Here is a 56,211-nt window from a genome sequence, read left to right as displayed (position 1 = left end):
ATGGCCGGCATGGCGGTGGCTTTCGTTCACCACCTCCAGCCGGTCGGGGGCGAAAGCTTCGGTCAGGCGTGCGGTGATCTCGTCAGCCACGGACAATTTCAGCGTCTCCCCCTTCAAACCGCCGGTCAAATCCCTAAACTCGCTGTCCCGAGTCGGAAAGGCCCCGCCCATGTCAAAACCCCCCTTCGAGTTCGACCTGCGCGTGTCGTCCGACAAGGCACGCCGCAAGACGGGGCGTCGTGGCATGTCCGGCGCTTTCGAAACCTCGGAGCGGGGCTGCGAGTATCCGGGCTGCAGCCAGAAGGGCATGTACCGCGCGCCGAAATCGCCCGACCACCTCGACGAGTTCTTCTGGTTCTGCAAGGACCATGTGCGCGAGTACAATCTGAAGTGGAATTTCTTCAACGGAACGACCGACGAGGAGTTTCAGAAGTTCCTGGACAAGGACCGCGTCTGGGGCCGCGAGACCAAGCCCTTCGGCAAGAAGGCCGACGAGGGCCGCGCCTGGCAGCGGTTGGGCGTGGACGATCCGATGGCCATCCTGGGTGAGAAGGCCACGCAGAACCCTGGGCGCCCCACCGGCAATGCGACGCGCAAGCTGCCGCCGACCGAGCGCAAGGCGCTGGAAATCCTGGATGCGCGCGACACCTGGACACGGACCGAGATTCGCAAGCAATACAAGAGCCTGGTGAAGGATCTTCACCCTGACATGAACGGCGGCGACCGCAGCGACGAGGAACGCCTGCAAGAAGTCGTCTGGGCCTGGGACCAGATCAAGGACAGCCGGTTCTTCAAGGATTGACGTATGAGTGACCTGAGTGTTCCTATTGCCCTGCTCGACTGGCGAGATCGCCAGCTGGAGGCGATCTCGGAACAGTTGGAAGATGCTCTGCCAGTGCTTGTCGCCCAGCTGGAGGCTTGGGTGGACCAGGCATCTATCCTTGATCTGATCGGCGCGAATCTGGGGCCGAACACAGATCAGAAAGCAATCATCGACATGTGGAAGTCCGAGCAGATCAGGCGCGCCGTGCGGCGGGCCGATGAGGCCATGTCGGCTGCCCTGCGGTCCCTTCCGCCCGATCCGGGTGGTCTGACGGACGCCACGCCGGAGCTTGGGCAACTGCTGCCCGCCGCGGCAGGTGTCGGATTGCTTGCGGCCTCGATTGCTGCCATCCCGACCGTGGTCTCCTTTGCCACCATCACCAGCAGTTCGCTGGCGATCTTCACGATCTCCACAGTCAGCTGGCCCTTGATGGCTGTCGGCGCCGCCGGGGTGGCGACCGCCACTTTCCTAGGATCAACCCTGGTCAAGCGCGCCCATGCTGGCTGGCGCGAGGGGATCAAGAGCCGGCTAAGGTCCTGGGCCTACAAGCAGATGTTGGGCCTTGGCGCATCGCGCGGGGCACGGAGCTTTCTGTCCGACCTTCAGGCCGTGGTGACCTTGGCCGGCAGCAACCGTATGGAGCAACGAGTATGACGACCCTGCTTTACGAGATTCCCGCTAAACTGGTTGAGGGCTATCTGACCGGCCGATATCAGCTTTACGGGGCCGTGCTGAAGGATGCTGCAAGCGGGTTGATCGTCGGTCAGGTCCAGCAGACCGGCCTTCTTGAACCGCTCTTGCGAAATTCGCTGAACCTTGTCTCGGGGGGACCGGCCAGCGTTCTGACCAGTGCCATTACAGGCGGCGTCACCATGTGGCAGAACCACAAGATCGCCGGCCAGCTGTCCCAGATGCAGGCCTCGCTTGCGCTGATGCAGAACTTGTCGGTCGCCGGGCTTTTGGTGTCCGGCCTAGGCTTGGGGGTCTCGGTTGTCGGTTTCGCCGCGATGAATGCCAGACTAAAGGCCATCGGCCGCAGCCTGGATGATCTGTCCGGTCGCGTCGAAGCGGTGACACGCGATCGGCGCGAGGACGAGCTGAAGTCCCTGCTTCAGCGCATCGAGGTGCATCTTGAAACGGTGGACGGGCTGGAAACCCGCAAGCAGGGTTTTGCGGCGGCGGACCGTGCCAGCGACCAACTGCGGGACGATGCCGGGGCGCTTTACGGCGTGCTGGACCGGGAAGTGGCGCGGGCTGCCCCCGAGTCCGCCGAAATTCCCGACGTGGACCGCATTCTTGGGGTCACGGCGACGATCCGCATCGTGCACGAGGCCAGCACTCGCGCGATGTTCCTTATGGACGAGGTCGAAGAGGCCGGGCGGCTGGCCGGGCTGCAGGGGCGGCGGCTGATGGATCACACGTCCGCTTTGTCACCGGATGCGCTGGCACGGATCAAGGTCTTTGGCACAGAACCACCCGAGGCGGCAATCAGGGCACGGCGCGAAGCTCTCCCTCGCGCTCGGATCGTGGCACAGGACTTGCGACAGTCGTCGATGATGATCGCGTCGCAACAGGAGCTGGCTCAAATGCTTGGCCAGCGCGGGGTGTCCGGTCGTCAGTACTTGAGCGAAGTGTCCGCGGCCAAGGACGCGCCGCTCATGTTCCTGCCGGCGGCGAAAGCCGAGGATTGATCGCGGCAAAGCATGCGCGCGCTTGTGCATGCCCACGGCGACCGCAGCGACGAGGAACGCCTGCAAGAAGTCGTCTGGGCCTGGGACCAGATCAAGGACAGCCGGTTCTTCAAGGATTGAGGCACAGGGGCCAGCGAGGGGGGCGACAGCCGGCGCCGAATCGGCTATTATGGGCGCATTGTTGACGATCCGATTATTGCGACCTTTCTGATCCCCTTTTTCATCGAGGCTTTCCATGACCCGCCATTTTTCGCCCGAGCTTGGCGCTCTGGCTGCTTCCCTTGTCATATCGCTCGGTCTTGCCACGCTTGGCGTGGCTCAGGACGCGCTTTCGCCCGCGAAGGGTGCTGTTCAACATGCCATGCCGCCTGGCGGCTATATCGGCACGGCGGCGCTGCGCACTGCGGCGGTCGCGGCGCCGGGCGGTGCCGTCCAGCACGCGATGCCGAAGGGCGGCTATACGGGCACGGCCGCGGCCCGGCCCGCCGCCTGCCCGGACGGGCAGGCGGCCACCTGCCCCCTGCCCGCCCAGGACTGATGGCTCGGGACTGACGTCTCAGGCCGGCGTGAAGACCAGCGCCGCGCCGTTCATGCAGTAGCGCAGGCCGGTGGGTGCCGGACCATCGTCGAAGACATGGCCCAGGTGCCCGCCGCAGCGGCTGCAATGCACTTCGGTCCGGTTGCCGAAGATGCCCGGATCGGGCCGCGTGCCCACGGCATTGGGCAAGGGCTTCCAGAACGAGGGCCAGCCGGTGCCGCTGTCGAATTTGGTGTCCGAGACGAAGAGCGCCTGGCCACAGCCGGCGCAGGCGAAGGTGCCCTCGCGGTGTTCGTCGTTCAGCGTCGAGGTGAAGGCGCGCTCGGTCGCCTCCTGCCGCAGCACGCGGTACTGCATGTCGGTGAGCTTCGCGCGCCATTCGGCATCGCTGAGGGTGAACGCGAAGGTCTCGGCCTTGGCCGATCCGGCCGCGACAGCGCCGAGGCCCGTCAAGGCGCCAAGGCGGGCAATGAGATTGCGTCGGTTCATGGTGAACTCCTTTCCTGCCTGACACTACGGCGAAAAGGGTGCGGCGTTTCACGGCCTGACGGCTTCGTGATCGCCCCCGCCCCCTTGCAGCCCCCCGCGATATGTTCCATCACGGAGACCGGCGGCGCAACGGCCGCCAGGACACCCACGGATATGGCGGACGCGATGCTGGACAAGGTTTTGAAACCCACCGAGGACATTTCGGTCCGCGACGTCTTTGGCATCGACACCGACATGAAGGTCAAGGCCTTCGACGAGCGCACCGACCGCGTGCCCGAGGTGGACCCGACCTACAAGTTCGACCCGGACACCACGCTCGCCATCCTGGCGGGTTTTGCCTACAACCGTCGCGTGATGATCCAGGGCTATCACGGCACGGGCAAGTCCACCCATATCGAACAGGTGGCGGCGCGGCTGAACTGGCCTTGCGTGCGGGTGAACCTTGACAGCCACATCAGCCGGATCGACCTGATCGGCAAGGATGCCATCAAGCTGCGCGACGGCAAGCAGGTGACCGAGTTCCACGAAGGCATCCTGCCCTGGGCGCTGCGCAACGCCGTGGCCATCGTGTTCGACGAATACGATGCCGGCCGGGCCGATGTGATGTTCGTCATCCAGCGCGTGCTGGAACATGACGGCAAGCTCACGCTGCTGGACCAGAACGAGATCATCACGCCCCACCCGTCCTTCCGGCTGTTCGCCACGTCGAACACGGTGGGCCTGGGCGACACGACCGGCCTTTACCACGGCGTGCAGCAGATCAACCAGGCGCAGATGGACCGCTGGTCGCTGGTGGCCACGCTGAACTATCTGTCGCATGATGCCGAAACGGCCATCGTGCTGGCCAAGAACCCCCATTACAACACCGAGAAGGGCCGCAAGCAGATTGCCCAGATGGTCACGGTTGCCGACCTGACCCGCACGGCCTTCGTGAACGGCGACCTCTCCACCGTCATGTCGCCCCGCACGGTGATCAACTGGGCGCAGAACGCCGAAATCTTCCGCAACATCGGCTATGCCTTCCGCCTGACCTTCCTGAACAAGTGCGACGAGCTGGAACGCCAGACCGTGGCCGAATTCTACCAGCGCTGCTTCAACGAGGAACTGCCGGAATCGGCGGCGAGCATGGCGATGAAGTGAGGCTGGCGCCGGCCATTTGGCTGGCGCTTGCCCTGCCCGCCAGTGCTGGCGACTTGGCACTTTACCCTGCTGCGCAATGTGCGGCCTTCTGGCTTGGGCGCGAGGACTATGCCCAGGCGGGCGGATGGCTGGACCCTGACCCGCTTTCCGTGCAGCGCGCCGCCGCCTTTCGTGCCGCGGCCCTGCGGCTTGGGCCCGACCGCGCAGCGGAAATCGACGCAAGGATTGCCGACCAGCGCCCCCGGATGGCGCGGCTACACGAAGCCGCGATAGACTGGGGCGACCCCCAAAGCATCGACCTTCTGGAGGATCTCACCCAGACGTGCGGCGCCTTCGCGGCCGATTCCCCGGAACTGGAAGGCCTGCGCTAGACCGGTTGCGAAATGGGGAAGCCCATAGCACTCTGGCACGGAACAGAGGGAACCCGCCATGCACATCGGCCTGATCGGCGGCATCGGCCCCGCGGCGACCGTGGTCTATTACCAGCGCCTCGTCGCCCGCATGCGCGAACTCGGCGCGCCCTTGAACCTCACCATTGCTCACACCCCCGACATCCAGGTGCTGATCCGCAACAACCTCGCCGACCGGCGCGAGGAGCAGGCGCGGGAATATGCGCCGCTGATCGACCGGCTGAAGGCAGCGGGCTGCGACTGCGCCGCGATCACCTCGCTTGGCGGGCATTTCTGCTTTGCCGAGACGCAGGCCATATCCTCCCTGCCCCTCGTCTCGGCCGTGGAACCGCTGGACGACTACTTCGTGGCCCAAGGCATCCGCCGCATCGGGCTATTGGGAACCCGCGTCGTCATGCGCACCCGGCTCTATGGCCAGTTGGCGCGCACCGAAGCCGTGGCGCTGGACGGAGAGATCGAGACGCTTGGCCAGACCTACCAGGACATTGCCGTGGCTGGCACCTGCACCGCCGACCAGCGCGCCCTGTTCCTGGATGCCGGCGCGCGCATGGTCCGCGACCTTGGCGCCGAGGCCATCGTGCTTGCGGGAACCGACCTTAACCTCGCCTTCGACGGTCAGGCGCCGGGCTATCCGGTGATCGACGCCCTGGATGTGCATGTGGCGGTGCTGGCCGATCTTGCGGCGGGGCGCACCGCCCTGCCCTGAGGATCAGCCGCGCAATCCGGTCTCTTCCAGCAGGCCCTTGCGCTTGGCCTCGTAATAGTAACCGCGCTGGTACCACATCATCGCCCGGTCTTCGCTGCCGTTCGACACGAGCCAGGCGCCGCGCAGGTACTTTCCCGCGTATTTCAGGTTGGTCTCGGGATCCAGAAGGCCCGAGGGCTTGCCGCGATAGCCCATGCCGGCGGCGGTCTGGGCGCTGATCTGCATCAGGCCGTAATACGGCCCGTTGCGCGCGGCCGGGTTGTAGTTGCTTTCCTTCTTCACCACCCGGTGCATCAGGCTGCGCGGAATGTCGTAGTGATCGGCCCAGTGGTTCACCATGCGATGCACTTCGGCAGAGCCGGCAGTGGGTTCCGGCTCGTCGCGCCGGTTACGCCGGCCACCGCAGGCGGCCACCAGAGTCAGGGTCATCAGGCTCAGCGCGCTGCGGCGGGACAGGGTCATGCGGGCTCCGGGTCACGATCTCGCTGACGTGATAGCGATCCGGCATTCAGGCGGAAAGCCCCCCTGCATCTTCGACCTTTGGCGTGGTGGCGCTTCGGCGGGGCTTTGCTAGACTTGGGCCATCATGGGGGAAGACGGATGGCCGCAACCGACATGCCGGGCGTGACCGAAGGGCTGCGCAAGCTGGACCTGGCGCTCATCGTGGACGATCACCCGCTGTTCTGCGATGCGTTGGCGCTGACGCTTCGCGCCGTTGCCGGGGTGGCGCGGGTTGAAACCGCCGGTCGGCTGGAGCCTGCCATCGCAAGGCTGGATCTGACACCGGCCCCGGATGTCGTGGTGCTGGACCTGAACCTGCCCGATGTGACCGGGCTGGACGGTCTGATCCGCCTGAAGGCAGTCGCGGGAGCGGTGCCGGTGGTGGTCGTGTCGTCCCTGGCCGACAACCGGGTGATCGGCGCGGCGCTGAAGGCGGGCGCGGCGGGCTTCATTCCCAAGCATTCCGGGCGCGACGCTTTTCGCGCGGCCTTCGATGCGCTGCGGCGGGGAGAGGTGGCCCTGCCCGATGGCTTTGCCTTTCCGACCGATCCGCTTGCCCCGGCCAGCCGGCAGGAAGAGGCAGTGGCGCGGCTGTCACTTCTGACACGCCAGCAGGCGCGCATCCTGGAACTGATCTGCGAGGGGCTTCTGAACAAGCAGATCGCCTATGACCTGTCGATCGCCGAAACCACGGTGAAGGCCCATGTCACCGCGATCATGCGCAAGTTGGGGGTGCAAAGCCGCACCCAGGCCGTGCTGATGGCGCGCGAGGCCAGCTTCGCGAGCCTCATGCCCGAGGGCGACTGATCGGCTGTCGGCGGCTGCCCTACGACTTTGGTTCCATATGCGGGCGCCATCCCCCGGCCTAGAGTGCGGCCAAGGGAGATGACCATGCAGCTGAGCGACACGCGCGACATCAAGGCGCCGGGCGCAACCGTCTGGGCCGCCATTCTGGACCCAGAGGTGCTGAAGGCCTGCATCCCCGGCTGTGAAAGCCTGACCGGCAGCGTGGCCGAGGGATACGAGGCCGTGGTGACGCAGAAGGTGGGCCCGGTGAAAGCCACCTTCACGGGCGTGGTGAAAATCTCGGATATCGTCGAAGGCCAGTCGCTGACCATCTCGGGCGAGGGCAAGGGCGGGCCGGCCGGCTTTGCCAAGGGGGGCGCCAAGGTCGCCTTCGCGCCCATCGAGGATGGCACCCGCCTGACCTACGAGGTCGATGCCCATGTCGGCGGCAAGCTGGCCCAGCTTGGCAGCCGCATCATCGACGGCTTTGCCAAGAAACTGGCGGACGAGTTCTTCACCCGGTTCCAGGATGCGGTCGAGGGACCCTCCGAGGAACCGGCGGCGGAAGAGGGCGCAGAGGGCGAAGCCCCGGCCCAGAAGAAGGGATGGTTCAAGCGGCTGATCGGCAGCTGAACCGCTCAAGACGACCCAGGACGTTCCAAGGGAGGAAGAGAATGACGAAGGTCACGATGACCGTGAACGGCAAGGCCGTCTCGGGCGAGGTCGAGGGGCGCACGCTGCTCTCGGCCTTCCTGCGTGAGGGCCTGGGCCTGACCGGCACCCATGTCGGCTGCGACACCAGCCAGTGCGGCGCCTGCGTGGTGCATGTCGACGGCAAGGCGGTCAAGTCCTGCGCGGTCTTCGCACTGGATCTGGACGGCGCCTCGGTGAAGACGATCGAGGGCATGAACAATCCCGACGGCTCGCTGTCGGTGATCCAGCAGGCGTTCCAGGATCATCACGGCCTGCAATGCGGCTTCTGCACGCCGGGCATGGTGATGTCCTCAGCCGCCCTGCTGGCCGAGAATCCCAGGCCCACCGAGGCCGAGGTGCGCCACTACCTGGAAGGCAACATCTGCCGTTGCACCGGCTACCACAACATCGTCAGGGCCGTGCTGGCCGCGTCCGGCCAGGACGTGCCTGCCGTGGCCGCGGAATAAGGGGGGGGGGACATGCCTAAGGATCACGGGATTGGCGCCTCTTCCAAGCGCCGCGAAGACATCCGCTTTCTTAGCGGACTAGGCCACTACACCGACGATTCGGCGCTGCAGGGCCAGGCCTATGCGGTCTTCGTCCGCTCGAACGTCGCGCATGGCCGCATCAGGTCGATCGACACCACCGCTGCCGCGGCCATGCCCGGCGTGCTGGCGGTCTTCACCGGCGAGGATTTCAAGGATGTCGGCGGCAACCCCGCCGGCTGGCTGATCAACAGCCGCGACGGCACGCCCATGCGCGAACCCAAGCGCCCGGTGCTGGCCCATGGCAAGGTCCGCCACGTCGGCGACGCCTATGCCGCCGTGGTGGCCGAGACCTATGCCCAGGCCAAGGACGCCGCCGAACAGCTCGCCGCCGACAGCGACATCGAGGAACTGCCCGCCATCGTCGACATGGCGAAGGCCGTGGCCGATGCCACGAACCGCGTGCATGACGAGATCCCCGACAACCTCTGCTTCGATTGGGGCTGGATCGAGGACAACCGCGCCAAGGTGGACGAAGCCATCCGCAACGCCCCCCATGTCACCACGCTGCACCTGGTGAACAACCGCCTTGTGCCGAACGCGATGGAGCCGCGCGCATCCATCGGCGAGTACTTCCCCGGCACCGGCGACTACAAGCTGACGACCACCAGCCAGAACCCGCACCTCACGCGCCTTCTGGTGGCGGCCTTCGTCATGGGCATTCCGGAAAACAAGCTGACCGTCGTCGCCCCCGACGTGGGCGGCGGCTTCGGGTCGAAGATATACCACTACGGCGAAGAGGCCCTGGTGCTGGCCGCGGCGAAGAAACTCGCCCGCCCCGTGCGCTGGACGGCCGAGCGGTCGGAAAGCTTCCTCACCGATGCCCATGGCCGCGACCATGTGACGAAGATCGAGCTTGCCTGCGAAAAGGACGGCACCTTCATCGCCTTCCGCACCGAGACGCTCGCCAATGTGGGCGCCTACCTGTCGAACTTCTCGACGGCCACGCCCACCTTCCTGCACGGCACGCTGATGGCCGGCCCCTACAAGGTGCCAAACGTCTATGTGAACGTGAAAACCGTCTTCACCAACACCGCGCCGGTCGATGCCTATCGCGGCGCGGGCCGGCCGGAGGCCACCTATTCGCTGGAACGGGTGATCGACAAGATGTGCCGCGAGCTTGGGCTCGACCCGTTCGAGGTGCGGCGCAAGAACTTCGTCACCACCGACATGTTCCCCTACACCACCCCTGTCGGGCTGATCTACGACACCGGCAACTACCAGGCCACGCTCGACAAGCTGATCGACCTGGCCGATGTGGCGGGCTTCGAGAAACGCCGCGCGGCATCGGCCGCCAAGGGCAAGCTGCGCGGCATGGGGCTTTCCACCTGGATCGAGGCTTGCGGCATCGCGCCCTCGCGCCTTGTGGGCATCCTGGGCTCGCGCGTCGGCCTCTATGATGCGGCGACAGTGCGGGTGAACGCCACCGGCAACATCTCGGTGATGACCGGGGCGCACAGCCATGGCCAAAGCCACGAGACGGTCTTCGCGCAGATCGTGGCCGACAAGCTGGGCATCCCCGAATCCTCGGTCGAGATCGTGCACGGCGACACCTCGAAGATCCCCTTCGGCATGGGCTCCTACGGCTCGCGCAGCCTTGCGGTCTGCGGCACGGCAATGGCCAAGGCGGTGGACAAGATCATCGCCAAGGGCAAGAAGATCGCCGCCCACATGCTGGAGGCCAGCGAGGGCGACATCACCTTCGAGGATGGCAAGTTCAGCGTGGCCGGCACCGACAAGGCCAAGACCTTCGGCGAGATCGCCTTCTCGGCCTATGTGCCCCACAACTACCCGCTGGAAACGCTGGAACCGGGGCTGGAGGAAACCGCCTTCTACGACCCGGCCAACTTCACCTACCCCGCCGGGGCCTACCTCTGCGAGGTCGAGGTCGATCCCGAGACCGGCAAGGTGGACATCGCGTCCTTCACTTGCGCCGACGATTTCGGCAACGTGATGAACCCGATGGTGGTGGAAGGTCAGGTGCATGGCGGCGTGGGCCAGGGCATCGGCCAGGCGTTGCTGGAAAACACGGTCTACAACGAGGACGGCCAGCTTCTGACCGCCAGCTACATGGACTACGCCATGCCGCGGGCCGATGACGTGCCGTTCTACACCGTGGACCATTCCTGCAACACACCCTGCACCCATAACCCGCTTGGGGTGAAGGGCTGCGGCGAGGCGGGGGCCATCGGCTCGCCGCCGGCGGTGGTCAACGCGGTGATCGACGCGCTGCATCGCGGCGGCCTCACCCATGTGACGCATATCGACATGCCGGTCTCGCCGTCGCGGGTCTGGTCGGCGATCAACGGCTGAGGGGGATAGGATGTACAACTTCGACTTCGTGAAACCCTCCACCATCGCCGAAGCCACGGCGGCGCTTGCCGCCGAGGGCGCACAGGCGATCTCGGGCGGGCAGACCCTGACACCCACACTGAAGCAGCGCCTCGCGCAGCCTGCCGTTCTGGTCAGCCTGACGGGCATCGCCGAGATGAAGGGCGTCTGCCTGGGCGACGGCGGCCTGTCGGTCGGGGCGGCCACGCCCCATGCCGTGGTGGCAGCCGAGGCGGCAAAGCACTATCCGGCACTGGCCGCGCTTGCCGGTGGCATCGGCGACCCGGCAGTGCGCAATCGCGGCACCATTGGCGGGTCCATTGCCAACAACGACCCCTCCGCCTGCTACCCCGCAGCCGTGCTGGGTTCGGGCGCCACGGTCATCACCAACCGGCGGCGCATCGCGGCGGATGATTACTTCACCGGCCTCTTCTCCACCGCGCTGGACGAAGGCGAGATCGTGACCGAGGTTCGCTTCCCAATCCCGCAGAAGGCCGCCTATGTGAAGTTCAACCAGCCCGCCAGCCGCTTTGCCCTGACCGGGGTTTTCGTGGCGAAATACGCCGATGGCGTGCGCGTCGCCGTCACCGGCGCGTCCAATGGCGGTGTCTTCCGTTGGTCCGAGGCCGAAGCGGCGCTGTCGCGCAACTTCTCGCCCGCGGCCCTCGACGGGCTGAGCGTCGATGCGGCGGACATGATCCACGATCTGCACGGCACGCCCGCCTATCGCGCCAACCTGGTGAAGGTGCTGACGAAGCGCGCTGTCGCGGCAGCGGGCTGACACATCGCGCAAGACATCAAGAGGCGCCGCAAGGCGCCTCTTTTCATTGGCTGATTTGCCCTGGCGGGGCCGGCGCCGGAAGACCTCGCCGGGTGCGAATCCTGCCGCGCCGTCCTACTCGGCCGCCAGCTTGCCAAGATAGGCCGACCGCGCCGCGTCGATGCGCGCCGAATTGGCAATGGTCCATTCCGCCAGCGCCATCACCGGTACCAGGAAATCCCGCCCCAGGTCGGTCAGCGCATATTCCACCTGCGGCGGCGTCACCGGCGTCACGGTGCGGCTGACAAAGCCGTTCTCCTCCAGATCGCGCAGGGTCGAGGCCAGCATCTTCTGGCTGATGTCGCCGATCGCCCGCTTCAGTGCGTTGAATCGCATGGGGCCTGGCCCAAGTGTGCGGATCACCAGAAGCGTCCACTTGTCGGAAATCCGCGCCAGCACCTGGCTGATGCGCTGGCAGGCAGTTTCGTCGTGGTGACCTGGTGACGGAAAGGTGCCTTCTTGCACGGTGGCGTTCATGAATTACCTTTTGCGGTAACGAATCGTAACCATGCTACCAGAGGAAACCAAAGCCATGAAACCCCGGATCGCCCTCATCGTCGGCTCCACCCGCCCGACCCGCTTTGCCGACAAGCCTGCCCAGTGGATGCTGAAGCAGGCCCAGGCCCGCGATGACATGACGGTCGAACTTGTCGACCTGCGCGACTACAACCTGCCCTTCTTCGACGAGATGGCGTCCAACGCCTGGATGCCCAGCCAGAACCCCGAGGCCGTGCGCTGGCAGAAGAAGCTGGCCGAATTCGACGGCTACATCTTCGTCGTCGCCGAATACAACAGGTCCATCACAGGCGCGCTGAAGAACGCGCTTGACCAAGCCTATCAGGAATGGATGCGCAAACCCATGGCGGCCATCGCATATGGCTCGATGGGCGGCTCGGTGGCGCTGAACCACCTGCGCGCCATCGCGGTGGAAATGCACATGGTGCCAACCCGAAACGCCGTCCACATCGGCGGCGCCGACATCATGAAAGTGCACCCGATGGGCCAGAACGCCCCCATCGAAGAGATCGAGGCCAACCTCCTGCCATCGGCCAAGGCCACGCTGGACGATCTGGTGTGGTGGGCCAAGGCCACCATGGCCGCAAAGAGAGACGTGCAGGCCAAGGCCGCCTGAACGACCTCATGCCCCGGCGCAGGCCGGGGCCTTGCCGCGGCGAAGTGTTAAGTCCAAGTTAACGCGCCCGACCAAGCCATTGATATTGCTAGGCCCGATAGAGCGTCCGAGCTCGGACGCTCAATACCAGCGGTCGTCCTCGGCCGCCTTCCGCCGGGCCACGAAATCCCGCAGCTCCTCGCGCACCCCCTCGTCCAGCGCCGGGGCCTCATACTCGGCCAGGGCCTTCTTCCAGGCCCGGTTTGCCCGGCTCGCCGCATCCACCGACCCCGCCGCCTCCCATTTCTCGAACGGCTCGTTGTCGGCCAGGGACGAGTCCCAGAACGCCGTCTCGTAATGGGCCATGGTATGGGAGGCGCCGAAGAAATGGTTCCCCGGCCCCACCTCGGCAAAGGCATCGACCGCCAGCTGGTCGTCATCCACCTTCACCCCATCCAGATAGGAATGCAGCGCCCCGCACAGGTCGGCGTCCAGCATGAACTTTTCATAGGACATGGACAGCAGCCCATCCAGGAAGCCTGCCGAATGCAGGATGAAATTGGCCCCGCAATGGATCGCGGCCAGCATCGACATCGTCCCCTCGGTCATCGCCTGGGCATCGGGCAGCTTCGAGGTCGTGAAGTTCCCCGAACAGCGCAGCGGCAGGTTCGCCCGCCGCGCGAGCTGCCCCACCACCATCGACCCGATTGCCGGCTCCGGCGTGCCAAAGGTCGGCGCCCCGGACCTGAGCGACATGGAGGACAGGAAGTTGCCATAGATCACAGGCGCCCCCTTCCGTTCCAGCTGGGTCAGAGCGCAGCCCGCCATGGTCTCGGCATGGGCCTGGGCAATGGCGCCCGCGCTCGTCACCGGCCCCATCGCGCCGCCCAGGATGAAGGGCACGATCACCGCCGCCTGATTGGCCCGCGCATAGGCGCGCAGGCTGCGCGTCATCGTCCCGTCCCAGACCAGCGGCGAGTTCACGTTCACGTTGCCCAGGATCACGCAGTTCTGGTCCACGAACCCGGCCCCGAACAGGATGCGGGCCATCTCGATGCTGTCCTCGCTCCGCTCCTCGGCGGTGACCGAGCCCATGAAGGGCCGATCCGACAGTTCGATATGGGCCAGCACCATGTCGAGGTGCCGCTTGTTGACCGGCACATCGGTCGGCTCGCAGATCGTGCCGCCGGAATGGTGCAGGTTCGGGCTGGACTGGGCGAGGCGGATGAAATTCCGGAAATCCTCGATGGTGCCGAAGCGGCGGCCGCGGTCGAGGTCCATCACGAAGGGGCTGCCATACGCCGGGGCAAAGACCACCGACCTGCCGCCGACCTGGACCGAATTGGCCGGGTTGCGGGCGTGCTGGGTGAAGACGGGTGGCGCCGAGGCCAGGACCTCGCGCAGCATCCCCGGCTCGAACCGCACGCGAAGGCCGTCGACCCGCGCGCCGGCCCGCCGCCAATGGTCCAGCGCCACGGGGTCGTCGCGGAACTCGATACCGGTCTCAGCCAGGATGCGGTCGGCGGCCGTCTCGATGCGGGCGAGGTTCTCCTCGGACAGAACGTCATAGGTCGGGATGTTCCGAAGGATGTAGGGCCGACCGACCCCGCTGCCGCGCCTTGACCGCTCGGCCGTCCGTGCTTGCCGCCCTGCCCGCCGTGACTCGCTCATCCCTGTCTCCCCGTTTTCCACGATGAAACGCGAGCGTCGCCTTCGATAATCGTCCGAAGGCGACGTGGCGTCGGGGATAAAGGTCGCTGGCGGGGATCAGGTCACCACGTCTGGCGCGGTGCGCCCGGTATACCCCGCGATGTCGGCAATCGCATGGGCTGCGCGGATGACTGGTGCCAGTGCCTTTTGCGCGTCGAGGTTCAGGCCGTCCGGCCCCGGCGCATAGCGTTCCAGATAAACCCGTAGCGTCGCGCCCTCGGTCCCGGTGCCGGACAGACGCATCACGATGCGTGAGCCGTCCGCGAAGAGGATGCGGATGCCCTGCTTCTGGCTGACCGAGCCATCGACCGGATCGGTATAGGCGAAGTCGTCGGCGGCCGCGATAGCCATGCCTTCGACCACCTGCCCCGGCAGGCTGGCGAGCTTGCTGCGCAGCGCGGCCACCATGGCATCGGCCTTGTCGGTGGGGATCGCCTCGAAGTCGTGGCGGCTGTAGTAGTTGCGGCCATACTTCGCCCAATGCCCTGCCAGGATCGCCGCGACGGACTCCTTGCGCACGGCGAGGATGTTCAGCCACAAGAGGATGGCCCAGAGACCATCCTTCTCGCGCACATGGTCGGAGCCGGTGCCGAAGCTTTCCTCTCCGCACAGGGTCGCGCGGCCAGCGTCCAAGAGGTTGCCGAAGAACTTCCAGCCGGTCGGCGTCTCGAACTTGGCAATCCCGAGCGCATCGGCCACGCGGTCGGCGGCGGCCGAGGTGGGCATGGACCGCGCGACACCGGCAAGGCCCTTGGCATAGCCGGGGGCGAGATGAGCGTTTGCGGACAGAACGGCCAGAGAATCCGAAGGCGAGACATAGGTTCCTCGTCCGACGATCATGTTCCGGTCGCCGTCGCCATCGGAGGCGGCGCCGAAGTCGGGCGCGTCGGGACCCATCATCTCGGCCATCAATTCATGCGCCCAGGTGGGGTTGGGGTCGGGGTGCATTCCGCCGAAATCCGGCAGGGGCGTGGCGTGAACCACGGTGCCCTTGGGCGCACCGAGCCGGTTTTCAAGGATTTCCACCGCATAGGGGCCGGTGATGGCGCACATGGAATCCATGCTCATCCGGAAGCCGCCCGCGAACATGGCGCGGATCGCGGCGAAGTCGAACAGCGATTCCATCAGGGTGGCATAGTCGGTGACGGGATCCACCACATCCACCACCATGCCCGCCAAAGTGCGGCGGCCGGGGGAAGAGATGTCCACGTCCTGCGATTCAACGATGCGATATTCGGTGAGGGTCTTTGTGCGGGCGAACATCGCCTCGGTCACGGCCTCGGGGGCGGGGCCGCCGTTCGGCATGTTGAACTTGACGCCGAAATCCTCGTTCGGTCCGCCGGGGTTGTGGCTCGCCGACATGATGATGCCGCCATCGGTCTTGTTCAGCCGGATCAGGTGGCTGGCGGCGGGGGTGGACAGAAGCGCCCCCTGCCCCACGATTACACGCGCGGCGCCGTTGGCGGCAGCCATGCGCAGGATGACCTGCGCCGCACGGTCGTTGAAGTAGCGCCCGTCGCCGCCCAGGACGAAGGTCTTGCCCTTGGCGCCCACGGTATCGAAGATCGCCTGGACGAAGTTCTCCAGATAGTGCTTGCCCATGAAGACCGGGGTCTTCTTGCGCAGGCCCGAGGTGCCGGGCTTCTGCCCTTCGATCGGTGTGGTGGCGACGGTCTGGATCGTCATGGCTGTCCTCCCTTTGTCTCGTTCGTGCCCGGAACTGGCCGGTCGGCCGGCACGAAGACCAGCACGGATTGCGCGGGCACCGCGCCGCGGGCCGGCCAGAGCGCATCGGCCGCCTCGGGGCGCGTGGTGTCAAGCACCAGCCGCCAGCCCCGCACGGTATCTGGCAGGGTCAGCGCAGCATCGGAACCAGCGTTGAACACCACGAAGACCGCATCGCCATCGTCCGGCCCCTCAGCGGCCAGGCGCAACTCGACGCCCAGGCAGCGGAAGGCGGGATCATGCCAATCCTCGGGGCGCGGCTGCTGGCCATCGGCGCGGCGCCAGATCACATCGGGCAGGTTGTCCGCCGCGCGGGAACGCGCGTGCAGGAAACGGCGCTGGCGCAGGATCGGCAAGGCGCGGCGCAGGTCGGCAAGGCGCCCGACAAAGGCCGTCAGCCGCGGATCGGCGTGCTGCCAATCGAGCCAGCCGGTTTCGTTGTCCTGCGCATAGGCGTTGTTGTTGCCGCCCTGGCTGTTGCCGATCTCGTCCCCGGCCAGAAGCATGGGGATGCCCTGGCTGAGGAACAGCGTGGCCAGCAGGTTGCGCTTGCGCAGGTCGCGGGCGGCGCGGATGCGGGGGTCGTCGGTCGGGCCTTCCACGCCGAAGTTGTCGGAGTGGTTTTCGGAATGACCATCGCGGTTGTCCTCGCCGTTGGCGAGATTGCGCTTGACGGTGTAGCTGACCAGATCCTGCAGCGTGAAGCCGTCATGCGCGGTGATGAAGTTCACCGAAGTCGTGGCGGGCCTGCCCGCACGGTCGAAATGCTCGGCCGATCCGAGGATGCGCTTGGCGAGGTCGGCGGTAAAGCCGGGGTCGCCGCGCCAATAGCGGCGTATGCCATCCCGGAAACTGTCGTTCCATTCCATGAAGGGCGAAGGGAAGTTGCCCAACTGATAGCCCCCCGGACCGACATCCCAGGGCTCGGCGATCAGCTTCACGCGGGCCAGGACCGGATCCTGACGGATGGCATCGAAGAAGCCGCCATAGGGATCGAAGCCGCCGCTTTCGCGCCCAAGCGCGGTTGCCAGGTCAAAGCGGAAGCCGTCCACATGGCAAACCTCGACCCAGTAGCGCAGCGAGTCCATCACCATGCGCAGCACCATGGGATGCGTCAGGTTCAGCGTGTTGCCGGTGCCGGTGTCGTTGATGTAGTACCGCCCGCCCGGGGCAAGGCGGTAGTAGCTGGTGTTGTCGAGGCCGCGGAAGCTGAGGGTCGGCCCCCATTCGTCGCCCTCGCCCGTGTGGTTGTAGACCACGTCCAGAATGACCTCGATCCCGGCCGAATGGAACCGGCGCACCATCGACTGGAACTCCCAAAGCGCGCCGCGTGACAGGTAGCGGGGTTCGGGGGCGAAGAAGCCGATGGTCTGGTAGCCCCAGTAGTTGCGCAGTCCTCGGGCGATGAGGAACCGGTCGTCCACGAAGGCCTGCACTGGCAGAAGCTCGACCGCGGTCACGCCGATCTTGACGAAATGCTCGATCACCGCGTCGGAGGCGAGCCCCAGGAACGTGCCGCGCAGGCTCTTTTCCACGCGCGGATGTTGGGCGGTCATACCCCTGACATGGGTTTCCGCGATGACGGTATCCGAGGCGCGGATCTGCGGGGGCGTGTCGCCAGCCCAGTTGAACGAGGGATCCACCACCACCGATTTCGGCACGGCGAAAGAACTGTCGCGCGGGTCGTAGGACAGGTCTCCCCTGGGACTTCCGACCTTGTAGCCCATCAGCGCATCGGACCATTTCAGCCGGCCTTCCAGTTGGCGGGCATAAGGATCAATCAGCAACTTGTTGGGATTGAAACGGAAACCGATCTCTGGCGCATAGCGGCCGTGGGCGCGATAGCCATAGAGCGTGCCGGGGGTGAGACCCGAGACATAGACGTGCCAAATGTCGCCGTCCCGTTCAGTCAGGTCGATCCGGCTCATTTCCTTTCGGCCATCGGGGCTGAACAGGCAGAGCTCGATGCGCTCGGCATTGGCGGAAAAGACAGCGAAGTTGACGCCCTGGCCATCGAAGCTTGCGCCGAGCGGCCAGGGACGCCCGGCTGAGAGCGAGTGGCCGCCGCTGCGTTGCGGCGCCTGGGTCTTTGCGATCACGGAGCGAGATCCTCGTACATCGCGGCATAGGCGGCGGCCGAGGCTTCCCAGCCCACCGGCTGCGCCATCGCATTGCGGGTCAACTGCTCCCAGGCCATCGGATCGGCATGAAGTGTGACCAACTGGCGAAGGGCCTGGCCGAGGGACAGGACATCGGTCGGGTGGAACTGGATGCCGGTGGCCACGCCGCGCGCCAGTGCCGCAGGCGAAGCATGGATCACGGTATCGGCGAGTCCTCCCACAAGCGACACGACGGGGATCGTTCCGTAGCGCAGGCCGTACATCTGGGTCAGGCCGCAGGGCTCGAACCGCGAAGGCACCAGCACGGCATCGCCGCCGGCGAACATGCGGTGCGAGAGGCCCTCGTCATAGCCGATGCGCACGGCCACCCGCCCGGTGAAATGGCTTTGCAGCCCGCGCATCGCGGCCTCGAGCCCCGGATCGCCTGAGCCCAGGACAAGAAGCCCGCCGCCTGCCCGAACGAAGTCGGGGATGGCCTGAGACAGAAGGTCTATTCCCTTCTGGTCGGTCAGTCGGCTGACGACGATGGCCAGCGGACCCGGCACATCCAAGCCGAATTCGGCACAAAGCGCGGCCCGAGCGCGGGCCTTTCCGGCCATGTCGTTGGTGCTGTACGGGTCTGCCTCACCTGACGGATCCCAGATGTCGGTGTCCACCCCGTTCAGGATGCCCTGAACATCGGCGGCGCGCGAGGCAATGACGCCCTGCAGGCCCATGCCGAATTCCGGCCGCATGAGTTCCTGCGCATAGGTGGGCGAAACCGTGGTGATCCGGTCTGCAGTCACAAGCCCGGCCTTCAGGCTGGAGAGCGCCCCGTAGTATTCCAGCCCGTCGGGATGGAACTGGTCAGCAGGAAGGCGCAGGTCGGCCAACTGGTGCGCGGCCGCCCAACCCTGGAAGGCGATGTTGTGGATGGTGATGACCGACCGGACATCGCCCTTGCCACCATAGGCGAGGTATGCCGGCGCGAAGCCCGCCTGCCAGTCATGCGCATGAAGGATGTCGGGCTTCCAACCGTCTAGCCCGGCGCGGGCGATACGCACGGCAACCCAGGAGAGCGCGGCAAAGCGCTGCGCATTGTCCCACCAGTCGCCGCCCGGCCCGCTGTAGGGCCCGCCGTCGCGGTCGAAGAGATGCGGCGCATCCAGAAGCAGCATGGTCACGCCGTCGACCTGCCCCATGCGCACGCGCCCCTCGCCTCCCCAGAGGCCGCTTTCATACCAGACCTCTGGCCAGTCGGCGGCAAGCGCGCGGATCGGCCGATAGGCCGGGATCAGCACGCGCATGTCCCAGCCAACACGCTTCAGTGCGCCCGTAAGTGCGCCCACCACATCGGCAAGGCCACCGGTCTTGACCAGCGGCACACATTCCGACGCCACCGAAAGCACCCGTCCCGCCATCACCGGCCCACCCGCATCATGTTCTTTCCCCAATCAACCCGCGAGTTCGGCCACCGGAGTTTCGGACCGATGGACGGGGGCGGTTCACCCCCGACCGTCTTCGACTTCGCTTCCCTTTCAGGACAACGCCTTGGCGCGCGCGTCAAGCATGTCCTGCGTGATCAGCACGATGCCAGAGTCGGTCCGGCGGAACCACTTGGCGTCTTCGTCCGGTTCCTCGCCCACGACGAGACCCTCGGGGATCGCCACGCCGCGGTCAATGACGCAGTTCTTGAGCCGCGCCCGGCGGGCCACGTCGACGTAAGGCAGAGCCACGACATACTCCAGTGCCGAATAACTGTGCGTCCGGCAGCCGGTGAACAGGAGTGAGTTGCGCACTTCGGAGCCCGAGACGATGCAGCCGCCCGAGACCAGAGAAGACACCGCCATGCCGCGGCGCTCATCCTCGTCATGGATGAACTTCGCCGGCGGGACGATCTCGGAATAGGTCCAGATCGGCCAGGAGTTGTCGAAGAGATCCAGTTTGGGAATGAAATCGGTCAGGTCGATGTTCGCTTGCCAGAAAGCATCAATGGTTCCCACGTCACGCCAGTATGGCTCGGTCTCAAGCCCACTGCGCACGCAGCTGTCGGCGAAGCGGTGCGCCATGGCCTTGCCGTTCTTGACGATCTCGGGGATCAGGTCATTGCCGAAATCGTGGCTGGAATTCGGGTCAACCATGTCGCGCAGAAGCAGGTCGCGAAGGAAGGCCCAATCGAAGACATAGATGCCCATCGAAGCCAGGGCATGGGCCGGGTCGCCCGGGATGTGCGGCGGGTTCTTCGGTTTTTCCAGGAAGGCGGTGATGCGGCCCGTCTCGTCCACGCCCATGACGCCAAAGGCGGTGGCTTCCTTCACGGGAACGGTGAGGCAGCCGATCGTCACGTCCGCGCCGCTTTCGACGTGCTGGCGCAGCATGATTTCGTAGTCCATCTTGTAGATGTGGTCGCCCGCCAGAACGACGACGTAGTTGATGCCATAGCTGTCGATGATGTCGATGTTCTGCGCCACTGCATCGGCGGTGCCGCGATACCAGTTGACCTCGTCCATGCGCTGGCTGGCCGGAAGCACGTCGAGGTATTCGTTCCGCTCGGCCCGGAAGAAGTTCCAGCCGCGCTGGACGTGGCGGATCAGGCTGTGCGCCTTGTACTGCGTGGCGATGGCCATGCGGCGGATACCTGAGTTCAGCGCGTTGGACAGCGCGAAGTCGATGATCCGGGTCTTGCCGCCGAAATAGACCGCGGGCTTAGCCCGGGTGTTGGTCAATTCCTTCAGCCGGCTTCCCCTGCCGCCCGCCAGCACGAAGGCCATGGCCTGGCTGGACAAGCGCGTGTTCGGTCTGATTTCCATCCGTTCCTCCCGAATGCGGCGGTTCCGGCCGCCAAAGTGTTCTTGCTCAGGCCTGGCGAAACCAGATTGCCGACAGGGGGGGCAAGGTGACAAGCGCAGATTGCTCCTGGCCGTGCCAGGGGCCCATATCGGCCATGATGGCCCCCAGGTTCCCGCGGTTGTCGCCGCCGTAATGCGCGGCGTCCGTGTTCAGAACCTCTTCCCAGGGCCCGGCCGCAGGGAAGCCCAGGCGATAGCGCCGTTCCACCGGGGTCATGTTCACCACGGCCACCACCATCGGATCCCCGGCCCGACCCTTTCGCACCCAGGCGAAGACGCTTGCCTCGGCATCGTTGGGTTCCAGCCAGAGGAAACCCTCGGGGCGGCAGTCGTTCACATGGAGGGCCGGTGTATCGCGGTACAGCCGGTTCAGGTCGCGCACCAGAACCTGCATCCCGCGATGGTCTTCGTTTTCAAGCAGGTGCCAGTCGAGGCTCTGGTTGTGGTTCCATTCGCGGGCCTGCGCAAACTCCTGCCCCATGAACAGAAGCTTCTTGCCAGGATGCGCCCACATGAAGCCGTAGTAGGCGCGCAGGTTGGCGAACCGTTCCCAGTCACCGCCCGGCATCTTGCCAAGCATTGAGCCCTTGCCGTGGACCACCTCGTCATGGCTGATCGGCAGGATGAAGTTCTCGGACCAGGCGTAATGGATGCCGAAAGTCATCTGGTGGTGGTGGTACTGCCGGTAGACGGGGTCGCGGTGCATGTAGGACAGGGTGTCGTTCATCCAGCCCATGTTCCACTTGAACCCGAAGCCAAGCCCGCCATGGTTCACTGGGCGAGACACGCCCGGGAATGCGGTCGATTCCTCGGCCACGGTCATGATGCCGGGACATTCACCATAGGCGATGACATTGGCCTTCTGCAGAACCTCGATCGCTTCGTAGTTTTCCCGCCCGCCGTCCTTGTTGGGAATCCATTCGCCGGCGCGGCGCGAATAGTCGCGGTACAGCATCGAGGCCACGGCATCCACCCGCAGCCCGTCGATGTGGTACTCCTCAAGCCAGTACAGCGCATTGGACACCAGGTAGTTCTGCACCTCGGTCCGACCGTAGTTGTAGATCAGCGTGTTCCAGTCCTGATGGAATCCTTCCCGTGGGTCCTGGTGTTCGTAAAGCGCGGTGCCGTCGAAGCGGCCCAAGCCATGCGGGTCGGTAGGGAAGTGACCGGGCACCCAGTCCAGCAGGATGCCGATGCCCTTGGCATGGGCGGCGTCGACCAGGGCCTTGAACTCGCGCGGGGTGCCGTGACGCACGGTGGGCGCGAACATGCCAACCGGCTGATAGCCCCAGGATCCGTCGAAGGGATATTCCGACACCGGCAGGCATTCGATGTGGGTAAAGCCCATCTCGGCGACATAGTCGACCAGTTGTTCGGCCAGTTCCAGGTAGCTCAGCATCCTGTCACCCGGTGCGCGCTTCCAGCTGCCCAGATGAACCTCATAGACCGAGATCGGCGCATCGACATTTTGCGCCAGTCCCCTGCGAGTCATCCATTCGCCATCGCGCCAATCTGCCCAAGAGATCGGTCGGACCATGCTGGCGTTGGCCGGCGGATGTTCCGATCCGAAGCCCACGGGATCGGCCTTCAGCGGCAGAAGCTGGCCTCCTGGACCGCGGATTTCGTATTTGTAGGTCTGACCTTCGCCCAGGCCGGGGACGAAGATCTCCCACACCCCTGTCGGGCCGCGCCTGCGCATCGGGTGGCGCCGGCCATCCCAGATGTTGAAGTCGCCCACCACCGAAACACGCTCGGCATTGGGCGCCCAGACGGCGAAATGCACACCCTCGACACCCTCGTGGGTGATCAGGTGAGCGCCAAGCACCTGCCAAAGGCGCTTGTGGGTGCCTTCGCCCAGAAGGTATTCGTCCATTTCGCCCAGAACGGGACCGAAGCGGAACGGATCCTCCCATTCCCAGACCGTCCCAAAGCCTTCGGCCCGCAGGCGGTAATCGGCCTTGCGCGGCAGCGCACCGACGAACACGCCTGGCGCTCCCTCAACCTCGGACATTGGGACGGGTTTGCTCGTCTTGCCGGTCAGAACCTCGACCCGCTCCGCCCCTGGCACGAAGGCCGTCACAGTCCAGGCTCCGCCACGGCGGTGCGGCCCCAGCACGGCGAAAGGATCGCCATGGCGTGCCTCGGCCACGGCCTTGGCGGCCTCCCGGTCGATCAGCGCGTCGGTCATCGCACCCTCCCCGTGCGGGCCGCCGCCCCGACCCTAAAGGGCCGAAGTGACGGACCAGATGTCTTTCATGTAGCTGCGGATTGTCCGGTCGGACGAGAAGAAGCCCGACCGGGCCGTATTCATCGCCGCCATGCGCAGCCACCGGTCGCGGTCGGCGAAGGCGATGTCCACCTGGGCCTGGGCCGCATGATAGGCGTCGAAATCGCTGGCGACGAGGAAATAGTCATGGTGCCAGACCCGATGCACCAGCCCGTGATAGCGGTCTGGCTGGTCGGGAGAGAAGCGACCCTCGGCAATCATCTGCAAGACGTCCTGCAAAGGCTGACTTGCCTCGATCGCCTTGCGCGAATGTTCGGGGTCTTCGCGGCGGCGCATGACCTCTTCGGCGGTCAGGCCAAACAGGAAGAAGTTCTCGGCACCGACCTGTTCCAGAATCTCCACGTTGGCCCCATCCAGCGTGCCAATGGTGGGCGCGCCGTTCATCATGAACTTCATGTTGCCGGTGCCCGAGGCTTCCTTGCCCGCGGTTGAGATCTGTTCCGAAAGGTCGGCGGCCGGAATCAGATGCTCGGCCATGCTCACGTTATAGTTCGCCGGATAGACCACGGTCAGCAAATGCCGCGTCTCGGGATCGGCATTCACCACGCGCGCCACGTCGTTGATGAGATGGATGATCTCCTTGGCGACGAAATAGCCCGGCGCCGACTTGCCGCCGAAGATCTTGACGCGCGGGACCCAGTTGCCCTTGGGCGCGGCCTTGATCTGGTGCCAGTGCGCGATGGTCTCCAGGATGTTCAGCAGCTGGCGCTTGTATTCGTGGATGCGCTTGACTTGGACGTCGAACAGGGCATCGGGGCTGACCGTCAGTCCGCAATGATCCTTGATCCAGTGCGACAGGGCGATCTTGTTCGTGCGCTTGGCGGAGTCGAACAGGGCACGGAAGCCCTTTTCGCTGATATGGGGTTCGAGCGCGGTGAGGCGGTCGAGGTCATCCTCCCAGCCCGGCCCGATGGTTTCGGTGATCAGGCTGGACAGGGGACGATTGCACATCTTCAGCCAGCGCCGGGGCGTGACGCCGTTGGTCTGGTTGATGATGCGGCCGGGGTGCAGCTTGTTCAACTCGGGGAAGAGGTTCTTCTTCACCAGTTCGGAATGCAGCGCCGAGACCCCGTTCACCTTGTGCGCCATGATGAACGCGAGTTCGCCCATCCGCACCTCGTGATGCTTCACGATGCCGATGTAGTGCGGACGGTGATAGTTTTCGTCCTTGTGCCAGGCGTCGATGCGCTCGACGATCTGCATGTGCCGCGGCAGGACGTTGCCGAAGGTGAACGTCGCCCACCGTTCCAGCGCCTCCGGAAGAAGCGTGTGGTTGGTGTAGCCCAGGCATTCCCGCGCAATCGGCGCGGCCTCCTCGAACGGCACGCCGTGATCGTCCATCAGAAGACGGATCAGTTCCGGCCCGGCGATGGCCGGGTGCGTGTCGTTCATCTGGATGGCGACATGGTTCGGCAGCTTGCGCACGTCGGAATGCGCAGCCTTGAAGCGGCGCAGGATGTCTTGCAGCGCAGCGGATGTCAGGAAGAACTCCTGCTTCAGGCGCAGTTCCTTGCCCTGGTAGGTCGTGTCGTCGGGGTAGAGCACGCGGCTGAGCGTGCGGGCCAGCGCCTCGGGCTCGGCCGCCGCCGCGAAGTCGCCTCGGTTGAAGCGTTCCAGGTCGAACAGCGTGGTGGGCTTGGCGCCCCAAAGACGCAGGGTATTGGCCCATTTGCCCTGCCAGCCCACGACAGGCGTGTCATGGGCCGTGGCCAGCACGGTTTCGCCGGGCACCCAGACCTCGCGGCCATCGCGCGTGGCCATCTCGCCCTTGAAGCCGATGGTGTACTGGCTTTCCGGGCGTTCAAACTCCCACGGATGGCGCATCAAGAGCCAGTCCTCGGGCGTTTCCACTTGCTGGCCACCCTCGAACCGCTGACGGAAAAGCCCGTGTTCATAGCGGATGCCATAGCCATAGGCCGGACAGCCAAGCGTCGCCATGCTTTCCATGAAGCAGGCGGCAAGACGTCCGAGCCCGCCGTTGCCAAGCGCGGCATCAGGTTCATCCTCGATGATCGCGCGGAAATCCTGGCCAAACTCGGCCATGACCTCTTCCGCCATCTCGCGCAGGCCAAGGTTCACGCAGGCGTCTTCCAGAAGCCGGCCGATGAGGAACTCCATCGACAGGTAATAGACGCGCTTTCGATCCTCGGCCCAGGTCCGGCGGGTCGAGGCGAACCAAGGCTCGACGATCCGGTCGCGGATCGCGAAACTTAGCGCCATGCGCCAGTCGTAAAGCGAGGCGTTCGGCGTATCCTTGCCGAGCGTGAAGGTGAGGTGCCGCAGCACTTCAGCCTTGAGGAGGTTCGGGGTCACGCTAAGGTCGTTCAAGACTTTGCCCATCATTTCGCCGCATCTGCGAAATACGCTACTCCCGGCCCCGTTGCGGTCAAGCCGCACGGGTCCTTCCTGGGGGCAGAGTCGCAGGACGGTCATTCCTCCCGCTTTCTTGCTAGCGCAAACCCAACAGGAAAGCGACATTATTTTTGTTAATCATTTCCGATTGTTACAATAATCAAAGCGCTTTGAGAGGATGTGGCCGGCGCCAAGGCTTTCCTTGGGACATGCCGCAAATCAGGGCGCGACCTGCACGATATCAGGCAATTGGTTCATTTGGGGCGCATGATCTGGATCAATGCCGACATCTCCGCAGACTGTCACCTTGTAGCAACCGCAAGCCGGGAGGGCGAGGAATGCGACTGACAACCCGTACAAACCTTGCGATGCGCACGCTGATGTTCTGCGCCGCCAATCCGGGCCGGACCGTCCGCAAGCAAGAGATCGCACAAACGTGCAACGCCAGCGAGAACCATCTGGCGCAGGTGATCCACCTTCTGGCCCGGGCCGGCTATCTCAAGACTGTGCGCGGCCGTTCGGGGGGGCTGACGCTTGGTCGCCGGGCCGAGGACATCCGCGTGGGCGAAGTGTTTCGCAGTTTCGAGGCGGTGCTTCCCTTTACGGAATGTCAGGCGGGCCCGGAAAACACCTGCCCGCTGATCGGTTGCTGCAGCCTGAAATGCGTGCTGCAAGAGGCTCTGGAGGCGTTTTACGCCGTGCTGGACCGCACCACGGTCCGTGACCTTGTGACCGGCAACACCGAACTCGTCCACCTGCTCAAGGTGGCGTGAGCCCGCCCTTCACCCGGCGCAGTCGCAGCGCGTTCGACAGAACGAACACGGACGACAGCGCCATCGCACCGGCGGACAGCATCGGTGAGAGTTGCGGCCCGCCGAAGGGCACCAGAACGCCTGCCGCCACCGGGATCAGTGCGACGTTGTAGCCGAAAGCCCAGACCAGGTTCTGGCGGATGTTGCGCATCGTGGCCCGCGCCACCCGGATTGAGTCGACCACGCTGGCAGGGTCGCCGCGCATCAGCACCACCTCGCCCGCCTCGATCGCCACTTCCGTTCCGGTGCCCATGGCGATGCCGACATCGGCGGCGGCCAGCGCGGGGGCGTCGTTGATGCCGTCGCCCACGAAGGCCGTGCCGGGGCCGAAGTCATGCACCGCCTTGGCCTTGCCTTCGGGAAGGACGCCTGCCCGCACTTCGCCGATGCCAAGTACCCCGGCCACGCTGCGCGCCGTGCCCTCGGCATCGCCTGTCACCATGACGACCGACAATCCCATTGCCGAAAGTGCGGATACCGCAGCACGCGACACCGGCTTCACCGGATCGCTCACTGCGATCAACCCGGTCACGCGCCCGTCTCGGCCGGCAAGCAACACGCCCTGGCCTGACGCTGTGCGCCGAGCAATCTCCTCCGCCAAACCCTCAGGCAAGGCGGTAAACATCCGGGCAGAGCCGACCGAGACCTTCTGCCCTGAAACCTCGGCAAAGGCGCCCTGCCCCGGCACCGCGGCGAACCCCTGCGTCGTGGGCACCGTCAGCCCGCGATCCGCTGCGGCCTTGCGAACGGCGGCTGCCAGCGGATGCTCGGACCGCGCCTCTACCGCTGCCGCCTCGGCCAGCACCCGCGCCTCATCCTCACCCGGCTGGACAGCGATCGCCGTCACCACAGGCCGACCCTCGGTCAGCGTGCCCGTCTTGTCGAAGGCCACGCGGCGCACTTCGGCCAGCCTTTGCAGCGCGTCGCCCCGGCGGAACAACACGCCCAGTTCCGCCGCCCGCCCGGTACCTACGAGGATGGAAACCGGCGTGGCCAGCCCCATCGCACAAGGGCAGGCGATGATGAGCACCGCCACCCCCGCCACCAGGGCCGGAGCGATACCCTGCCCCGCGATCAGCCAGACGGTCACGGTCATCGCCGCCACCGCCATGACCACCGGCACGAACCACAGCGTCACCCGGTCCACCAACGCCTGCACCGGCAGCTTGGTCCCCTGCGCCTCTTCCACCATCGCCACAATTCGCGACAGTACGGTCTCGGCCCCGACCGCAGCGATCTCGGCCGTCAGTGCGCCGTTCCCGTTCACCGTTCCACCGGTCAGTCGGTCGCCAGGCTGCTTGGCGACTGGCAGCGGCTCACCCGTCAGCATGGACTCGTCTACCAACGACGCCCCGCCCACGACCACCGCATCCGTCGGCACCCGCGCGCCCGGACGGATCAGAACCTGCGCACCAGGCACCAGCGAGGCGACCGGCACCTCACGTGGCTCGTCGCCCTGGATCATCAGCAGCGCCGTCCTCGGCTGCAACTGCACCAGCCGAGCGATGGCGGCACCGGCCCGTCCGCGCGCCCGCGCCTCCAGGCTGCGGCCGATCAGGATCAGCGTGGCGATCACCGCTGCCGCCTCGAAGTAGACCGCTCGCGAGGCCGGCGGGATCAGGCCGGGCGCCAACGTCACCAGCGTCGACCACAGCCACGCGGCCCCGGCGCCAAGCGCCACCAGGCTGTTCATGTCCGGTCCGCCACGCGCCAGTGCCGGCAGCCCCTTTGCGAAGAAGCGCCGCCCCGGAAAGGCCAGAACAAGTGTGGTCAGCACGAATTCGGCCAGCCAAAGCGGCTGCTGGCCGATGGTACCGTGCAGCCAGTGGTGAAAGGCCGGAACCAGATGCCCGCCCATCTCCACCACAAACACCGGCAGGGTCAGGGCCGAAGCGAGGGCCGCGGCGCGCCAGAGCCGCGCCTCCTCCGCGCCGGGTGCCTCGGGTGCGCCTTCTTCCAGCGGATGCGCGGCATAACCTGCCCTTGTGACCGCCGTGGCCAGGGCTTCCGCATCCGCCGCGCCCTGGAACAGCGTCACCTGCGCTTTGCGCGTCGCCAGATTGGCCGAGGCCGCCAGAACACCGGGCCGAGCCTTCAGCACCCGCTCAACGCGGCCCGTGCAAGCGGCACAGGTCATCCCGTCCACCGCCAGGTCGATGGTCACCGTCCGGGCAGGGTAGCCGGCCCGTGCCAAAGCCCCGGCCAGCACGCTCGGGCTCACGTCGCGATCGTGGCGGACCTCGGCGGTTTCGGTGCCAAGGTTCACCTGCGCATCGCTTACGCCCGCCACCGCCTGCAAGGCCCGCTCCGCCCGCAGAACGCAAGAGGCACAGGACAGGCCTTCAAGTTTCAGCCGCGTGGTCTTCTGGTCGGACGCCACCGGGATGCTTGGGGCCAGGTCAGTCATGGGCGCAGTCTCCTTGCCCGGACATGGCGCCCGCGCTCGCGCCAGGTCAAGTGCCTGCGACCGTCGGTCCGTCTTGAGCCGCTGGCGCAAGCGGGCCTATGCTGAGCGCAGAATCCAAGGGAGTCCCCGATGACCGTGCTTTCTGTACCAGACATGACCTGCGGCCATTGCAAGGCCTCGGTCGAAGCCGCGCTGTCCGGCCTTCCCGGCGTGGCGAAGGTCACGGTCGATCTTGCCGCCCATAGGGTCGAGGTCGGCGGCGCCGCCGCTCCCGAAGCCATGCTCCGCGCGTTGGACGAGGTCGGATTCCCGGCCGAGGTCGTCACGGCTGCGTGACTGTCCGCCGTTGGTGCGGATTTTCGTTGTCTGTCCGGTCACACCGGCGTAATGCGCCGCCGCGCGCGCTTGCACTGTCAAGAATCTGCCATAATTCTGGCAGTGACTGATGGAACAGGCGGAAAAACCCGCGACAAGCCACAGAACGGAGCAGTCAGATGGCAACCTCTTCCGCGCCCCAGCAAGGTGGCGCCTCGACCCCCAGCCAGCAGCAGGGTCAATCCTCTCCAAAACCGACCCAGCCGGGCCACCCGGCCCCGTCGAAGCCCATTCTCGGTGACTGGGCCTCGATCTGACACCTTGTCAGGGTCTTGACGGAACACGGGGTCAGCCGCAAGCTGGCCCTGTTTTCATTTTGTTCGCGCCATGCCAAGCCCCGTCTCCACCATCCCCAACCTCGGACCAGCCACAGAAGCAGCCTTCGCCAAGGCCGGGATCACCTCGGCCGAGCAGCTCCGGGACCTAGGGGCCGATGAGGCCTATCGTCTCTGGCTGATGGCCGGACACCCACCGCATTTCATCGGCTACTATGCGCTGGTCATGGGCCTGCAAGGTCGGCCCTGGAACGATTGTCAGGGTGACGAGAAGAAGGCCCTGCGCGCGCGCTTCGATGCGCTGAAAGCCGGCACCAATGCGAAGGGCCGCTCCGAAATGGAAGCGGCCCTGTCGTTCTTTGGCGTCGTCGAACGCCGCTAGAAGCGGCGCCAGTCCGGAAGGGCGGCTCAGCCGACGAGTTCAAGACCCGAGAAGAAGAAGGCGATCTCGCGCGCGGCCGAAGCCGGGCTGTCCGATCCATGGACCGAGTTCTCGCCCTTCGACAGCGCGAATTCCTTGCGGATGGTGCCTTCGGCGGCAGCGGCCGGATCGGTCGCGCCCATCACTTCGCGGTTCTTGGCAATCGCGCCCTCGCCTTCCAGAACCTGCACGACGACCGGTTCCGAAGCCATGTAGGCCACCAGCTCGCCGTAGAAGCCGCGCTCCTTGTGCTCGGCATAGAACTCGCCCGCCTGGGCCGGGGTCAGATGGATGCGCTTCGAGGCGACGACGCGCAGGCCGGCATCCTCGAACTTGGCAACGATCTTGCCGGTCAGGTTCCGCTTGGTCGCGTCGGGCTTGATGATGGAAAGGGTGCGTTCGATAGCCATTTTCGGCGTCCTTGTGTCTGGGGGGAAGGCCCCTGCCCGCCCCGGAAATGCGCGGCCCTGCTACCATGCGCCCCCCGGCTTGAAAACCCCCGCGCCGATGGCTTGGCACGAGGGGGGCATCGCGCCGCCCGCCATTGACCTTGCCCCCCGCTTGCGGCAAGCCCCGCCCATGCTGCGCATCGACAACATCTCCTATTCCGTGGAAGGCCGGCCTCTGTTCGAGGGCGCCTCGGCCACCATCCCAACCGGTCACAAGGTCGGCCTTGTCGGCCGCAACGGCGCTGGCAAGACCACGCTCTTCAAGCTGATCCGGGGCGAACTGGTGCTGGAGGGCGGCGAGATCCTGATGCCTGTTCGCGCCCGCATCGGCGGCGTGGCGCAGGAGGTGCCGTCCTCGGATGTCTCGCTTCTCAATACCGTACTGGCCGCCGACACCGAACGCGCGAGCCTTATGGCCGAAGCGGAAACCGCAAGCGACCCGCACCGCATCGCCGAAATCCAGCACCGTCTGTCGGACATCGACGCCTGGTCGGCCGAGGGCCGCGCCTCTGCCATCCTGCGCGGTCTTGGCTTCGACACCGAAGCGCAGGCCCGGCCCTGTTCGGATTTCTCGGGCGGCTGGCGGATGCGCGTGGCACTGGCAGGTGTCCTCTTCGCGCAGCCCGACTATCTGCTTCTGGACGAGCCGACCAACTACCTCGACCTCGAGGGCGCGCTCTGGCTGGAAAGCTATCTCCAGAAATACCCGCACACCGTCATCATCATCAGCCATGACCGGGGCCTTCTGAACCGCGCCGTGCAAGGCATCCTGCACCTGGACAACCGCAAGCTGACCTACTGGCAGGGCGGCTATGACCAGTTCGCCCGCCAGTTTGCCGAGCGCCGCGCGCTGCAGGCGGCCGAGGCCAAGAAGGTAGAGGCCCGGCGCGCCCATCTGCAAAGCTTTGTCGACCGCTTCAAGGCAAAGGCCACCAAGGCCGCGCAAGCGCAAAGCCGGGTGAAGATGCTGGAAAAGCTCACGCCCATCATCGCGCCCGAAGAGGCGAAGAAGGTGGTGTTCACCTTCCCCGAGCCCGAAGAACTTTCGCCGCCGATCATCACGCTGGAAAACGGCGCGGTCGGCTATGGTGGCCCGCCTGTTCTGCGACGTCTGTCGCTGCGCATCGACCAGGACGACCGCATCGCGCTTCTGGGCCGAAACGGGGAAGGCAAGTCCACGCTGTCAAAGCTGTTGGCCGGCAAGCTGGAGCCGAGCGAAGGCCGGATCGTGCGATCCTCGAAGCTGAGGATCGGCTATTTCGCCCAGCATCAGGTGGACGAGCTTCACATCGACGAGACGCCGCTGCAGCATGTCATGCGGGTGCGGCCGGAAGAAGGTCAGGCCAAGCTGCGGGCGCGGCTGGCCGGGTTCGGGCTGATGGCGGATCAGGCCGAAACGGTCGTGGGTCGGCTTTCGGGCGGGCAGAAGGCGCGGCTTTCGCTGCTGCTGGCCACCATCGACGCGCCGCACCTGCTGATCCTGGACGAGCCGACCAACCACCTGGATATCGAGAGCCGCGAGGCGCTTGTCGAGGCGCTGACGGAGTACTCGGGCGCGGTGATCCTGGTCAGCCACGACATGCACCTTCTGTCGCTGGTGGCGGACCGGCTCTGGCTGGTGAAGGGCGGCACGGTCACGCCCTATACCGAAGACCTGGAAGCCTACCGCCGGATGCTTCTGTCGTCAGATGACGACCCGAAGGTCGCGGCGAAGCCCGTGGAAAAGCCGCGCAAGGCCAGCCGTGACGAAATCCTTGCGCTGAAGGCCGAGGTCCGCAAATGCGAGGAGCGGCTGGAGAAGCTGAACGACATGCGGGACCGGCTGGCGACCAAGCTGGCGGATCCGGCTCTGTATGAGGATGCCAAGGCGGGCGAGTTGGAGACCTGGAACCGCAAGTATGCCGAGGTCATGGAGGGGTTGGACCGGGCCGAGGCGCTGTGGCTGAGGGCGCAAGAGCGGCTGGAGGCGGCGGCGGGCGGCTGAGCTTGAGCAGCGGCGGGGCCGCCCCCATATCGGGCAGGAACCGGAGGGCCGTGGATGGATGGCGATACCCTGGGCCGCGTGGCCTATCTTGTGCTCTTGCTGATGTTCATCGGGGGCTGGGTCATGGTCGAGTACCGCCGGCGCCTAGGGGCGGCTGTGCGGACGCTGCTGGCCTGGGCGATGATCTTCCTGGCGGTGATGGTCGGCTACGGGCTGTGGCAGGACATGCGGGGGCAGATCGGGGGGTTCCAGCAGGTGACCGGTGCCGGGTCGCTGGAGATCCCGCGGGCTCCCGATGGGCATTATTATCCGGTGGCCGAGGTGGACGGGACGCGGGTGACCTTCATGGTGGATACCGGGGCCACCAATATCGTGCTGACCAAGGAGGATGCCCGCAGGATCGGGATCGACCTGGAGACCCTGGTCTATGACGGGGTGGCCCAGACGGCGAACGGGCCGGTCCGCAGTGCCCGGGTCACGCTGGACAGCCTGGCGGTCGGGCCCTTCGAGGACCGGAACGTGACCGCCTGGGTCAACGAGGGGGAGATGTTCGGCTCGCTTCTGGGGATGGACTACCTGAGGGGCTTCACGGTGACCATCGACAAGGGGACCATGGTGCTGGCCCGGTGAGGCGTCCGAGCTCGGACGCCCCCTCGGACTTAATGATTTCAATGCGTTACGGAAGCGTCTTAACTTGGACTTAACACTTCACGATGCCTGGGGATGGTGGACGCGACCGCGCTGACGAGGTCGCCGAACAACACCGACAGCAGTGCAGCGGGATTGCGGTCGCAGACCTGCGCCTGCACCATGCCTCGTCCGACGCCCGGATAGCGCAGCGCGTCTTGGTGCGCGGCGAAGGGTGATGCGGGGTCGCGTCTTGCGCCGACCCGTCGCCTTGCTGGTCCGGCTGTTCTGCCGCGACAGGTCCTTGAAGGATCCGCCTGTCGGCGGACCTCACCTGTTGGCAGCAAGCGACCGGTTTGCAGGGACTGCGATTCCCGACCGGTGCAGGTGCTCTTGCAAGCCCGAACCCCGGCTTTGACGATCCTTCCGCGAAGGATCGCCGTTTCAGGACTTCCGACACATGACCCTTTCTTCAGCCGATTTCGTTCAGGCGGCGGATCAGCGAGGAGGTGTCGCCCCTGCCGCCGCCCATGCGCTGGACGTCCTTGTAGAACTGGTCCACCAGCGCCGTCACTGGCAGGCTGGCGCCGATTTCGTCGGCGGTGGACAGGCAGATGCCAAGATCCTTGCGCATCCAGTCCACCGCGAAGCCGAAATCGAACTTGCCTTCCAGCATGGTCTTGTGGCGGTTCACCATCTGCCAGCTGCCGGCGGCGCCCTGGCTGATGACCTCGACCACGGCGGCGCCGTCCATGCCGGCCTTTTGGCCGAAATGCAGCGCCTCGGCCAGGCCCTGAACGAGGCCGGCGATGCAGATCTGGTTCATCATCTTGGCGATCTGCCCCGCGCCGCTGTCGCCCAGACGGCGGCAGATGCGGGCATAGGATGCCATCACCGGCTCGGCCAGAGCATAGTCGGCCTCGGTCCCGCCGCACATGATGGACAGGGCACCATTCTCGGCCCCCGCCTGCCCGCCCGAGACCGGCGCATCGACGAAGCCCTTTCCCTGGGCACGCGCGATTTCGGCAAGTTCCCGCGTCACCTGCGCGGAAACCGTGGTGTGGTCGACGAAGACCGCGCCCTGACCCATCCCGGCAAAGGCGCCGTCGGGGCCAAGGCAGACCGCGCGCAGATCGTCGTCATTGCCGACACAGGCCATCACGAAGTCGGCCCCCGCCGCCGCTTCGCGCGGCGTGGCGGCCGATGTGCCGCCGTGCCGCGCCACCCAGGCGGCAGCCTTGGCCGCACTGCGGTTGTAGACCGTGACCTGATGCCCCTTTGCGGCCAGATGGCCCGCCATCGGAAAGCCCATCACGCCCAAGCCCAGAAATGCCACCCGCGCCATCGTGATCGCCTCCTGCAATTGCCACCCCTGTGAACTTGGACTAGGAACCCATGCCAATCGCGAGGTCAAGGATCGCCCATGCTGACGCTTTTCCGCTGGCTGCTGCGGATCTTCACCGGCCTTGCGTTGCTGGCCGTGGCGGCGCTGGCGATCACCTACTATTTCCTGTCGCGGTCGTTGCCCGACTACAGCGAGGATTTCACCGTGGCCGGTATCTCGGCCCCGGTCGAGATCGTGCGGAACAACGACGACGTGCCACATATCTTCGGCACCGCCGATGACGACGTGTATTTTGCCCTGGGCTTTGCCCATGCGCAGGACCGGCTGTGGCAGATGACGGTGATGCGCCGCACCGTGCAGGGGCGTCTGTCCGAGATCTTCGGTTCGGCCACGCTGAAAAGCGATGAACTGATGCGCCGCTTCGACTTCTACTCGCAGGCGACGCAATCGGTGGAGGTTCAGGACGATTACACCAAGGCGGCGCTGGACGCCTATGCGCAGGGCGTGAATGCCTGGATCGAGCAGGTGAACGCCGGGGCGCGCGGGCGGGGCGCGCCCGAGTTCTTTCTTTTCTCGCCCGAGATTGCGGCATGGCAGCCTGCGGATTCGCTCGCCATCCTGAAGCTGATGTCGGTTTCGGTGTCTCATGCCGCAGAGGCCGAAGTACTGCGCGCCGAGATGGCGATGATCCTGTCGCCGGAGCGGCTGGCCGACATCCTGCCCGATGATCCCGACCAGCCGATTGCCGCGCTGCCGGATTATGCGAGCCTTTTTCCGGGGGCGACCCTGCCGGTGCGCCAGGCGGAGGCGGGACCGGCGCACCTGCCTCTTGGGCTGATGCCCGAGGGCGGTTTTGGCGGGGCCTCGAATGCCTGGGCGGCGGCGCCCGCGCGCTCGGCCGCTGGCGGTTCGCTTCTGGCCAATGATCCGCACCTGGATTTCTCGGCCCCCTCGATCTGGTACCTGGCGCGGTTGCACCTGACGACGGGGGATGTGATCGGCGCGACGGTGCCGGGGATACCGGCGGTGATCGTCGGGCGGTCGGATGTTCTGGGCTGGGGTCTGACCACGACCGGCGCGGACGTGCAGGACTTCTTCATCGAGAAGCTGAACCCCGACAATCCCGAGCAATACGAGACGCCCGATGGCTGGAAGGCATTCGAGACGCGGCGGTCGATCATCACGGTGAAGGATGCCGATCCGGTGACCGTGACCCTGCGCTGGACCGACAACGGGGCTGTTCTGCCCGGATCGCATTTCAACCTGGCCGGGGTGACGCCCGCGGGCCATGTGGCGGCCTTGGCATGGACGGCGTTTGACCCGGCCGACCGGTCGATGACGGCGCTGATGGGGGTGATGCGGGCGGGGTCGGTGGCGGCGGCGCTGGAGGCCGCGCGGGATTTCGTGACGCCGGTGCAGAACCTGATGCTGGCCGACAAGCAGGGTATTGCCTTGCAGGTGGTGGGCCGGATGCCGGCGCGCGACCCGGCGAGCCAGAGCAAGGGCCGCCTTCCGCAGCCGGGCTGGATTGCCGCGAACCGCTGGCAGGGGATGCTGCCCTTTGAAGACAACCCGCGCTTTGCCGATCCGGCCACGGGTATCCTGGGCAATACCAACAACAAGCTGATCGACCGGCCCTTCCCGCTGCATGTGACCTATGACTGGATCGACACGCAGCGCATCAAGCGGTGGCTGACGCTGATGAAGGCGCGCGAGGTGCATACACGCGAAAGTTTCATCGAGGCGCAGTTGGACACGGTGTCGCCCACGGCGCGCGCGCTGTTGCCGCTGGTGGGGGCGGATCTGTGGTTCACGGGCGAGCTGGCGCCGGCGGGAACCCCGGAACGGCAGAGCCAGCAGGCGCTCCAGATGCTGGCGGAGTGGAACGGCGAGATGAACGAGCACCTGCCGGAGCCGCTGATCTATCGCGCCTGGATGCGGGCCTTGCAGGAACGCCTGATCCGCGACGAACTGGGGCCCCTGGCCGACCGGTTCACGCAATTGCAGCCGGTCTTCATCGAGCGGGTGTTCCGCAACCAGGGCGGGGCTTCGGTCTGGTGCGACATCATCCAGTCGGCCGCGGTGGAGACCTGCACCGACATCGCGCGGATGGCGCTGAGCGATGCGCTGTTGCAGCTGACCGAGACCTATGGCCCGGCGATCGAAAGCTGGCGATGGGGCGATGCGCACCAGGCGGCGCAGGACCACCCGGTGCTGGGCAAGGTGCCGGTGCTGCGCCATCTGGTGAACATCCGGCAATCGACCAGCGGCGACGGCGACACGTTGCAGGTGGGCCGGCTGGCCGGCGAGGGGCCGAACCCTTACCTGAACGTGCATGGGGCGGGGTATCGCGGGGTCTACGATTTCTCGGATCCGGATTCGTCGGTCTTCATCATCTCGACCGGGCAATCGGGGCATCCGTTGAGCCGGCACTACGACGACCTGGGCGAGTTGTGGCGGCGCGGGGAATATGTGCCGATGTCGCTGGACCCGGAGCTTGCGCGGGCGGCGGCGGTGGGGATCAGCACGCTGAGGCCGGAATGACGGAGCTGGTCACCGAGCGGCTGGTGCTGCGCCGCGCGCGGGAGAGCGACCTTGAGGCGCTGCACGACTGCCTGCGCCGGCCGGAGGCGATGCGCTACTGGTCGACGCCCGAACACGAGACGCTGGAGGAGACGCGGGTCTGGCTGGGCCGGATGCTGGCGCCGCCGCATCCGTCGGACGATTTCGTGGTGACGTTGGAAGGCCGGGTGATCGGCAAGGCCGGGGCCTGGCAGTTGCCCGAGGTGGGCTACCTGATCCACCCGGATCACTGGGGCCAGGGCTATGCGGTCGAAGCGATGCGGGCCGTGGTCGCGCATCTGTTCGCCACGCATGGGATGGAGCGGCTGGTGGCCGAGGTGGATCCGCGCAACGCGGGGTCGCTGGCGGTGCTGGCAAAGCTGGGCTTCATCGAGACGCACCGGGCGGAGCGCACGATGCAGTGGCGCGACGAGTGGTGCGATTCCGTCTATCTGGCGCTGGCGCGGCCGGCCTAGGGGGCGGTGGCGGGGCGCTCGCTTTTCTTCTGCCAGCGGCCGGTTTCGTCGGACCAGTATTCCATCCCGGCGCCCTCGGCGGCCAGGCGGCGCCATTGCGCGCGGGCGCCTTCCACCGCAGCGGCATCGGCGCCTTCGAAGACGATCCAGACCCGTTCCATGGCGGCGATCTCGGCTGCGTCGGTCTGGGCGCCGTCGATGAGGATCACCCCCTGCGCGCCGTTCAGCGCCGGGCCCTCGCCGATGAGCACAGGCTGGCGGGCGGCGTTCGGGGCGGTGTCGCGACCGTGGGGGAGGAAGCCGTCCTCGGGGTTGAGCCAGAGTCGTTCGTCCCACCAGTCCAGTCGCCGGGCATCGGTGCCGCGCAGCATCACGCGCCAGCCGCGCGACAGGGCGCGCGGCAGGAGCGTGGCGCCGATGAGGTCTTCGGCGCCCGACTGTGTCAGGTGGTAGAAGAGCGCCGCGCCCATCAGCCTTCGAAACGGTCGCGGATCAGGCGGTCCAGCGCCAGAACGCCCCAGCCTGTGGCCCCCTTGGGCGCCAGCGCCGTATCGGATTTGGCCAGCGTGACCCCGGCGATGTCGAGGTGGATCCAGGGGGTTTCGTCCTTGACGAAGCGGCGCAGGAACTGGGCGGCGGTGATCGACCCGCCGTCGCGGCCGCAGGAATTGACCATGTCGGCCAGCCGGCTTTTCAGCTTGGCGTCATAGCCTTCGCCCATGGGCATCCGCCAGGCGCCCTCACCCTCAGCAGCGGCGGCCTTCAGGAAATCGCCGCACAGGGCATCGTCGTTCGAGAACACGCCTGCATTTTCGGTTCCAAGCGCCACGATGATCGCGCCGGTCAGTGTGGCGAGGTCGATCATGCCCACCGGGTTGAAGCGGTCCTGCGCATACCAGAGCACATCGGCCAGGACGAGACGGCCTTCGGCATCGGTGTTGATCACCTCGATCGTGTCGCCCTTCATCGAGCGGACGATATCGCCGGGGCGTTGCGCGCGACCGTCGGGCATGTTTTCCACGAGGCCGACGAGACCCACGACATTGGCCTTGGCCTTGCGCAGCGCCAGTGCGCGCATGACGCCAGAGACGACGCCGGCGCCGCCCATATCCATCGTCATTTCTTCCATGCCGAGGGCCGGCTTGATGGAAATGCCGCCGGTGTCGAAGCAGACCCCCTTGCCGACGAGCGCCAGGGGCGCCGCACCCTCGGCGCCGCCGCGCCACTGCATCACCACGACCTTTGAGGGGCTTTCGGACCCCTGCCCCACACCCAGAAGCGCGCGCATCCCGAGCTTTGCCAGATCGGCCTCTTCCAGGATCTCTACCTCGATCCCCAGGTCCTGCATCGCGGCCAGACGTCCGGCAAAATCGTCCGTTGTCAGCACATTGGCCGGTTCGTTGACCAGATCACGGGTGAAGAACACTCCCTCGGCCAGGGCGGCCATCGGGGCGGCGGAGGCGGCCACCGACTCGGGTGCCGCGCAGATCACGGTCACGAGCCCCGGAAGCTTCTGCTCGCCCCCCTTGTAGACCGGAAAATCATAGGCGCGCAGCGCCAGGCCGAAGGCGATGTCGGCGGCAAGGCGATGCGCCCCGGCCAGGACGGTGGTCCCTTGGGGAGAGAGTGCCCGGCCAACGGCGGCGCCGGCCTTGCGGGCGGTGGCCACGTCGCAGCGGGCCGGCAGGCGCACGAGTTGCAGCACCTCGGCCGCCATGCCCGCGGGCCAGGCCAGATCGAGCGACTCGCCGGGCTTGAGCTTGCCGAAGGCGTCAGAGCCAAGCGCCCGGGCGAGTGCGCCCTTGGTCAGCCGGTTCAGCCGGGCGGCCAGCGCGGGCTTGGCATTCCCGTCCGTGATGAGCGCCACCCGGCCGGGAAGCGTGGCAAGCGTGTCGAGTTCGACGGGCTGGAACTGGATCGGAACGGGATGCGACATGGATTTCCTCTGGAACGGCCGGTGCCCCGCAACCGATGACCGGGCCGTGAAAGCGGGACGGGGCGCGAGGTTCCGCCGGACGCTAGCCCCACCGGCCTGTCTTGACCAGATGGGAGTTTAACCCGCCCCGGCTTTCGGATAGCTTCTGGCGCCAGATCGGCAGGAGCAGGAGACTGAGGACGGTGTCGAGATTCGACCGATATCTCCTGTCCCAGCTTCTCGCGCTGTTCGGCTTCTTCTCGCTGGTCCTGGTGGCGATCTACTGGGTGAACCGGGCGGTCGGGCTGTTCGACCAGTTGATGAGCGATGGGCAGACGGCACTGGTCTTTCTGGAGTTCACGCTGCTGACCCTGCCCAACGTCATCAAGCTGGTCCTGCCGATTTCTGCCTTTGTTGCGGCGCTTTATGCCGGCAACCGCCTGATGCAGGACAGCGAGTTCGTGGTCATGCAGGCGACCGGCTTTTCCTCGGCGCGGCTGGCCCGGCCCGTGCTGTTCTTCGGATTGATCGCCGCCCTGATGATGCTGGTGCTGACGAACTGGCTTGTGCCCTTGTCGCGCACCGAGATGCGCGACCGCAGCGCGGAGATGGCCGAGAACATAACCTCGCAATTCCTGCGCGATGGCGAGTTCATGCATCCGGCCAAGGGACTTACCCTTTACATCCGTGCGATCACGCCACAGGGCGAGCTGCGCGACTTTCTTCTGGACGATGCGCGCCGCCCGGAACGCCCGACGCTTTACCTTGCCCATTCGGCAGTTCTGGTACGGGGCGATGCCGGCCCCAAGCTGTTGCTGGTCGACGGTCAGGCGCAGGAACTGGACCGCAGCACGGGCCGTCTGGCCGTGACGCGATTCGACGATTTCACCATCGACATCGGCGCCATGCTGACGAGGAGCGTCACGCGCGGCGGAAATGTGGACGAACTGACGACCGCGCAACTGATCCGCGCGGATACGGCGGCGCAGGAGCAGACGGGACTGTCGGTCGCGCAGTTGCAGCTGGAGGGGCATAACCGTCTGGCACAGCCCTTCCTTGCGGCGGCTGCGGCATTGGCCGGGTTTTCCTGCCTGCTGGTCGGCAGTTTCAGCCGGTTTGGCCCGTGGCGGCAGATACTGGGCGCGATCTTCCTGGGCATCGCCGTGCAGCTGGTCAACACCTGGTCCACCGCCTGGGCCGGCGCGGCGGCAGGGCGCTGGCCCATGGCCTATGCGGCGCCGATGCTGGGTCTGTTGCTTTCGGGATTGCTGATCTGGTGGTCTCAGCGGCCGCGGCGCATTCCGCGCGGTGCCCTGGGGGCTGCGGCATGATCCTGGCCATCTATATCGCCCGCCGCTTTCTGGTGATGCTGTTGCGCGTGGTGGGGCTGTTCTTCGTGGTGATGGTGCTGATCGACGGCGTGGATCAGCTGCGCCGTTCGGGACAGGCCAGCGTCGGGCTGACCGATGCGCTGAAGCTTGCGGCGCTGAACGTGCCGACCAGCCTGTACCAGATTCTGCCCATCCTGGTGCTGCTGGCGGGCATCGCCATGTTCATCGGGCTGGCGCGGACGAGCGAGTTGGTCGTCATGCGGGCCTCGGGTCTTTCGGCGCTGCGGTTCCTGGTGGCGCCGGTGGCGATGGCCCTGCTGGCGGGGGCCTTCACGATCATGGTGCTGAACCCGCTCGTGGCTGCGACGCAGAAGCGGTACGACGATCTTTGGGCATCGTTCAGCGGCGATGGAGGACGGGCGCTGTCGATCGGCGAGACGGGGCTGTGGTTGCGGCAGGGCGACGGCGAGCGGCAGACGGTGATCCACGCGGGGCGCGCAAACAGCGACGGGACGCAGTTGTTCGACGTGACCTTCCTGACCTTCGATGATGCAGGCCGCCCCGAAACCCGTATCGAGGCGAAGCGGGCGGATCTGGAGCCGGGGGCCTGGTTGGTTTCGCAGGCACGGCAATGGTCGCTTCTGGCAGAGAACCCCGAGACAAGCGCGGCGGCGCTGGCGGACGGCACGCGGATCGGGTCGGATCTGACAGCCGATGGCATCCGTGACAGTTTCGGAACGCCTTCGGCCATTGCCCTGTGGGACCTGCCGGAGTTTATCGCCGATCTGGAGCGCGCCGGCTTTTCGGCACGGCAGTACCGGGTGTGGTTCCAGATGGAACTAGCGCAGCCGGTGCTGTTTGCTGCGATGCTGCTGATTGCCGCGGGCTTCACCATGCGCCACGCACGGTTCGGCCAGACAGGGCGGATGGTGCTGTTGGCGGTGCTGGCGGGAATCTTGATCTTCTTTCTGCGGAACTTTGCACAAGTCCTTGGTCAGAATGGCCAGATTCCGGTGGCCTTGGCGGCCTGGGCACCCCCTGTCGCGGCGGTCATGCTGTCTCTTGGGCAGTTGCTGCACCTGGAGGACGGCTGATGCGCCGGCTGCTGCGGATCTGTGTGCTGGCCATCGGCGTTGTCGCGGCCGCGGGTGCCACGCGCGCGCAGGAGGCCGAGGAGGCCCTGGCGACGCTGGTGGCCGACGAGCTGGCGATCGAGGCGGACAGCCGGCTGGTGGCCGACGGTTCGGTGGAGGTGTTCTACCGCGGGCTGCGGATGACGGCCTCGCGCCTGGTCTATGACCGCACCACCGAGACGCTGACGATCGAGGGGCCGATCCGCATTGACGACGGCAAGGGCGATGTGGTGGTGGCGGAGGAGGCTGAGCTGTCCACCGACCTGCGCCAGGGCATCCTGCGCTCGGCACGGCTGGTCATGGGCGACCAGTTGCAGATCGCGGCCAACGAGGTGCAGCGCGTGGACGGGCGGTACTCGCGCATGAACCGGGCGGTGGCATCCAGTTGCCGGGTCTGTGCGGGCGAGTCGGTGCCGCTGTGGGAGATCCGGGCGCGCAGCATCGTGCAGGACGACCTGCGCCAGCGGCTGTATTTCGAGGATGCGAGCCTGCGGGTCGTAGGGGTTCCGGTCGCCGTGATCCCGCGGTTGCGCATCCCTTCGCCAGGGGTCGAGCGGGCGACGGGCTTTCTGGTGCCAAGCGTGGTAACCTCTTCGCTGTTGGGCAACGGGCTGAAGCTGCCCTATTTCATCGCCTTGTCCGACGACCGCGACCTGACGCTGACGCCCTTCGTGACCGACCGCGACGGCCGCACGCTCGGGTTTCGCTATCGGCAGGCCTGGGCGAAGGCCAACCTGTCATTCGAAGGCGCGATCACACAGGACCAGATCCTGCCGGGCGAAATACGTGGCTATGGCGACGTCACCGGATCGGTGATCCTGCCGCGGGACTATGTGCTGACCTTCGACATCCTGGGGGTCAGCGATCCGGGCTATCTTCTGGACTATGACATCTCGGATGCCGACCGGCTGCCAAGCGTGGTTTCGGTCACGCGCGTGCAGCGCGACGAGATCGTCAATGCCAACTCGGTCTATTGGCAGTCGCTGCGCGAGAGCGAGGACAACAGCACCCTGCCCACGCCGATCACCCATGTGTCCTGGGCCTCGCGCTTTGCGATGCCTGGGCTGGGGGGCGAGGGCAACCTGGAGGTGCAGGTCTATGGCGCGGCGCGGGCGTCGAGCCTGCCCAACGATGCGAATGCCGACGGCGTGGCAGATGGGCGCGACACGCAGCGCGGTTCGGTCGCGTTCGACTGGCAGCGCACCTGGATATCCGGCAACGGACTGCTCGCCTCGGCCCAGGCTTCGATCACGGGGGATGTCTACAACATCGCCCAGGACGGCAGCTACAACGGCCAGTTCCAGCGCCTGTTTCCTGTAGGCGCGCTGGAGTTGCGTTGGCCCTTCAGCCGGACGACGGCGGGCGGGGCGCTTCAGACGCTGGAGCCTGTGATGCAGGCCGTTCTGGCACCACAGGACAACAGCGGCATCCCCAACGAGGATTCGACGCTGGTCGAGTTCGATGAGACGAACCTGCTTTCGCTTGACCGCTTTCCCGGCTGGGACGCGGTGGAAACCGGGCCGCACCTGAACCTGGGGCTCAACTGGTCCCATGCCACCACCGGCGGCTGGATCTATTCGGCGACGGCCGGCAAGGTGCTGCGCGTGGAGGCGGACGAGCAGTTTTCCATCGCATCGGGCCTGACCAGCACGGTATCCGATTGGCTGGCGGTGTTCCAACTGGCCCGGGAGGGGCTGGCCTTCACCAACCGGGCCGTCATTACCGACGAGGCGAGCTTCACAAAGGCTGAGAGCCGACTGGATGCGGTAGGGTCCTGGGGGTCGCTTGGCGCGAGCTATTTCTGGGCGGTGGCCGACGAATCCGAGGGCCGGGACATCCCGTCCAACGAAATCTTCCTGGATGCCTCGTATCAGGTGACGCCGGCCTGGAATGCCACCGTGTTGGGCCGATACGATCTTCAGGCCTCGGCACCGATCCGCGCGGGGGTCGGTGTACAATACCGCAACGAATGTGTTGCGGTGGACCTTTCGCTTTCGCGCCGCTACACAAGCTCAACGAATGTCGATCCCTCAACGGACTTCGGCATCTCCGTCGATCTTCTGGGTCTGGGCAACAGCGACAGCGGGCCCGCGCGGACCTGCTGGCGATAGGCGGACAAGCACAGGCAGTACGGCACAGGCATGGCAGCACCGATCCGATCCACCCTGAGGCGCATCGCCCTTACACTGGCCTTGGCGATGGTGGCACCCGTCGCCAGCGCGGCCGAGGACAATCCCTTCGCGCCGGTTCTTTATGTGAACGGCAGCGCCATCACCGGCTACGAGATCGAGCAGCGCGCAAAGTTCCTTGGCTTGCTGCGCACGCCCGGCGATCTGCCCGAGCTCGCCCGTCAGGGCCTGATCGACGACCGGCTGCACATGCAGGCAGCAAATCTTCTGGAGGTCGAGATCGCGAACGAGGCGGTCACCGCCGGCATGGAAGAGTTCGCCAAGCGGGCGAACCTGTCCGTCGAAGCGTTCGTGGAAGAGATCGGGAAGGCCGGTATCGCGCCGGAGACCTTCCGGGATTTCGTGAAGTCCGGTCTTGTCTGGCGTGAAGCCGTGCAGAAGAAGTACCGTCCCCTGATCGCCGTCACGCAGAACGAGGTCGATGCCGCGATGTCGCAATCGACCCGCAAGGGCGAGGTCCGCCTGCTTCTGAACGAGATCGTTGTGCCCTATGCGCCCGACCGGCAGGCAGACGCCGAAGCCTTCATGGTCGAGTTGCGCGCGTCCTTGAGCACGCAGGAGCAGTTCGAGGAAGCGGCGCGGAAGTATTCTCGCGCTTCCACCGCCCCGCAAGGCGGGCAGCTTGACTGGATTCCGCTGTCGAACCTGCCCGGTCCCATGGCAAGCTCGGTGCTGGCGCTTGGTCCCGGCAACATTTCCGACGTGCTTTCGGTGCCGGGGTCCTATGTTCTGTTCTATGTGCGAGGCGTGTCCGACGGGGCCACCGCCCAAAGCTCGGACCAGGAACTGGAATGGGCCGAGTTCCTGGTGCCGAAGGGGCCGGATCTGGGCGCCGCGCTGGCCGGCGTGGCGAACCGCGTCGATACCTGCGACGACCTGTACACCGTGGCAAAGGATCTGCCGGCCGACCGGCTGATCCGCACCAAGGCCAAGCTGGGCCAGGTGCCGCGCGACGTGGCCGCGCGGCTGGCGAAGATGGATCCGGGCGACACGGATACCGCGCTTTCGCGCGGCGGCTGGCAGGTCTTCCTGATGCTCTGCACGCGGACCCCGGTGCCTGCGGAAGGTGTGCCGACCGTGGAGGAAGTGCGCGTGATGCTTCTGAACCGCAAGTTGCAGAATGCCGCCGACACATGGCAGCGCGAGCTTCGCGCCATGGCCGTCATCCGCGAGCCGTGAGCACCGTGACGCCCGTGGCCCTGACATGCGGCGAGCCCGCAGGGATAGGGCCGGAGATCGCGCCAAGAGCGCGCGCCGTTCTGGGCCGCGAACTCCCCTTCTTCTGGATCGGCGATCCGTTGCATCTGCCCGAGGGCACGGCCTGGGCGGCGATTTCTGTGCCGCGTGAAGCCGCCGCTGTGCCGCCGGATGTCTTGCCGGTGTTGCCGCATGGCTTCGCGGGTTTGCGCCGGCCAGGCCGTCCAGATCCGGCGCAGGCACAAGGGGTGATCGACGTGATCGCCCGCGCCGTTGCGCTGGTGCAATCCGGCGAGGCTTCGGCGGTCTGCACCTTGCCGATCAACAAGAAGGCGTTGAAGGACGGCGCGGGCTTCGCCTTTCCGGGCCATACCGAATACCTTGCCCATCTGGCGGGCGGCGCCGAGGTGGTGATGATGCTGGCCTGCCCCGGCCTGCGTGTGGTGCCCGCGACCATCCATATCGCGCTGGCTGAGGTGCCGCGCGCGCTGACACCCGAGGGACTGGAGAAGGTGATCCGCATCACCCATGCCTCCCTGATCCGCGATTTCGGCGTGGCACAACCTCGGTTGGCGGTGGCGGGGCTCAACCCCCATGCCGGCGAAGGTGGTGCGATGGGGCGGGAAGAGATGGACTGGATCGCCCCCCTGTGCGACCGGCTGCGCGCCGAAGGCATGGCCGTGGCCGGGCCGCTGCCGGCTGACACGATGTTCCATGCCGCCGCGCGGGCGCGCTATGACGTGGCGATCTGCATGTATCACGACCAGGCGCTGATCCCGATCAAGACCATCGACTTTGCCGGCGGGGTGAACGTGACGCTTGGCCTGCCCTTCGTGCGCACCTCGCCCGACCATGGCACGGCCTTTGACATTGCGGGGCTTGGGCTGGCCGACCCGTCCAGCACGGTGGCGGCGCTGCGCATGGCCGCCACGATGGCAGCGGCGCGGGGAGCCTAGGTCGGGACGACGGGCCGACAGAAGAGGATTGGACGTGGGAACGATTGATGGCCTGCCGCCCCTGCGCGAGGTGATCCGGGCGCATGACCTGGTGGCGAAAAAGCAGTTGGGCCAGAACTTCCTGCTGGACCTGAACCTGACGGCGAAGATCGCGCGCCTGGCGGGCGATCTGGCCGGGTCGGACGTTCTGGAGGTTGGGCCGGGCCCCGGCGGGCTGACGCGCGGACTGCTGGCCGAGGGCGCGCGGCGCGTGCTGGCGGTGGAAAAGGACGCACGCTGCATGGCGGCGCTGGCCGAGATTGCGGCGGTCTATCCCGGTCGGCTGGAGGTGGTGCAGGGCGATGCGCTGGCGCTGGATGTCGCGGCGCGGCTGGCTCCGCCGGTGAAGGTGGTGGCGAACCTGCCCTACAACGTAGGCACCGAGCTTCTGGTGCGCTGGCTGACGCCCCCCGCCTGGCCGCCCTTTTGGCAGAGCCTGACGCTGATGTTCCAGAAGGAAGTGGCCGAGCGCATCGTGGCGAAGCCGGGCGATGACGCCTATGGGCGGCTGGCCTTGCTGGCGCAGTGGCGCTGCGATGTGCGGATCGTGATGACCCTGCCGCCCGAGGCTTTCACCCCGCCGCCGAAGATCCATTCCGCGGTGGTGCATCTGGTCGCCCTGCCCGCCCCGCGCTTTCCGGCGGATGCGGCGGTGTTGCAGCGGGTGACGGCGGCGGCCTTCAACCAGCGCCGCAAGATGCTGCGGTCCAGCCTGAAGGGGCTTGCACCGGACATGGAGGCGCGGCTTCTGGCCTGCGGGATTGCCCCAACGGCGCGGGCCGAAGAGATCGGGCTGGAGGCCTTTTGTGCGCTGGCGCGGAACCTCGCCGGTCCCGCGCCGGGCTGAAGCTTATTCGGCCGCTTCGGGCTTGGCTTCCGGGGCGCCTTCGGCCTTGGGCTTGCGCGGGCCGCGCGGACGGCGGGGACCACGGTCGGCCTTTTCGGGGGCGTCACCCTCGGCCTCGGCTTTCGGCTTTTCGGCCTTCGGGGCGCGGTCGGCGCGCGGCGGACGCTCGCCACGAGGGGGCCGTTCGGCGCGTTCGGGCCTGGGTGCGGGTTCTTCCGCCACCGGCGCCGCAGGCTCGGCCGACGGAGCTTCGGCGAAAGCCTCGGGCGTTTCCACAAGGCCCGCGTCATCGTCGCCGGACAGGTCGATCACATCGGCGCCAGAGGCGATCTCGATCAATTCGGTGGTGCCGGCATAATCCGGGCGGCCCTGATCGAAGCGCGGTTCACGCTGGTCGCGATACTCCCCCCCGTCGCGGCGATCGTTGCGGTCGCCGCGATCGCGGTTCTGCTGATCACGGTTCTGGTTGTTCTGCTGGAACTGCTGCTGCCGGGCTTCCTGCTCGGCCGCCATCTCGCGCTGCGCCTCGCTCAGAAGGCGCGTGTAATGCTCGGCATGTTGCAGGAAATTCTCGGCGGCGACGCGGTCGTTCGACAGTTGCGCGTCGCGGGCGAGGATGAGGTATTTCTCGATGATCTGCTGCGGCGTGCCGCGAACCTTGCCCTCGGGGCCCGAAGAATCGAAAACCCGGTTGATGATGTTGCCCAGGGTGCGCGGGCGGTTCGCCTTGGAACGCGAGCGGGACTTGGAAGAGCGCATCTTGTCCTTTGATCCAGAAGGGACCGTCTGCCCCCTCCCCTGCACCGTCATCGGCGCGGCACCCTGAAAACGGGCAAAAGGGGGCAAGTCCGGCTGCACGCGCGGGAAGGCGGTCATCGCCCTCACCGTCACGATGGCCCCAATAAACACCTCATCCCCGGTCTGACAAGCAGAATTTCGGCTGGTCCCACCGCCGATCCGCGGTTTCGGCCTGCCATGCCCCAATTGGCCGCCGCCTGTGGCCAGCGCGCCCCACCCTCGTCAGGCCCGCGCGATCACCACACGGTCGCGGCCGTCCAGATCCGGCCGGACCTGCACATCCCGCAGACCCGCCGCCTGAAAGAGGCCCGCCACCGCCAAGCCTTGCGTCGGCCCGATCTCGACCATGAGACGCCCGCCCGGCACAAGGTGACCGGCCGCCCGGGCGGCAATGTGGCGATAGGCATCCAAGCCGTCGCCACCCGGCGTCAGGGCAAGACGGGGTTCCCAATCGCGCACCTCGGGTGCCAGGCCAGCCATTTCGTCATCCGCGATGTAGGGCGGGTTCGAGACGATCAGGTCGAACTCCGTCTCTGCCACCCCGGCGAACCAGTCCGACTGGCGCAGCTCTGCCCGCGCCTCCAGTCCAAGAGCCGTTGCATTGGCCCGCGCCACGGCCAGGGCCGCGGGTGACAGGTCTACGCCGATCCCGCGTGCCATGGGCCGGTCGGCCAGCAAGCTCAGAAGGATCGCCCCGGAACCGGTGCCGAGGTCCAGTACGCGCTCGAAAGGCACCTCCAACGCGGCGGCAACCAGAATCTCGGTCTCGGGGCGCGGGTCCAGCACATCGGGCGTCACGCGGAAGGCACGCCCCCAGAACAGCCTCTGCCCGGTAATCTGCGCCACCGGCTGGCGCGCCGCGCGCGCCGCAAGCGCGTCTGCGAACCGCCCCTCGGCCTCGGGCGTAAGCGCGTCTGGCAGGTGCAGCGTCAGCCGCCCCGGCGCAATCCCGCTTGCGTGGCACAGAAGCACCCGCGCATCGCCCGCCGCACCCTCGATTCCTGCGGCGGCCAGCCGTGCGGCCCCCGCACGCAGGGCCTCTGCCAGCGTCATGCGCCCATCTCGGCGAGCTTGCCGGCCTGGTCATCGGCGACCAGCGCGTCAATCACCGTGGTCAGGTCGCCATCCATGATCTGCCCAAGCGAGTAGAGCGTCAGATTGATGCGATGGTCGGTCATCCGGCCCTGCGGGAAGTTGTAGGTGCGGATGCGCTCGCTGCGGTCGCCCGAGCCTACCTGCGATTTTCGGTCCGCCGCGCGTTCGGAGTGCAGCCGCTCGCGCTCCATCTCGTAAAGCCGCGCCCGCAGCACCTGCATGGCGATGGCGCGGTTCTGATGCTGCGACTTTTCGGACGAGGTTACGACGATGCCGGTTGGCAGGTGGGTGATGCGCACGGCCGAGTCGGTGGTGTTGACGTGCTGCCCGCCCGCCCCCGAAGATCGCATGGTGTCGATGCGGATGTCGCTGGCCGGGATGTCGATGTCCACCTCTTCTGCCTCGGGCAGGACGGCCACGGTCGCGGCCGAGGTATGGATGCGCCCGCTCGCCTCTGTCTCGGGCACGCGCTGGACACGATGCACGCCGCTTTCGTACTTCAGCCGGGCATAGACGCCTTCGCCCTGAACATGGGCGGTGAATTCCTTGATGCCGCCCAGGTCGGACGTCTGGCTTTCCAGCACATCGAAGCGCCATCCCATGCGTTCGGCGTGGCGCTGGTACATGCGCGCCAGATCCGCGGCGAAAAGGCTTGCCTCGTCGCCCCCGGTGCCGGGACGGATTTCCAGGATGGCGGGCCGCGCATCCGCCGCGTCCTTTGGCAGAAGGGCGATGCGCAGCGCCTGTTCCAGTTCGGGCAGGCGGGCCTTGAGTTTCGGAATCTCGTCCTCGGCCAGCGCCTTCATCTCGGGGTCGGACAACCAGTCCTGTGCCTCGGCCAGATCGCTCTCTGCGCGCCGAAAGGCAAAGATCTGGTCCACCACCGGCTTCAGTTCGGAATACTCCCGGCTGATCGCGGCAATCTCGGCAGGCGCCGCACCCGCGTTCAGCCGCGCCTCGAGATATTCGAAGCGCGCCACGATCTGATCGAGTTTCTCGGCAGGCACCATGCCGGCCTTTGACCGCAGCCCGCGCCCGCGGTCAAGACCCCGCCCCTGCCCTTCTTCTGTTCCCAAATATCCTCGGGGGGAGTCGCCCGGAACGGGCGACCGGGGGGCAGACAGCCCCCCGTCCCCGGCCGGAGCTGGCGCAGCGAGCCAGATCAGTCGCCCAGCATCCGCCCCGCCATCTCGCCCAGGTCGCGCGACAGGCCGGGCGCGGCGAGGATGCGCTGCAACTCGCCCCGGATCATGGCCTGCCGGTCGGCGTCATATCGCGCCCAGGTCTCGAAGGCCGTGGACATCCGTGCCGCCGTCTGCGGGTTGACCGGATCCAGCCGGATCAGCCAGTCCGCCGTCAGCCGGTATGCCGCGCCGGATATGTGGTGGAACCCGGCATGGTTGCCCGACAGGGCCCCCATGACCGACCGGAACCTGTTGGGGTTCTTCATGTCGAACTGCGGGTGTCGTGTCAGCCGCTCGGCGGTTGCCGCGGCCTCGCCCGGTGCCGCATGAAGCACCTGCAGGGCGAACCACTTGTCCATCACGTTGCGGTCGCCCTGCCAGCGGGCCTGGAAAAGACCCAATTCTTCCTGTCCGCGGCCGATGTCCAGAAGGCAGGCGAGCGCGCCGACCTCCTCGGTCATGTTGTCGGCGGCGCGGTAGGCGGAGGCCGCCGCCTGCCCCTCGTCCAGCCGTGTCAGCAGCGACAGGGCGGCAAGACGCAGGGCGCGTCGTCCGGCGGCGCGGGCGTCGGGCGTGAAAGGGCCGGGCTCGCGCAGCGTATCGAACAGCGCGGGGAGTTGCGGTCGCAACCGCAGGGCCAGTGCACGGCCCATGCGGCGGCGGGCCGCGTGGATCGCCTGCGGGTCGGGCGTGACGCCGGCCTCGTGCAGGGTCTGGGCCATGTCATCCTCTCCGGGCAGGCGCAGGGCCAGCGCGCGGAAGGCGGGGTCAAGGCTTTCGTCCAGCGCCACCCTTGCGAGTGCATCCAGCCAGTCTGGGCCGGGTTCCGCCCCCTCGGTCACCATGCGGGCGAGAACATCCTTGGCCAGCGCCCGTCCGGCCTCCCACTTGTTGAACGGGTCGGTGTCATGGGCCAGAAGGAAGGCGCGCTCTTCGGGGCTGGCCTTGCGGTCCAGCACCACGGGGGCAGAGAAGCCGCGCAGGATCGAAGGGACGGGTTTCGCGGCAAGCCCTTCGAAGCGGAAGGATTGGGCGGCCTCGGTCATCTCGAGCACCGTGGTGGGCACAATCTCGTCGCCGTTGGGGTTCAGAAGGCCGACAGCAATGGGGATCACCCGCGGCGGCTTCTCGGGCTGGCCCGGCGTGGGCTGGGTCTCCTGCCGGAAGGTCAGGGTATAGGTGCCGTCCTGCCAGTCGTCCGAGACGGTCACGCGCGGCGTGCCGGCATCGGTGTACCAGCGGGCGAACTGGGTCAGGTCGCGGCCCGTGGCATCCTCGAACACCTTCAGCCAGTCCTCGATGGTCGCGGCCTCGCCGTCGTGGCGGGTGAAATAGAGGTCCAGCGCGGTGGCATAGCCCTCGTCGCCCACCAGGCGCTTCAGCATGCCGATGACCTCGGCGCCCTTTTCGTAGACGGTGGCGGTGTAGAAATTGTTGATCTCGACATAGCTGTCGGGCCGCACCGGATGTGCCAGCGGCCCCGCATCCTCACGGAACTGGCGGGCGCGCAGCGTCAGCACGTCCTCGATCCGCTTGACCGCGTGGGAGCGCATGTCGCCCGAGAACTGCTGGTCGCGGAAGACCGTCAGTCCCTCCTTTAGGCAGAGCTGGAACCAGTCGCGGCAGGTGATGCGGTTGCCGGTCCAGTTGTGGAAGTATTCGTGGGCGATGATCGCCTCGATGCGGGCGAAGTCGTCGTCGGTCGCCGTCTCGGGGCTGGCCAGGACGTACTTTGAGTTGAAGATGTTCAGCCCCTTGTTCTCCATCGCGCCCATGTTGAAGTCGTCCACGGCCACGATGTTGAAGACGTCGAGGTCGTATTCCCGGCCATAGACCTCTTCGTCCCACCGCATCGACCGGATCAGGCTGTCCATGGCATAGGCGCAGCGGTCCTGGTCGCCGGGGCGGACCCAGATCGCGAGGTCGACGGGCCGGCCGGACCTTGTGACGAAGTCGGCCCGGTGGGCCACCAGGTCGCCCGCGACCAGGGCGAAGAGATAGGCGGGCTTCGGCCAGGGGTCGTGCCATTCGGCCCAGCCTGTGCCCTGCGCCACCGGGTTGCCGTTGGACAGAAGGACCGGCAGGTCGCTTTCGATGCGGACCCGGAAGGGGGCCATCACGTCGGGGCGGTCGGGGTAGAAGGTGATCTTGCGGAAGCCTTCGGCCTCGCACTGGGTGCAGTACATGCCGCCCGACATGTAGAGCCCTTCCAGGGCGGTGTTGGCGGCGGGGTCGATGCGGACCTCGGCCTCGAAGGTGAAGGGGCCCTCGGGGATCAGGGCCGCGGGGATGGTGAGGCCGGTGGCATCGGGTGTGAGGGAAAGGGGCTGGCCGTTCAGGGAGAGGGACAGGACCTCCAGCCGCTCGCCGTCGAGCCGCAGGTCGCCGGGGGCCTGTCGGACGAGGTGGAGGCGGGACAGGACCCGGGTGGCCGATGGGTTCAGGCGGAAGGTCAGCTCCGCCCCTTCGACCCGGAAGGGGAAGGGGCGGTAGTCGGATAGGTGGACGGGCTGGGGATCGCTGGTCATCGGGGCCTCCTGTCAGGCCCAAGCTAGGCGATCCGGCGCCGGGCGCAAGGGGCGTCCGAGCTCGGACGCTTTGCCACATCGTTTGTTATCAATGGCTTGCGAAGCCGCATTAACTTGGACTTAACACTTTGCGCGGTCTGTCGCCTCGTGCCATCCGCGGGCAGGTCGGAGCGGGGGCGACCTGCCCGATGCCCAGACCGCGGACGGGATGGGCGAGACGGACATAGCGCGCACGTGTCCTGTGCACCGGGGATCCGCCGTCCGGGGATGGCGGCGAAGACCGGGGTTGCCGAGGGGAACGGTTCGGGCAAGGCTGAGCGCAGTTCACCCGGAGGAGCGCCGATGTCGCGGGCCCGAATCTCTGCCCTTGCGCTGGTGGTGCCGGAGTATGAGCCGGCCATTGCCTTCTACACCGGGGTCATGGGGTTCCGGCTGATCGAGGATGTCCCGCAAGGCGGCAAGCGGTGGGTGACGGTGGAGCCGCCGGGCGGCGGGGTACGGCTGGTGCTGGCGCGCGCCGAGGGGCCGGAGCAGGTGGCGGCCATCGGAAACCAGACGGGCGGGCGGGTCTTCCTGTTCCTGATGACGGACGACTTCGACCGCGACCATGCGCGGATGAGCGCGGCGGGCGTGATCTTCGAAGAAGACCCGCGCGACGAAATCTATGGGCAGGTCGCGGTCTGGCGCGACCCGTTCGGCAATCGCTGGGACCTGATCCAGCCGCGCAGCGGCGGCTGAACCGCAGGACGATGCCGGGGCGCCTGTGCGGCGCCCCGGATGCTGACCCTATGTCAGCCGATCAGAGCGCCATCCGTGCGCCACACGGCGATGACGGTGGAGCGCGGCAGGCCAGTGCCATCGGGCCAGCTGCCGCCGGGGTGCTGGATGCCGACGAAGGCGGTCTTGCGGTCGGCCGACCACAGGAGGCCCGTGACCTCGGAGCCATTCGGGCCGGTCAGGAACCGTTCGATCTGGCCCGAGACGGGATCGCCGATCAGCATCTGGTTGTTGCCCTGGCCGGCGAAATCGCCCTCGTTGCTGTCGTCGCCGTCGGTCTGGATCCAGAGCAGACCCGTCGAGTCGAAGGACATGCCGTCGGGCGAGTTGAACATGTTGCCGACATTGACGTTGGCCGAACCGGCAAAGGGCCCTTCATGCACCGAGGGGTTGCCCGCCATCACGAAGAGGTCCCAGGTGAAGGTCTCGGCGGCATGATCCTCGCCTGTCGGGCGCCAGCGAACGATCTGGCCGAAGCCGTTCTTTTCGCGCGGGTTCGGCCCGCCGACCGGCGTGGCGTCGCCGCCCGCATTCGGCTTGACGCCGCGGTTGGTGTTGTTGGTCAGCGCGCAGTAGGCCTCGACCGCGATGGGGTTCACGGCAACCCATTCCGGGCGGTCCATCGTGGTGGCGCCCACCTTGGAGCCCGCCATCCGGGTGTGGATGGCGATTTCCGCCGGGGTCATGCCGGTGGCTTCGGGGGTGAGCGCGACCCACTTGCCGGTCATGTCATCGGCGAAGACCGCGACATAGAGCTGGCCGTCTTCGAGAAGGCGCGAGGTATCGCCGCCTTCGACGTAGGGAGCGGCCGAGACCCAGCGGTAGAGGAATTCGCCGCGCTCGTCATCGCCAAGGTAGACCACCACGCGCCCGTCGGCGGCGAGCGTCAGTTCGGCATTCTCGTGCTTGAAGCGGCCGAGCGCCGTGTGCTTGACCGGAACCGAGGCCGGGTCGGCCGGGTTGATCTCGACCACATAGCCGAAGCGGTTGGGTTCGTTGATGTTCTTCGACAGATCGAAGCGGGCGTCGAACTTTTCATAGCCATAGCCGCCTTCGACCTCGATGCCGTAGCGCGAGAACGCCTCGGGCAGCGCCAGCGCGGCATCGGTGGAGCCGAAGTAGCCGTTGAAGTTTTCTTCGCAGGTCAGGTAGGTGCCCCAGGGCGTGCGGCCCGCGCCGCAGTTGTTGAGCGTGCCCAGGACCTGGGTGCCGGTCGGGTCGGCCGGGGTCTTCAGCAGGTCATGGCCGGCGGCGGGGCCGGTCAGCGTCATCGGCGTGTTGTTGGTGATGCGGCGGTTGAGCGGGCTGTCCACCACGATGGCCCAGCCATCGGGGCCTTCGGCGACTTCCATCACGCTGATGCCCTGGGCGTTCTGCAGCTTCAGCACATCTTCGGCCGAAAGCGGCAGGCCGTCGGGGTTGCCGGGCAGGTTCACGTCGAGGTTCACATATTCATGGTTGACGGCGATGACCTGGCGGCCGTCGATGACGAACAGTTCCATGCCGTCGGTGTTTTCGCCGAAGGCGCGGGCCTGGCCTTCGGTCGTGGTGCCCTTGGCCGGATCGAAGGCCGGGGCATCGGAGAAGAGCGCATCGCCCCAACGCGCGACCGGCTTCCAGGCATAACCTTCCGGCACGTGGATGTCGAAATCGGTCGAGATGCCGATGGGGGTGAAGGGGAAACGGCTGGTGGTCTGCGCCTGGGCGGCGGTGGAGGTCAGCAGCGGGCCGATCCCCAAGGCGGCGGCGGCAGAGCCGAAGGCGAGGACGCCCATGAAGCCGCGGCGCGACATGGCGCGGGCAACGACGCGGTCGAAGTCCTGTTCGGCGGGACGAGGATTGCGGCGTTCGTCGATCTCGTCGAAGGACAGGCGGTGAAGGGGCATGTCGTCCATGGCGGTCTCCTGTGGCACGGGCGCGGGCGCCCTGCGGCTGCGTGGGAGGCCATGGATAGTCGGTCGAGGTGACAGGCCTGTGTCAGAAGGAACGGGGCGCCCTGCCCCCGCCCCTGTCGCCCTGCCCGGTTCGCGCCTAGCCGCCCACGACGGGCTGGCGGGTGGGGCGCAGCGCGCCCATCAGGCGGTCGTCGACATCAAGATGGCCGCGCACGAGGCCGGGCGGCGTCAGGGCGAGCCACTGGTTCAGCGAGATGTCGCGGTAATCGCCCTTCGAGAAGACATTGAGCACGACAAGCGGCTCGGTCCCTGTGTTTTCGATGTAATGCGCCAGGTTCTTGGGCACATAGCCCACGTCGCCGGGGCTGAAGTTGAAGGTGCGGGCGTTGGCGACGGCGTTGAACACGGTCATGCGGCCCTGGCCCGAGATGTAATACTGGATCTCGTCAGAATCGGGGTGCCAGTGGATTTCGCGCATGCCGCCCGGCTCCAGCTCGATCAGCAGGAAGGCCATGGGCGTGAGCGTGAAGTTCGTGCTGTCGATGATCTGGGTCTGGCCGCCGGGCCATTTGCTTTTGGGGATGTCGGCGCCGCGGAAGACGTATTTCCCGGTCATGGTGGCGGCGCCAAGCTGGGCGCGGACCTCTTCGATGGAGGGCGGGACCGGCAGGCGGAAAATGTACTTTTCGGACGGTGGCAGGCCAGAGAAGGCGTCTTCGGATATGCCGAAGTTGCGGGCCAGCACGTCGCGCGGCATGTGCGCCATGAGTTCGGTGAGAAGCAGCGTCTCGTTTTCCGAGAAGTTGCCGTCGTTGAAGACAAGAACGAATTCGGTGCCTTCCTCCAGCGCCTGGATGGCATGGGGGATGCCGGCGGGGGCGAGCCAGAGGTCGCCAGGGCCCAGATCCTCGACAAGGACGTTGCGGTGTTCGTCCACGAGGTAGAAGCGCACGCGGCCCTCGGTGACGTAGGCCCATTCGGCCTCCTT

At 66.5% G+C, this 56,211-nt stretch carries 49 protein-coding genes and 1 pseudogene (2 of these 50 running past the window's edge); 28 read left to right on the top strand and 22 right to left on the bottom strand.

The genetic code is table 11. The annotated features are described in order from the left end of the window. Positions 1–96 carry the 5' portion of a BolA family protein gene (locus tag JO391_RS06740; RefSeq protein ID WP_220663588.1) on the bottom strand. Its footprint begins 156 nt before the window's first position, so only the first 96 of its 252 coding nucleotides appear in the window; the start codon lies at positions 94–96; its stop codon lies beyond the left edge, outside the window. Between the two features lie 73 nt (positions 97–169). On the opposite strand from JO391_RS06740, the gene JO391_RS06735 reads away from it, so the two are divergent. The 5 genes and pseudogenes from JO391_RS06735 to JO391_RS06715 all read left to right on the top strand — a co-directional run bounded on the left by JO391_RS06735 (position 170) and on the right by JO391_RS06715 (position 3,052). Continuing rightward, entirely contained in the window at positions 170–802 is a 633-nt protein-coding gene (locus JO391_RS06735) for a J domain-containing protein (RefSeq protein ID WP_220663586.1), read from the top strand. Between the two features lie 3 nt (positions 803–805). After that, on the top strand, positions 806–1,477 hold the full coding sequence (locus JO391_RS06730) for a hypothetical protein (protein ID WP_220663584.1): 672 nt from the start codon (positions 806–808) through the stop codon (positions 1,475–1,477). Continuing rightward, complete coding sequence (locus JO391_RS06725; protein WP_220663582.1) at positions 1,474–2,514, top strand: hypothetical protein; 1,041 nt, start codon at positions 1,474–1,476, stop codon at positions 2,512–2,514. Before JO391_RS06730 ends, JO391_RS06725 begins: the two co-directional genes overlap by 4 nt. A 36-nt stretch (positions 2,515–2,550) precedes the next feature. After that, positions 2,551–2,634, top strand: a pseudogene (locus JO391_RS06720) (molecular chaperone DnaJ); the annotation flags it as partial. Between the two features lie 115 nt (positions 2,635–2,749). Continuing rightward, positions 2,750–3,052 carry a hypothetical protein gene (locus tag JO391_RS06715; protein WP_220663580.1) on the top strand — a complete coding sequence of 101 codons (303 nt, stop codon included), beginning with the start codon at positions 2,750–2,752 and terminating at the stop codon, positions 3,050–3,052. 18 nt (positions 3,053–3,070) lie between these two features. On the opposite strand, the gene msrB is transcribed toward JO391_RS06715, so the two are convergent. Further along, positions 3,071–3,541: a peptide-methionine (R)-S-oxide reductase MsrB gene (msrB, locus tag JO391_RS06710; protein ID WP_220663578.1), complete on the bottom strand. Its 471-nt coding sequence runs from the start codon at positions 3,539–3,541 to the stop codon at positions 3,071–3,073. A 153-nt stretch (positions 3,542–3,694) separates the two neighbouring features. Between msrB and cobS the strand changes: the two genes are divergently transcribed. Genes cobS through JO391_RS06695 form a run of 3 tightly spaced genes read left to right on the top strand, consistent with a single transcriptional unit; the run spans position 3,695 to position 5,797 of the window. Then, entirely contained in the window at positions 3,695–4,681 is a 987-nt protein-coding gene (gene cobS, locus JO391_RS06705) for a cobaltochelatase subunit CobS (RefSeq protein ID WP_220663577.1), read from the top strand. Next, entirely contained in the window at positions 4,678–5,052 is a 375-nt protein-coding gene (locus JO391_RS06700) for a hypothetical protein (RefSeq protein ID WP_220663576.1), read from the top strand. Before cobS ends, JO391_RS06700 begins: the two co-directional genes overlap by 4 nt. A 58-nt stretch (positions 5,053–5,110) precedes the next feature. Beyond that, a complete protein-coding gene (locus JO391_RS06695; protein WP_220663575.1) occupies positions 5,111–5,797 on the top strand; it encodes an aspartate/glutamate racemase family protein in 687 nt (228 codons plus the stop codon). 3 nt (positions 5,798–5,800) lie between these two features. On the opposite strand, the gene JO391_RS06690 is transcribed toward JO391_RS06695, so the two are convergent. Then, on the bottom strand, positions 5,801–6,259 hold the full coding sequence (locus JO391_RS06690) for a lytic transglycosylase domain-containing protein (RefSeq protein ID WP_220663574.1): 459 nt from the start codon (positions 6,257–6,259) through the stop codon (positions 5,801–5,803). Between the two features lie 138 nt (positions 6,260–6,397). Between JO391_RS06690 and JO391_RS06685 the strand changes: the two genes are divergently transcribed. The 5 genes from JO391_RS06685 (at position 6,398) to JO391_RS06665 (ending at position 11,434) form a co-directional block, all read left to right on the top strand. Further along, the gene (locus tag JO391_RS06685) at positions 6,398–7,105 is read left to right on the top strand and encodes a response regulator transcription factor (protein WP_259444839.1); all 708 of its coding nucleotides are present in this window, start codon (positions 6,398–6,400) and stop codon (positions 7,103–7,105) included. A gap of 84 nt (positions 7,106–7,189) precedes the next feature. Beyond that, complete coding sequence (locus JO391_RS06680; protein ID WP_220663573.1) at positions 7,190–7,717, top strand: SRPBCC family protein; 528 nt, start codon at positions 7,190–7,192, stop codon at positions 7,715–7,717. Between the two features lie 41 nt (positions 7,718–7,758). Next, complete coding sequence (locus JO391_RS06675) at positions 7,759–8,244, top strand: (2Fe-2S)-binding protein (protein WP_220663572.1); 486 nt, start codon at positions 7,759–7,761, stop codon at positions 8,242–8,244. 12 nt (positions 8,245–8,256) lie between these two features. Then, the gene (locus tag JO391_RS06670) at positions 8,257–10,635 is read left to right on the top strand and encodes a xanthine dehydrogenase family protein molybdopterin-binding subunit (RefSeq protein WP_220663570.1); all 2,379 of its coding nucleotides are present in this window, start codon (positions 8,257–8,259) and stop codon (positions 10,633–10,635) included. Between the two features lie 10 nt (positions 10,636–10,645). Then, entirely contained in the window at positions 10,646–11,434 is a 789-nt protein-coding gene (locus JO391_RS06665) for an FAD binding domain-containing protein (protein WP_220663568.1), read from the top strand. 114 nt (positions 11,435–11,548) lie between these two features. Here the strand turns inward: JO391_RS06665 and JO391_RS06660 are convergent, their stop codons facing one another. Continuing rightward, entirely contained in the window at positions 11,549–11,950 is a 402-nt protein-coding gene (locus tag JO391_RS06660) for a winged helix-turn-helix transcriptional regulator (protein WP_220663566.1), read from the bottom strand. Between the two features lie 55 nt (positions 11,951–12,005). Here JO391_RS06660 and JO391_RS06655 point away from each other — a divergent pair, with 55 nt between their 5' ends. Then, entirely contained in the window at positions 12,006–12,605 is a 600-nt protein-coding gene (locus JO391_RS06655) for an NADPH-dependent FMN reductase (protein WP_220663564.1), read from the top strand. Between the two features lie 120 nt (positions 12,606–12,725). Here JO391_RS06655 and JO391_RS06650 read toward each other — a convergent pair whose 3' ends face one another. From JO391_RS06650 to JO391_RS06620, 7 genes are all read right to left on the bottom strand, one after another. Then, positions 12,726–14,255 (bottom strand): trimethylamine methyltransferase family protein, encoded by a 1,530-nt coding sequence (locus JO391_RS06650; RefSeq protein WP_220663562.1) that lies wholly within the window; start codon positions 14,253–14,255, stop codon positions 12,726–12,728. A gap of 96 nt (positions 14,256–14,351) precedes the next feature. Beyond that, positions 14,352–15,980: an alpha-D-glucose phosphate-specific phosphoglucomutase gene (locus JO391_RS06645; protein ID WP_220663560.1), complete on the bottom strand. Its 1,629-nt coding sequence runs from the start codon at positions 15,978–15,980 to the stop codon at positions 14,352–14,354. After that, positions 15,977–18,118 carry a glycogen debranching protein GlgX gene (gene glgX, locus JO391_RS06640; RefSeq protein WP_259444838.1) on the bottom strand — a complete coding sequence of 714 codons (2,142 nt, stop codon included), beginning with the start codon at positions 18,116–18,118 and terminating at the stop codon, positions 15,977–15,979. The genes JO391_RS06645 and glgX overlap by 4 nt, the downstream gene beginning before the upstream one ends. Next, on the bottom strand, positions 18,115–19,539 hold the full coding sequence (gene glgA / locus JO391_RS06635) for a glycogen synthase GlgA (RefSeq protein WP_220663559.1): 1,425 nt from the start codon (positions 19,537–19,539) through the stop codon (positions 18,115–18,117). The genes glgX and glgA overlap by 4 nt, the downstream gene beginning before the upstream one ends. 117 nt (positions 19,540–19,656) lie before the next feature. After that, positions 19,657–20,928, bottom strand: a complete 1,272-nt coding sequence (gene glgC, locus JO391_RS06630) for a glucose-1-phosphate adenylyltransferase (protein WP_220663558.1) — start codon at positions 20,926–20,928, stop codon at positions 19,657–19,659. Between the two features lie 46 nt (positions 20,929–20,974). Beyond that, a complete protein-coding gene (gene glgB / locus JO391_RS06625; protein WP_220663557.1) occupies positions 20,975–23,155 on the bottom strand; it encodes a 1,4-alpha-glucan branching protein GlgB in 2,181 nt (726 codons plus the stop codon). 33 nt (positions 23,156–23,188) lie between these two features. After that, positions 23,189–25,597, bottom strand: a complete 2,409-nt coding sequence (locus tag JO391_RS06620; RefSeq protein ID WP_259444837.1) for a glycogen/starch/alpha-glucan phosphorylase — start codon at positions 25,595–25,597, stop codon at positions 23,189–23,191. A gap of 347 nt (positions 25,598–25,944) precedes the next feature. On the opposite strand from JO391_RS06620, the gene JO391_RS06615 reads away from it, so the two are divergent. Continuing rightward, positions 25,945–26,379: an RrF2 family transcriptional regulator gene (locus JO391_RS06615; protein WP_220663556.1), complete on the top strand. Its 435-nt coding sequence runs from the start codon at positions 25,945–25,947 to the stop codon at positions 26,377–26,379. Here the strand turns inward: JO391_RS06615 and JO391_RS06610 are convergent. Beyond that, the gene (locus JO391_RS06610; RefSeq protein WP_220663555.1) at positions 26,366–28,825 is read right to left on the bottom strand and encodes a heavy metal translocating P-type ATPase; all 2,460 of its coding nucleotides are present in this window, start codon (positions 28,823–28,825) and stop codon (positions 26,366–26,368) included. The two genes, JO391_RS06615 and JO391_RS06610, sit on opposite strands and share 14 nt — an antisense overlap. Before the next feature lie 129 nt (positions 28,826–28,954). On the opposite strand from JO391_RS06610, the gene JO391_RS06605 reads away from it, so the two are divergent. Together JO391_RS06605 and JO391_RS06600 are read left to right on the top strand one after the other, a co-directional pair. Further along, complete coding sequence (locus JO391_RS06605) at positions 28,955–29,161, top strand: heavy-metal-associated domain-containing protein (RefSeq protein WP_220663554.1); 207 nt, start codon at positions 28,955–28,957, stop codon at positions 29,159–29,161. 366 nt (positions 29,162–29,527) lie between these two features. Then, positions 29,528–29,857 (top strand): TfoX/Sxy family protein, encoded by a 330-nt coding sequence (locus JO391_RS06600; protein WP_220663552.1) that lies wholly within the window; start codon positions 29,528–29,530, stop codon positions 29,855–29,857. Positions 29,858–29,883: 26 nt separating this feature from the next. On the opposite strand, the gene ndk is transcribed toward JO391_RS06600, so the two are convergent. Next, on the bottom strand, positions 29,884–30,306 hold the full coding sequence (gene ndk, locus JO391_RS06595; protein WP_220663550.1) for a nucleoside-diphosphate kinase: 423 nt from the start codon (positions 30,304–30,306) through the stop codon (positions 29,884–29,886). A gap of 169 nt (positions 30,307–30,475) precedes the next feature. Here ndk and JO391_RS06590 point away from each other — a divergent pair, with 169 nt between their 5' ends. Both JO391_RS06590 and JO391_RS06585 read left to right on the top strand, forming a co-directional pair. Beyond that, a complete protein-coding gene (locus JO391_RS06590; protein WP_220663548.1) occupies positions 30,476–32,329 on the top strand; it encodes an ABC-F family ATP-binding cassette domain-containing protein in 1,854 nt (617 codons plus the stop codon). Between the two features lie 54 nt (positions 32,330–32,383). Beyond that, a complete protein-coding gene (locus JO391_RS06585; protein ID WP_220663546.1) occupies positions 32,384–32,959 on the top strand; it encodes a retropepsin-like aspartic protease family protein in 576 nt (191 codons plus the stop codon). Between the two features lie 469 nt (positions 32,960–33,428). Here the strand turns inward: JO391_RS06585 and JO391_RS06580 are convergent, their stop codons facing one another. After that, entirely contained in the window at positions 33,429–34,301 is an 873-nt protein-coding gene (locus JO391_RS06580) for an NAD(P)-dependent oxidoreductase (protein ID WP_220664467.1), read from the bottom strand. A 78-nt stretch (positions 34,302–34,379) separates the two neighbouring features. On the opposite strand from JO391_RS06580, the gene JO391_RS06575 reads away from it, so the two are divergent. Together JO391_RS06575 and JO391_RS06570 are read left to right on the top strand one after the other, a co-directional pair. After that, positions 34,380–36,845 (top strand): penicillin acylase family protein, encoded by a 2,466-nt coding sequence (locus JO391_RS06575; protein ID WP_220663538.1) that lies wholly within the window; start codon positions 34,380–34,382, stop codon positions 36,843–36,845. Beyond that, complete coding sequence (locus tag JO391_RS06570; RefSeq protein WP_220663536.1) at positions 36,842–37,339, top strand: GNAT family N-acetyltransferase; 498 nt, start codon at positions 36,842–36,844, stop codon at positions 37,337–37,339. The genes JO391_RS06575 and JO391_RS06570 overlap by 4 nt, the downstream gene beginning before the upstream one ends. Here the strand turns inward: JO391_RS06570 and JO391_RS06565 are convergent. Both JO391_RS06565 and JO391_RS06560 read right to left on the bottom strand, forming a co-directional pair. Next, on the bottom strand, positions 37,336–37,809 hold the full coding sequence (locus tag JO391_RS06565; protein ID WP_220663534.1) for a DNA polymerase III subunit chi: 474 nt from the start codon (positions 37,807–37,809) through the stop codon (positions 37,336–37,338). The genes JO391_RS06570 and JO391_RS06565 overlap by 4 nt on opposite strands. Then, complete coding sequence (locus tag JO391_RS06560) at positions 37,809–39,275, bottom strand: leucyl aminopeptidase (protein WP_220663532.1); 1,467 nt, start codon at positions 39,273–39,275, stop codon at positions 37,809–37,811. Before JO391_RS06560 ends, JO391_RS06565 begins: the two co-directional genes overlap by 1 nt. A gap of 182 nt (positions 39,276–39,457) precedes the next feature. On the opposite strand from JO391_RS06560, the gene lptF reads away from it, so the two are divergent. Genes lptF through rsmA form a run of 6 tightly spaced genes read left to right on the top strand, consistent with a single transcriptional unit; the run spans position 39,458 to position 46,946 of the window. After that, positions 39,458–40,585: an LPS export ABC transporter permease LptF gene (gene lptF, locus JO391_RS06555; protein WP_220663530.1), complete on the top strand. Its 1,128-nt coding sequence runs from the start codon at positions 39,458–39,460 to the stop codon at positions 40,583–40,585. After that, positions 40,582–41,679, top strand: a complete 1,098-nt coding sequence (gene lptG / locus JO391_RS06550) for an LPS export ABC transporter permease LptG (protein ID WP_220663528.1) — start codon at positions 40,582–40,584, stop codon at positions 41,677–41,679. The genes lptF and lptG overlap by 4 nt, the downstream gene beginning before the upstream one ends. After that, positions 41,679–43,829: an LPS-assembly protein LptD gene (locus JO391_RS06545; protein ID WP_220663526.1), complete on the top strand. Its 2,151-nt coding sequence runs from the start codon at positions 41,679–41,681 to the stop codon at positions 43,827–43,829. The genes lptG and JO391_RS06545 overlap by 1 nt, the downstream gene beginning before the upstream one ends. A gap of 30 nt (positions 43,830–43,859) precedes the next feature. Beyond that, positions 43,860–45,086 carry a peptidylprolyl isomerase gene (locus JO391_RS06540; protein WP_220663524.1) on the top strand — a complete coding sequence of 409 codons (1,227 nt, stop codon included), beginning with the start codon at positions 43,860–43,862 and terminating at the stop codon, positions 45,084–45,086. Continuing rightward, positions 45,083–46,060, top strand: a complete 978-nt coding sequence (gene pdxA / locus JO391_RS06535) for a 4-hydroxythreonine-4-phosphate dehydrogenase PdxA (protein ID WP_375155689.1) — start codon at positions 45,083–45,085, stop codon at positions 46,058–46,060. The genes JO391_RS06540 and pdxA overlap by 4 nt, the downstream gene beginning before the upstream one ends. Before the next feature lie 34 nt (positions 46,061–46,094). Continuing rightward, complete coding sequence (gene rsmA / locus JO391_RS06530; RefSeq protein WP_220663520.1) at positions 46,095–46,946, top strand: 16S rRNA (adenine(1518)-N(6)/adenine(1519)-N(6))-dimethyltransferase RsmA; 852 nt, start codon at positions 46,095–46,097, stop codon at positions 46,944–46,946. 3 nt (positions 46,947–46,949) lie between these two features. Here the strand turns inward: rsmA and JO391_RS06525 are convergent, their stop codons facing one another. The 4 genes from JO391_RS06525 to pepN all read right to left on the bottom strand — a co-directional run bounded on the left by JO391_RS06525 (position 46,950) and on the right by pepN (position 52,551). Continuing rightward, a complete protein-coding gene (locus tag JO391_RS06525) occupies positions 46,950–47,705 on the bottom strand; it encodes a DUF4167 domain-containing protein (protein ID WP_220663518.1) in 756 nt (251 codons plus the stop codon). A gap of 261 nt (positions 47,706–47,966) precedes the next feature. Continuing rightward, positions 47,967–48,797: a peptide chain release factor N(5)-glutamine methyltransferase gene (prmC, locus tag JO391_RS06520; RefSeq protein ID WP_220663516.1), complete on the bottom strand. Its 831-nt coding sequence runs from the start codon at positions 48,795–48,797 to the stop codon at positions 47,967–47,969. Further along, positions 48,794–49,849: a peptide chain release factor 1 gene (gene prfA, locus JO391_RS06515; RefSeq protein WP_220663514.1), complete on the bottom strand. Its 1,056-nt coding sequence runs from the start codon at positions 49,847–49,849 to the stop codon at positions 48,794–48,796. Before prfA ends, prmC begins: the two co-directional genes overlap by 4 nt. Before the next feature lie 152 nt (positions 49,850–50,001). After that, positions 50,002–52,551, bottom strand: a complete 2,550-nt coding sequence (pepN, locus tag JO391_RS06510; RefSeq protein WP_220663511.1) for an aminopeptidase N — start codon at positions 52,549–52,551, stop codon at positions 50,002–50,004. A 342-nt stretch (positions 52,552–52,893) separates the two neighbouring features. Between pepN and JO391_RS06505 the strand changes: the two genes are divergently transcribed. Then, positions 52,894–53,289, top strand: coding sequence for a VOC family protein (locus tag JO391_RS06505; RefSeq protein ID WP_220663509.1), 396 nt, complete (start codon positions 52,894–52,896; stop codon positions 53,287–53,289). Positions 53,290–53,342: 53 nt separating this feature from the next. Here the strand turns inward: JO391_RS06505 and JO391_RS06500 are convergent, their stop codons facing one another. Both JO391_RS06500 and JO391_RS06495 read right to left on the bottom strand, forming a co-directional pair. Further along, positions 53,343–55,223, bottom strand: a complete 1,881-nt coding sequence (locus JO391_RS06500; RefSeq protein ID WP_220663507.1) for a PhoX family protein — start codon at positions 55,221–55,223, stop codon at positions 53,343–53,345. A gap of 136 nt (positions 55,224–55,359) precedes the next feature. Next, positions 55,360–56,211: the 3' portion of a cupin domain-containing protein gene (locus JO391_RS06495; protein WP_220663505.1), read on the bottom strand. It continues 282 nt past the right edge of the window; 852 of the gene's 1,134 nt are visible here — the last part of the coding sequence; the start codon falls outside the window, past its right edge; it ends in the stop codon at positions 55,360–55,362.

Source organism: Neotabrizicola shimadae, from assembly GCF_019623905.1.
GTDB lineage: Bacteria > Pseudomonadota > Alphaproteobacteria > Rhodobacterales > Rhodobacteraceae > Neotabrizicola > Neotabrizicola shimadae.
The sequence above is the reverse complement of the archived record's forward strand: the minus strand, read 5'-3'. Positions and strand labels throughout refer to the sequence as shown.

What these genes read in the sequence shown, in the direction of transcription:
- glgC (WP_220663558.1), bottom strand. Translation starts at nt 20,928, where the DNA reads ATGGAAATCAGACCGAACACGCGCTTGTCCAGCCAGGCCATGGCCTTC.
- JO391_RS06730 (WP_220663584.1), top strand. Translation starts at nt 806, where the DNA reads ATGAGTGACCTGAGTGTTCCTATTGCCCTGCTCGACTGGCGAGATCGC.
- JO391_RS06525 (WP_220663518.1), bottom strand. Translation starts at nt 47,705, where the DNA reads ATGCGCTCTTCCAAGTCCCGCTCGCGTTCCAAGGCGAACCGCCCGCGC.
- JO391_RS06565 (WP_220663534.1), bottom strand. Translation starts at nt 37,809, where the DNA reads ATGGGCGCGGCGCTCTTCTACCACCTGACACAGTCGGGCGCCGAAGAC.
- JO391_RS06615 (WP_220663556.1), top strand. Translation starts at nt 25,945, where the DNA reads ATGCGACTGACAACCCGTACAAACCTTGCGATGCGCACGCTGATGTTC.
- cobS (WP_220663577.1), top strand. Translation starts at nt 3,695, where the DNA reads ATGGCGGACGCGATGCTGGACAAGGTTTTGAAACCCACCGAGGACATT.
- JO391_RS06645 (WP_220663560.1), bottom strand. Translation starts at nt 15,980, where the DNA reads ATGACGATCCAGACCGTCGCCACCACACCGATCGAAGGGCAGAAGCCC.
- ndk (WP_220663550.1), bottom strand. Translation starts at nt 30,306, where the DNA reads ATGGCTATCGAACGCACCCTTTCCATCATCAAGCCCGACGCGACCAAG.
- JO391_RS06660 (WP_220663566.1), bottom strand. Translation starts at nt 11,950, where the DNA reads ATGAACGCCACCGTGCAAGAAGGCACCTTTCCGTCACCAGGTCACCAC.
- JO391_RS06675 (WP_220663572.1), top strand. Translation starts at nt 7,759, where the DNA reads ATGACGAAGGTCACGATGACCGTGAACGGCAAGGCCGTCTCGGGCGAG.
- msrB (WP_220663578.1), bottom strand. Translation starts at nt 3,541, where the DNA reads ATGAACCGACGCAATCTCATTGCCCGCCTTGGCGCCTTGACGGGCCTC.
- JO391_RS06725 (WP_220663582.1), top strand. Translation starts at nt 1,474, where the DNA reads ATGACGACCCTGCTTTACGAGATTCCCGCTAAACTGGTTGAGGGCTAT.
- JO391_RS06505 (WP_220663509.1), top strand. Translation starts at nt 52,894, where the DNA reads ATGTCGCGGGCCCGAATCTCTGCCCTTGCGCTGGTGGTGCCGGAGTAT.
- JO391_RS06580 (WP_220664467.1), bottom strand. Translation starts at nt 34,301, where the DNA reads ATGGCGCGGGTGGCATTTCTGGGCTTGGGCGTGATGGGCTTTCCGATG.
- JO391_RS06540 (WP_220663524.1), top strand. Translation starts at nt 43,860, where the DNA reads ATGGCAGCACCGATCCGATCCACCCTGAGGCGCATCGCCCTTACACTG.
- JO391_RS06690 (WP_220663574.1), bottom strand. Translation starts at nt 6,259, where the DNA reads ATGACCCTGTCCCGCCGCAGCGCGCTGAGCCTGATGACCCTGACTCTG.
- JO391_RS06610 (WP_220663555.1), bottom strand. Translation starts at nt 28,825, where the DNA reads ATGACTGACCTGGCCCCAAGCATCCCGGTGGCGTCCGACCAGAAGACC.
- JO391_RS06695 (WP_220663575.1), top strand. Translation starts at nt 5,111, where the DNA reads ATGCACATCGGCCTGATCGGCGGCATCGGCCCCGCGGCGACCGTGGTC.
- JO391_RS06585 (WP_220663546.1), top strand. Translation starts at nt 32,384, where the DNA reads ATGGATGGCGATACCCTGGGCCGCGTGGCCTATCTTGTGCTCTTGCTG.
- prmC (WP_220663516.1), bottom strand. Translation starts at nt 48,797, where the DNA reads ATGACGCTGGCAGAGGCCCTGCGTGCGGGGGCCGCACGGCTGGCCGCC.
- JO391_RS06715 (WP_220663580.1), top strand. Translation starts at nt 2,750, where the DNA reads ATGACCCGCCATTTTTCGCCCGAGCTTGGCGCTCTGGCTGCTTCCCTT.
- lptG (WP_220663528.1), top strand. Translation starts at nt 40,582, where the DNA reads ATGATCCTGGCCATCTATATCGCCCGCCGCTTTCTGGTGATGCTGTTG.
- JO391_RS06735 (WP_220663586.1), top strand. Translation starts at nt 170, where the DNA reads ATGTCAAAACCCCCCTTCGAGTTCGACCTGCGCGTGTCGTCCGACAAG.
- JO391_RS06575 (WP_220663538.1), top strand. Translation starts at nt 34,380, where the DNA reads ATGCTGACGCTTTTCCGCTGGCTGCTGCGGATCTTCACCGGCCTTGCG.
- JO391_RS06590 (WP_220663548.1), top strand. Translation starts at nt 30,476, where the DNA reads ATGCTGCGCATCGACAACATCTCCTATTCCGTGGAAGGCCGGCCTCTG.
- JO391_RS06605 (WP_220663554.1), top strand. Translation starts at nt 28,955, where the DNA reads ATGACCGTGCTTTCTGTACCAGACATGACCTGCGGCCATTGCAAGGCC.
- pepN (WP_220663511.1), bottom strand. Translation starts at nt 52,551, where the DNA reads ATGACCAGCGATCCCCAGCCCGTCCACCTATCCGACTACCGCCCCTTC.
- prfA (WP_220663514.1), bottom strand. Translation starts at nt 49,849, where the DNA reads ATGGTGCCTGCCGAGAAACTCGATCAGATCGTGGCGCGCTTCGAATAT.
- JO391_RS06570 (WP_220663536.1), top strand. Translation starts at nt 36,842, where the DNA reads ATGACGGAGCTGGTCACCGAGCGGCTGGTGCTGCGCCGCGCGCGGGAG.
- JO391_RS06670 (WP_220663570.1), top strand. Translation starts at nt 8,257, where the DNA reads ATGCCTAAGGATCACGGGATTGGCGCCTCTTCCAAGCGCCGCGAAGAC.
- JO391_RS06500 (WP_220663507.1), bottom strand. Translation starts at nt 55,223, where the DNA reads ATGGACGACATGCCCCTTCACCGCCTGTCCTTCGACGAGATCGACGAA.
- glgA (WP_220663559.1), bottom strand. Translation starts at nt 19,539, where the DNA reads ATGGCGGGACGGGTGCTTTCGGTGGCGTCGGAATGTGTGCCGCTGGTC.
- JO391_RS06620 (WP_259444837.1), bottom strand. Translation starts at nt 25,597, where the DNA reads ATGATGGGCAAAGTCTTGAACGACCTTAGCGTGACCCCGAACCTCCTC.
- glgB (WP_220663557.1), bottom strand. Translation starts at nt 23,155, where the DNA reads ATGACCGACGCGCTGATCGACCGGGAGGCCGCCAAGGCCGTGGCCGAG.
- JO391_RS06655 (WP_220663564.1), top strand. Translation starts at nt 12,006, where the DNA reads ATGAAACCCCGGATCGCCCTCATCGTCGGCTCCACCCGCCCGACCCGC.
- JO391_RS06650 (WP_220663562.1), bottom strand. Translation starts at nt 14,255, where the DNA reads ATGAGCGAGTCACGGCGGGCAGGGCGGCAAGCACGGACGGCCGAGCGG.
- JO391_RS06685 (WP_259444839.1), top strand. Translation starts at nt 6,398, where the DNA reads ATGGCCGCAACCGACATGCCGGGCGTGACCGAAGGGCTGCGCAAGCTG.
- JO391_RS06545 (WP_220663526.1), top strand. Translation starts at nt 41,679, where the DNA reads ATGCGCCGGCTGCTGCGGATCTGTGTGCTGGCCATCGGCGTTGTCGCG.
- JO391_RS06560 (WP_220663532.1), bottom strand. Translation starts at nt 39,275, where the DNA reads ATGTCGCATCCCGTTCCGATCCAGTTCCAGCCCGTCGAACTCGACACG.
- JO391_RS06680 (WP_220663573.1), top strand. Translation starts at nt 7,190, where the DNA reads ATGCAGCTGAGCGACACGCGCGACATCAAGGCGCCGGGCGCAACCGTC.
- JO391_RS06600 (WP_220663552.1), top strand. Translation starts at nt 29,528, where the DNA reads ATGCCAAGCCCCGTCTCCACCATCCCCAACCTCGGACCAGCCACAGAA.
- JO391_RS06665 (WP_220663568.1), top strand. Translation starts at nt 10,646, where the DNA reads ATGTACAACTTCGACTTCGTGAAACCCTCCACCATCGCCGAAGCCACG.